52 protein-coding genes, 1 tRNA gene and 2 pseudogenes (2 of these 55 running past the window's edge) are annotated in these 56458 nt (G+C 68.6%); 22 read left to right on the forward strand and 33 right to left on the reverse strand.

Translation table 11 applies throughout. The annotated features are described in order from the left end of the window. Nucleotides 1-262: pseudogene (locus ACZ5QD_RS02880) on the reverse strand (IS1249 family transposase); it reaches 906 nt to the left of the window's first position. Nucleotides 263-348: 86 nt separating this feature from the next. Beyond that, entirely contained in the window at nt 349-1218 is an 870-nt protein-coding gene (locus ACZ5QD_RS02885; RefSeq protein WP_045540911.1) for a LysR family transcriptional regulator, read from the reverse strand. Nucleotides 1219-1351: 133 nt separating this feature from the next. Between ACZ5QD_RS02885 and ACZ5QD_RS02890 the strand changes: the two genes are divergently transcribed. The 3 genes from ACZ5QD_RS02890 to ACZ5QD_RS02900 all read left to right on the forward strand — a co-directional run bounded on the left by ACZ5QD_RS02890 (nt 1352) and on the right by ACZ5QD_RS02900 (nt 5383). Then, the gene (locus ACZ5QD_RS02890; protein WP_464367105.1) at nt 1352-2632 is read left to right on the forward strand and encodes an NAD(P)/FAD-dependent oxidoreductase; all 1281 of its coding nucleotides are present in this window, start codon (nt 1352-1354) and stop codon (nt 2630-2632) included. A gap of 171 nt (nt 2633-2803) precedes the next feature. Beyond that, on the forward strand, nt 2804-4012 hold the full coding sequence (locus ACZ5QD_RS02895) for a L,D-transpeptidase (protein ID WP_006896545.1): 1209 nt from the start codon (nt 2804-2806) through the stop codon (nt 4010-4012). A 228-nt stretch (nt 4013-4240) separates the two neighbouring features. Continuing rightward, nucleotides 4241-5383 (forward strand): acyl-CoA dehydrogenase family protein, encoded by a 1143-nt coding sequence (locus ACZ5QD_RS02900; protein ID WP_062367576.1) that lies wholly within the window; start codon nt 4241-4243, stop codon nt 5381-5383. On the opposite strand, the gene ACZ5QD_RS02905 is transcribed toward ACZ5QD_RS02900, so the two are convergent. Beyond that, entirely contained in the window at nt 5364-6878 is a 1515-nt protein-coding gene (locus ACZ5QD_RS02905; RefSeq protein ID WP_045540495.1) for a pyridoxal phosphate-dependent decarboxylase family protein, read from the reverse strand. The two genes, ACZ5QD_RS02900 and ACZ5QD_RS02905, sit on opposite strands and share 20 nt — an antisense overlap. Further along, nucleotides 6875-8215 (reverse strand): MFS transporter, encoded by a 1341-nt coding sequence (locus ACZ5QD_RS02910; RefSeq protein ID WP_222111814.1) that lies wholly within the window; start codon nt 8213-8215, stop codon nt 6875-6877. The genes ACZ5QD_RS02905 and ACZ5QD_RS02910 overlap by 4 nt, the downstream gene beginning before the upstream one ends. 170 nt (nt 8216-8385) lie before the next feature. Between ACZ5QD_RS02910 and ACZ5QD_RS02915 the strand changes: the two genes are divergently transcribed. The 3 genes from ACZ5QD_RS02915 to ACZ5QD_RS02925 are packed head-to-tail and all read left to right on the forward strand — an operon-like array spanning nt 8386 to nt 13605. Further along, nucleotides 8386-10659: a glycerol-3-phosphate 1-O-acyltransferase gene (locus ACZ5QD_RS02915; protein ID WP_006896549.1), complete on the forward strand. Its 2274-nt coding sequence runs from the start codon at nt 8386-8388 to the stop codon at nt 10657-10659. Further along, nucleotides 10656-12164 (forward strand): HAD-IB family hydrolase, encoded by a 1509-nt coding sequence (locus ACZ5QD_RS02920; RefSeq protein WP_006896550.1) that lies wholly within the window; start codon nt 10656-10658, stop codon nt 12162-12164. The genes ACZ5QD_RS02915 and ACZ5QD_RS02920 overlap by 4 nt, the downstream gene beginning before the upstream one ends. Next, nucleotides 12154-13605, forward strand: a complete 1452-nt coding sequence (locus ACZ5QD_RS02925; RefSeq protein ID WP_414735743.1) for a wax ester/triacylglycerol synthase domain-containing protein — start codon at nt 12154-12156, stop codon at nt 13603-13605. The genes ACZ5QD_RS02920 and ACZ5QD_RS02925 overlap by 11 nt, the downstream gene beginning before the upstream one ends. Nucleotides 13606-13609: 4 nt before the next feature. Here the strand turns inward: ACZ5QD_RS02925 and ACZ5QD_RS02930 are convergent, their stop codons facing one another. Continuing rightward, nucleotides 13610-14320, reverse strand: coding sequence for a DUF4352 domain-containing protein (locus ACZ5QD_RS02930; protein WP_045538977.1), 711 nt, complete (start codon nt 14318-14320; stop codon nt 13610-13612). Between the two features lie 213 nt (nt 14321-14533). Next, entirely contained in the window at nt 14534-15925 is a 1392-nt protein-coding gene (gene allB / locus ACZ5QD_RS02935; protein ID WP_045538989.1) for an allantoinase AllB, read from the reverse strand. Between the two features lie 245 nt (nt 15926-16170). On the opposite strand from allB, the gene ACZ5QD_RS02940 reads away from it, so the two are divergent. After that, nucleotides 16171-17724, forward strand: a complete 1554-nt coding sequence (locus ACZ5QD_RS02940; RefSeq protein ID WP_045538979.1) for an NCS1 family nucleobase:cation symporter-1 — start codon at nt 16171-16173, stop codon at nt 17722-17724. Between the two features lie 48 nt (nt 17725-17772). Next, nucleotides 17773-18495: an aspartate/glutamate racemase family protein gene (locus ACZ5QD_RS02945; RefSeq protein WP_045538981.1), complete on the forward strand. Its 723-nt coding sequence runs from the start codon at nt 17773-17775 to the stop codon at nt 18493-18495. 89 nt (nt 18496-18584) lie between these two features. Here the strand turns inward: ACZ5QD_RS02945 and ACZ5QD_RS02950 are convergent, their stop codons facing one another. After that, a complete protein-coding gene (locus ACZ5QD_RS02950; RefSeq protein ID WP_006896556.1) occupies nt 18585-19409 on the reverse strand; it encodes a bifunctional allantoicase/(S)-ureidoglycine aminohydrolase in 825 nt (274 codons plus the stop codon). A gap of 30 nt (nt 19410-19439) precedes the next feature. Then, nucleotides 19440-20720, reverse strand: a complete 1281-nt coding sequence (locus tag ACZ5QD_RS02955; RefSeq protein ID WP_464367106.1) for a DUF6986 family protein — start codon at nt 20718-20720, stop codon at nt 19440-19442. Nucleotides 20721-20879: 159 nt separating this feature from the next. Here ACZ5QD_RS02955 and ACZ5QD_RS02960 point away from each other — a divergent pair, with 159 nt between their 5' ends. Further along, nucleotides 20880-21656, forward strand: coding sequence for an IclR family transcriptional regulator (locus ACZ5QD_RS02960; protein ID WP_464367107.1), 777 nt, complete (start codon nt 20880-20882; stop codon nt 21654-21656). A 19-nt stretch (nt 21657-21675) separates the two neighbouring features. On the opposite strand, the gene ACZ5QD_RS02965 is transcribed toward ACZ5QD_RS02960, so the two are convergent. From ACZ5QD_RS02965 to ACZ5QD_RS02975, 3 genes are all read right to left on the reverse strand, one after another. Then, on the reverse strand, nt 21676-22443 hold the full coding sequence (locus tag ACZ5QD_RS02965) for a YggS family pyridoxal phosphate-dependent enzyme (RefSeq protein ID WP_464367108.1): 768 nt from the start codon (nt 22441-22443) through the stop codon (nt 21676-21678). Nucleotides 22444-22497: 54 nt separating this feature from the next. Continuing rightward, the gene (locus ACZ5QD_RS02970; RefSeq protein ID WP_464367109.1) at nt 22498-23466 is read right to left on the reverse strand and encodes an acyl-CoA thioesterase; all 969 of its coding nucleotides are present in this window, start codon (nt 23464-23466) and stop codon (nt 22498-22500) included. Between the two features lie 122 nt (nt 23467-23588). After that, nucleotides 23589-24797 carry an acetyl-CoA C-acetyltransferase gene (locus ACZ5QD_RS02975; RefSeq protein ID WP_464367110.1) on the reverse strand — a complete coding sequence of 403 codons (1209 nt, stop codon included), beginning with the start codon at nt 24795-24797 and terminating at the stop codon, nt 23589-23591. Nucleotides 24798-24878: 81 nt separating this feature from the next. On the opposite strand from ACZ5QD_RS02975, the gene ACZ5QD_RS02980 reads away from it, so the two are divergent. From ACZ5QD_RS02980 to ACZ5QD_RS03000, 5 genes are all read left to right on the forward strand, one after another. Then, nucleotides 24879-25646, forward strand: a complete 768-nt coding sequence (locus ACZ5QD_RS02980) for a crotonase/enoyl-CoA hydratase family protein (protein ID WP_006896562.1) — start codon at nt 24879-24881, stop codon at nt 25644-25646. A 66-nt stretch (nt 25647-25712) separates the two neighbouring features. Next, on the forward strand, nt 25713-26261 hold the full coding sequence (locus tag ACZ5QD_RS02985) for a GNAT family N-acetyltransferase (protein WP_006896563.1): 549 nt from the start codon (nt 25713-25715) through the stop codon (nt 26259-26261). A 4-nt stretch (nt 26262-26265) separates the two neighbouring features. After that, nucleotides 26266-27210, forward strand: coding sequence for an esterase/lipase family protein (locus tag ACZ5QD_RS02990; protein ID WP_045540682.1), 945 nt, complete (start codon nt 26266-26268; stop codon nt 27208-27210). Nucleotides 27211-27213: 3 nt separating this feature from the next. Beyond that, on the forward strand, nt 27214-27522 hold the full coding sequence (locus tag ACZ5QD_RS02995; RefSeq protein WP_464367111.1) for a 4a-hydroxytetrahydrobiopterin dehydratase: 309 nt from the start codon (nt 27214-27216) through the stop codon (nt 27520-27522). Nucleotides 27523-27532: 10 nt separating this feature from the next. Next, nucleotides 27533-28063 carry an NUDIX hydrolase gene (locus tag ACZ5QD_RS03000; protein ID WP_062367588.1) on the forward strand — a complete coding sequence of 177 codons (531 nt, stop codon included), beginning with the start codon at nt 27533-27535 and terminating at the stop codon, nt 28061-28063. Here the strand turns inward: ACZ5QD_RS03000 and nuoN are convergent. The 15 genes and pseudogenes from nuoN to ACZ5QD_RS03075 form a co-directional block, all read right to left on the reverse strand. Then, complete coding sequence (gene nuoN, locus ACZ5QD_RS03005; protein WP_062367589.1) at nt 28019-29683, reverse strand: NADH-quinone oxidoreductase subunit NuoN; 1665 nt, start codon at nt 29681-29683, stop codon at nt 28019-28021. The two genes, ACZ5QD_RS03000 and nuoN, sit on opposite strands and share 45 nt — an antisense overlap. Further along, a complete protein-coding gene (locus tag ACZ5QD_RS03010) occupies nt 29680-31269 on the reverse strand; it encodes an NADH-quinone oxidoreductase subunit M (RefSeq protein ID WP_082781308.1) in 1590 nt (529 codons plus the stop codon). Before ACZ5QD_RS03010 ends, nuoN begins: the two co-directional genes overlap by 4 nt. After that, nucleotides 31266-33167 (reverse strand): NADH-quinone oxidoreductase subunit L, encoded by a 1902-nt coding sequence (nuoL, locus tag ACZ5QD_RS03015; RefSeq protein WP_045540229.1) that lies wholly within the window; start codon nt 33165-33167, stop codon nt 31266-31268. The genes ACZ5QD_RS03010 and nuoL overlap by 4 nt, the downstream gene beginning before the upstream one ends. A 4-nt stretch (nt 33168-33171) precedes the next feature. Continuing rightward, on the reverse strand, nt 33172-33471 hold the full coding sequence (nuoK, locus tag ACZ5QD_RS03020) for an NADH-quinone oxidoreductase subunit NuoK (protein WP_006896570.1): 300 nt from the start codon (nt 33469-33471) through the stop codon (nt 33172-33174). A gap of 16 nt (nt 33472-33487) precedes the next feature. Next, complete coding sequence (locus tag ACZ5QD_RS03025) at nt 33488-34279, reverse strand: NADH-quinone oxidoreductase subunit J (protein ID WP_346077040.1); 792 nt, start codon at nt 34277-34279, stop codon at nt 33488-33490. Next, nucleotides 34276-34794: an NADH-quinone oxidoreductase subunit NuoI gene (gene nuoI, locus ACZ5QD_RS03030; RefSeq protein ID WP_346077042.1), complete on the reverse strand. Its 519-nt coding sequence runs from the start codon at nt 34792-34794 to the stop codon at nt 34276-34278. Before nuoI ends, ACZ5QD_RS03025 begins: the two co-directional genes overlap by 4 nt. Then, nucleotides 34787-36064, reverse strand: coding sequence for an NADH-quinone oxidoreductase subunit NuoH (nuoH, locus tag ACZ5QD_RS03035; RefSeq protein WP_464367112.1), 1278 nt, complete (start codon nt 36062-36064; stop codon nt 34787-34789). Before nuoH ends, nuoI begins: the two co-directional genes overlap by 8 nt. Next, the gene (locus tag ACZ5QD_RS03040; protein ID WP_006896574.1) at nt 36057-38456 is read right to left on the reverse strand and encodes an NADH-quinone oxidoreductase subunit G; all 2400 of its coding nucleotides are present in this window, start codon (nt 38454-38456) and stop codon (nt 36057-36059) included. Before ACZ5QD_RS03040 ends, nuoH begins: the two co-directional genes overlap by 8 nt. Next, nucleotides 38453-40497: pseudogene (gene nuoF / locus ACZ5QD_RS03045) on the reverse strand (NADH-quinone oxidoreductase subunit NuoF). The gene ACZ5QD_RS03040 and the pseudogene nuoF overlap by 4 nt, the downstream one beginning before the upstream one ends. Continuing rightward, nucleotides 40494-41801, reverse strand: coding sequence for an NADH dehydrogenase (quinone) subunit D (nuoD, locus tag ACZ5QD_RS03050; protein WP_006896577.1), 1308 nt, complete (start codon nt 41799-41801; stop codon nt 40494-40496). Before nuoD ends, nuoF begins: the two are co-directional and overlap by 4 nt. Next, a complete protein-coding gene (locus ACZ5QD_RS03055) occupies nt 41801-42493 on the reverse strand; it encodes an NADH-quinone oxidoreductase subunit C (protein WP_006896578.1) in 693 nt (230 codons plus the stop codon). Before ACZ5QD_RS03055 ends, nuoD begins: the two co-directional genes overlap by 1 nt. Further along, nucleotides 42490-43044 (reverse strand): NuoB/complex I 20 kDa subunit family protein, encoded by a 555-nt coding sequence (locus ACZ5QD_RS03060; protein ID WP_006896579.1) that lies wholly within the window; start codon nt 43042-43044, stop codon nt 42490-42492. The genes ACZ5QD_RS03055 and ACZ5QD_RS03060 overlap by 4 nt, the downstream gene beginning before the upstream one ends. A 37-nt stretch (nt 43045-43081) precedes the next feature. Beyond that, nucleotides 43082-43444, reverse strand: a complete 363-nt coding sequence (locus ACZ5QD_RS03065; protein ID WP_006896580.1) for an NADH-quinone oxidoreductase subunit A — start codon at nt 43442-43444, stop codon at nt 43082-43084. A 137-nt stretch (nt 43445-43581) separates the two neighbouring features. Further along, on the reverse strand, nt 43582-43992 hold the full coding sequence (locus tag ACZ5QD_RS03070; RefSeq protein ID WP_006896581.1) for a DNA-binding transcriptional response regulator: 411 nt from the start codon (nt 43990-43992) through the stop codon (nt 43582-43584). Between the two features lie 60 nt (nt 43993-44052). Then, nucleotides 44053-44889, reverse strand: coding sequence for a bifunctional hydroxymethylpyrimidine kinase/phosphomethylpyrimidine kinase (locus ACZ5QD_RS03075; RefSeq protein ID WP_006896582.1), 837 nt, complete (start codon nt 44887-44889; stop codon nt 44053-44055). Nucleotides 44890-44996: 107 nt separating this feature from the next. Between ACZ5QD_RS03075 and ACZ5QD_RS03080 the strand changes: the two genes are divergently transcribed. The 6 genes from ACZ5QD_RS03080 (at nt 44997) to ACZ5QD_RS03105 (ending at nt 50372) form a co-directional block, all read left to right on the forward strand. Beyond that, nucleotides 44997-45506, forward strand: coding sequence for a methylated-DNA--[protein]-cysteine S-methyltransferase (locus tag ACZ5QD_RS03080; RefSeq protein WP_039867493.1), 510 nt, complete (start codon nt 44997-44999; stop codon nt 45504-45506). Nucleotides 45507-45515: 9 nt separating this feature from the next. Further along, nucleotides 45516-46019 carry an RNA polymerase sigma factor gene (locus ACZ5QD_RS03085; RefSeq protein WP_006896584.1) on the forward strand — a complete coding sequence of 168 codons (504 nt, stop codon included), beginning with the start codon at nt 45516-45518 and terminating at the stop codon, nt 46017-46019. Further along, complete coding sequence (locus tag ACZ5QD_RS03090; protein WP_006896585.1) at nt 46016-46600, forward strand: methylated-DNA--[protein]-cysteine S-methyltransferase; 585 nt, start codon at nt 46016-46018, stop codon at nt 46598-46600. Before ACZ5QD_RS03085 ends, ACZ5QD_RS03090 begins: the two co-directional genes overlap by 4 nt. Further along, nucleotides 46597-47274 (forward strand): alpha-ketoglutarate-dependent dioxygenase AlkB family protein, encoded by a 678-nt coding sequence (locus ACZ5QD_RS03095; protein ID WP_372452528.1) that lies wholly within the window; start codon nt 46597-46599, stop codon nt 47272-47274. The genes ACZ5QD_RS03090 and ACZ5QD_RS03095 overlap by 4 nt, the downstream gene beginning before the upstream one ends. Before the next feature lie 50 nt (nt 47275-47324). Then, nucleotides 47325-47945 (forward strand): DNA-3-methyladenine glycosylase I, encoded by a 621-nt coding sequence (locus tag ACZ5QD_RS03100; RefSeq protein WP_006896587.1) that lies wholly within the window; start codon nt 47325-47327, stop codon nt 47943-47945. A gap of 192 nt (nt 47946-48137) precedes the next feature. Then, nucleotides 48138-50372: an NADP-dependent isocitrate dehydrogenase gene (locus ACZ5QD_RS03105; RefSeq protein ID WP_006896588.1), complete on the forward strand. Its 2235-nt coding sequence runs from the start codon at nt 48138-48140 to the stop codon at nt 50370-50372. 207 nt (nt 50373-50579) lie between these two features. On the opposite strand, the gene ACZ5QD_RS03110 is transcribed toward ACZ5QD_RS03105, so the two are convergent. Further along, on the reverse strand, nt 50580-50960 hold the full coding sequence (locus ACZ5QD_RS03110) for an FAD-dependent monooxygenase (RefSeq protein WP_006896589.1): 381 nt from the start codon (nt 50958-50960) through the stop codon (nt 50580-50582). Nucleotides 50961-51058: 98 nt separating this feature from the next. On the opposite strand from ACZ5QD_RS03110, the gene ACZ5QD_RS03115 reads away from it, so the two are divergent. Together ACZ5QD_RS03115 and ACZ5QD_RS03120 are read left to right on the forward strand one after the other, a co-directional pair. Then, the gene (locus ACZ5QD_RS03115) at nt 51059-51202 is read left to right on the forward strand and encodes a hypothetical protein (RefSeq protein ID WP_156150521.1); all 144 of its coding nucleotides are present in this window, start codon (nt 51059-51061) and stop codon (nt 51200-51202) included. Between the two features lie 131 nt (nt 51203-51333). Then, nucleotides 51334-51537, forward strand: coding sequence for a cold-shock protein (locus ACZ5QD_RS03120; RefSeq protein ID WP_006896590.1), 204 nt, complete (start codon nt 51334-51336; stop codon nt 51535-51537). 152 nt (nt 51538-51689) lie between these two features. Here the strand turns inward: ACZ5QD_RS03120 and ACZ5QD_RS03125 are convergent. From ACZ5QD_RS03125 to ACZ5QD_RS03150, 6 genes are all read right to left on the reverse strand, one after another. Next, a tRNA-His gene (locus ACZ5QD_RS03125) sits at nt 51690-51762 on the reverse strand. A gap of 102 nt (nt 51763-51864) precedes the next feature. Beyond that, nucleotides 51865-52464 (reverse strand): oligoribonuclease, encoded by a 600-nt coding sequence (gene orn / locus ACZ5QD_RS03130; RefSeq protein ID WP_006896591.1) that lies wholly within the window; start codon nt 52462-52464, stop codon nt 51865-51867. Between the two features lie 56 nt (nt 52465-52520). After that, the gene (cmrA, locus tag ACZ5QD_RS03135; protein ID WP_006896592.1) at nt 52521-53327 is read right to left on the reverse strand and encodes a mycolate reductase; all 807 of its coding nucleotides are present in this window, start codon (nt 53325-53327) and stop codon (nt 52521-52523) included. 47 nt (nt 53328-53374) lie between these two features. Continuing rightward, nucleotides 53375-53728, reverse strand: coding sequence for a putative quinol monooxygenase (locus tag ACZ5QD_RS03140; protein ID WP_006896593.1), 354 nt, complete (start codon nt 53726-53728; stop codon nt 53375-53377). Between the two features lie 73 nt (nt 53729-53801). Beyond that, nucleotides 53802-55862 carry an NADPH-dependent 2,4-dienoyl-CoA reductase gene (locus tag ACZ5QD_RS03145; RefSeq protein WP_006896594.1) on the reverse strand — a complete coding sequence of 687 codons (2061 nt, stop codon included), beginning with the start codon at nt 55860-55862 and terminating at the stop codon, nt 53802-53804. 54 nt (nt 55863-55916) lie between these two features. Then, on the reverse strand, nt 55917-56458 hold the 3' portion of the coding sequence (locus ACZ5QD_RS03150; RefSeq protein WP_006896595.1) for a PadR family transcriptional regulator. It continues 31 nt past the right edge of the window; the window shows 542 of its 573 coding nt (coding positions 32-573); its start codon lies beyond the right edge, outside the window; its stop codon occupies nt 55917-55919.

Here is a 56458-nt window from a genome sequence, read left to right on the forward strand (position 1 = left end):
GTGGTGGGACTTCGATGTTCCAGCACCAGGAGCGTGATCGGCGGAACGTGCGGGCGCTGATGTGGTCGGGTTGTCGGCCGTGCAGGAGCCAGGTGAGGAACGCGGTGAGTTCGGCTTTGCGGGTGATGTCGGGGCGTTTCTGGGTGCTGGAGGCGCCGCAGTCTTTGCAGCGCCAGCGGGTGCGGCCGGCGCTGGTGGTTCCGTTCTTGACGAGCTTGCGGCCGCATACACCACATGAGGGGGAATTCCGAGAACCTGACACCGAACATGCTTTCAAAGCATGTCCGGCGCACTGTCAGTCGAGGTCAGACACCGGAAACCAGCGTATCTGTACACACATTTTGGCCATTAACCCCCGCGCCGATACCCTCCCGAGAGTTCGGTGAGCAGATCGGCGACCAGTGGATTCGGGGCGGCGTCGGTGCGCAGTGCCGCCGAGACCGTCAGCGTGAACGCCGGATTGTGCCTGCAGATGATGCCGGGCTGTTTGAGATCCTCGTACAGCAGAGTCCACGACTCCGGCCGGTTGATGAGATCGAAGGTCACCGGGTGTCCGTCGCGGATCTCGGGACCGAGCAGGGCGGCGACTCCGGCCTTGGCGAAGACTCGCTCGACGAGACGGTGCAGGAGAACCTGCTTCTCGATCGGCGGTAGCAGCAGGGGGTACTCGGCGAGTTCTTCGGGCCGGGGCGGCCTCCCGAGCTTGGCGAGACGGTGACGCGGACTGAATGCGACGACGGGTTGCTCGATCCACAGCGGATCGAGGTAGAGACCCTCGTGGTCGAGGCTGCCGCGGATCAGTGCGATGTCGGCGTCGCCGGCGGCGACGGCCTCGATCCGTTGGGCGAAGGGTTTGATGAGGAAGTCGATCTCTGCGTCCGGATGGCGGTCGCGGATCGCCGACACGGCCGCCAGCGCCGAACCGGCGAACGACATGTTCGCCGCGATCCGGATCCGGTTGGGCTGTGGGCTCACGGCGGCGATCGCGGCATCGCGCAAGCCCAGCAGTTCCCGCGCGCGTGGCAGCAGGGTCTCGCCGGCCTCGGTCAGTCGGACCCGGCGGGTGGAGCGGTCGAAGAGCTCGGTTCCGAGCTCGCGCTCGAGCGCGGCGATCTGGTGACTGATCGCCGACTGCGAGACGAAACACCGTTCGGCGGCCTTGGAGAAGCCGCCGGTGTCGGCGACCGCGGTCAGGTACTCGAGCTGCCGGAACTCCATTCCCTCACTGTATGAGTAGAACAGATAAATGTCATCGGTAAACGAGTGGTCAATCGGGTTGAGGGGCAACGCAGCTATCCGGCACTGTGATCAGTGAAAGCAATTGGCGGACAACGCACAGGAGATGAGGCACATGCGCAGCACCGAGGTCGTGATCATCGGCTCGGGATTCGGCGGATTGGCGGCAGCCAAGCAGCTGGCGAAGTCGAAGGTCGAGACGGTGCTGATCTCCGCGACGCCGGAGCATCTGTTCCAGCCGCTGCTGTACCAGGTCGCCACCGGCGTCCTCCCGGCGCAGGAGATCGCGCCGTCGATCGCCGACGTTCTCGCGGATAAGAAGTCGATCGACGTCGTGGAAGGCTACGTCACCGCGCTCGACGCCGAGCGCAAGGTGATCACCTACAGCACCGACGACGGCAGCGAGCAGATCGCCTACGAGTTCCTGATCGTCGCCGCCGGCGCGAGCCAGGGATACTTCGGCCACGACGAGTGGGCTGAGAGCACCTTCTCGCTCAAGACGCGCGACGACGCGATCGATCTGCGGGCGCACCTGCTGGACTGCTTCGAGGCTCCGCCCGCCGACGAGACCGCGCACACCTTCGTCGTCGTCGGCGCCGGCGCCACGGGTGTCGAGATCGCGGGCCAGATCCAAGAGCTGGGCCTGCGCTATTTCACCGACGCGCCGGCCACCGTCCACCTCGTGGAGGGGGCGGGCGACGTCCTTCCCGTGTACGGGGGCAAGTTGTCGGACTTCGCGCGAAAGACGCTGGAGAAGTCGGGAATCGACGTGATGACCGAGACCGTCGTGACCGATATCGACGGCGACGCGGTGACCGTCCGGGCCGCCGACGGAACCGAGCGGGTTCTGCGGGCGCGGACGGTGGTGTGGTCGGCTGGAGTGAAGGCCACGCCACTCGCGCAGGTGGTGGCCGAGGCGACCGGATGCGAGACCGACCGCGCCGGACGACTGCTCATCAACCCCGACCTCACGGTCGGCGGCCGCGCCGACGTCTTCGCGATCGGCGACATGACGAGCCTCGACAGGCTGCCCGGCCAGAGTCCGGTCGCGATGCAGCAGGGCCGTCACGCCGCCGACATGATCCGCGGTGCCACGGTCCGCGGCACCCGGTTCCGTTACCTCGACAAGGGCAGCATGGCGGTGATCAACCGCCATAACGCCGTCGTCGACGCGCCGTTCGGCATCAAGCTCACCGGCTTCCTCGGCTGGCTCACGTGGCTCGGGGTGCACCTGTTCTACCTGGTGGGATTCCGGAACAGGGTCGGCGCCGTGCTGTCCTGGTTCCGCTCCTTCGCGGGCTCGGCTCGGCCGGGATTCGCGCAGGTGGACCGCTCGGCCGGGCGCGGCGCCGACGGGACCGGCGACCGCCGCCCGCTCGCGGAGTCGGCGGCCTGAGCCGTCCGGGACGACCGCTCGACGCCGGGAACGTGCGCAGGTCGTTCGCGTGAATGATGTGTGGCGATCCACACGCGTCCGAGGTGCAGGCGGTCTGGCGCCTCTCGTACAATGGGCAGCCGGAACAGGCTCCGTCTCTGCGGAGCCCGCTGAATTCTTCTTGGGAGCACAATGCGTTTTCGTCGGATGCGCGGCCGTCGGTTCGGGGCCAAGGTCACTGCCGTTTTTGCCATGCTTGCCGCCATCGCGCTGATCTCGTCCTGCAGCAGCTATGACGGTCAGGTCCACGCGAACGGTGAGTTCGGGGACATGATCAAGCCTGCACTCGCGTTCACCGACGAGTCGGGCAAGCCTCTGCAGAAGGGTGAGGTGGGCGTCCAGCCGGGTGCGCCGATCGTCGTGACCGCGACCGAGGGCACCATCCGCAATGTCAACATCCCGAAGTCGGACGGCACGCCGATCAAGGGCGTGCTGAGCGAGGACGGCACCAAGTGGACCAGTGCCGAGCCGTTCGGATACGACAGGTCGTACACGGTCACCGCGGACGCGATCGGCGTCGGCGGCACCACGACCAGCAAGAGCACTTTCACCACCCGCGCTCCGAACAACGTGACGCAGGCGTACATCAGCCCGCCCGACGGTGAGACCGTCGGTATCGCGCAGACCATCGGTGTGCGTTTCGACGAGGCGATCCCGGACCGCAAGGCGGCCCAGGCCGCCATCAAGATCACCTCGACCCCGAAGGTGGAGGGCGCCTTCTACTGGATCAGCGACCAGGAGGTCCGCTGGCGTCCCGAGCACTTCTGGAAGCCGGGCACCAAGGTGAGCGTGAAGGTCAACACCTTCGGAATCGATCTGGGCGACGGGCTCTTCGGCCAGGAGAACGTCTCGTCGTCGTTCAAGGTCGGTCGCCAGATGGAGTTGTTCGCGGACGACAACACCAAGATGGTCACCGTCAAGCGCGACGGCAAGGTCATCCGGACCATGCCGACCTCGATGGGCAAGGAGAGCGCGCCCACCGACAACGGCATCTACATCATCGGTGACCGTCTCGATCACATCATCATGGACTCCTCGACCTACGGCGTCCCGACGAACTCCGCCGACGGCTACCGCACCCCCGTGGACTACGCGACCCAGATGTCGTACAGCGGTATCTACCTGCACTCGGCTCCGTGGTCGGTGTGGGCGCAGGGCAACACGAACACCAGCCACGGGTGCCTGAACCTCAGCCCGGACGACGCCCTCTGGGTGGTCCGGAACACGCTGCGTGGCGACCCGGTGACGGTGAAGAACACGATCGGGCCCGAACTGCCCGGCACCGACGGTCTCGGCGACTGGAACATCCCCTGGTCGACGTGGTCTAAGGGCAACGCCTGACCTGCATCTCTCGTCCCCGTAAACGCCCGCAACCGCCTGGTTCCGGGCGTTTCCGGTTGTGCGCGGGGTGGCCGGAGCGGCGGTCGGCGTCGCCCCGGACGCGACGTTGACATCGAGCGATGTTAAGCTCGCGAGGCACTCAAAATACGGTACGACTGTATAGTCGCCGGTAGGGCTGGGCGGCACGCTCAGCGTCGAACACCGCACTCGAGATAGGTAGCTCAACTCATGGCACGACGTCCTTCGTGGGAGACCGAGGAACTCACCGCGCTGCGCGACATGGCGCGCGCGTTCTGCGAGAAGGAGCTCGCTCCGAACACCGAACGCTTCATCGAGCAGCACCACGTCGACCGCGATCTGTGGCTCAAAGCGGGCGAGGTGGGCCTGCTCTGCATGTCGATCCCGGAGGAGTACGGGGGCGGCGGCGGCACGTTCGCCCACGAGGCGGTCCTGATCGAGGAGCAGGCGCGGGCCGTCGACTCGTCATGGGGCCAGAGCCTGCACAACGGGATCGTCGCGCACTACCTGCTCGCGTACGGCTCCGAGGAGCAGAAGCAGCACTGGTTGCCGAAGATGGCCTCGGGAGAGGTGGTCAGTGCGATCGCCATGACCGAGCCGGGAACGGGATCGGACCTGCAGAACGTCAAGACCAAGGCGATCAAGGACGGTGACGATTACGTCATCGACGGTTCCAAGACCTTCATCACCAACGGCGGCCAGGCCGATCTGGTGATCGTCGTCGCCAAGACCGACACCAACGAGGGCGCCAAGGGCATCTCGCTAATCCTGGTCGAGACCGACCGCGAGGGCTTCAGCCGCGGCCGGATCCTCGACAAGGTCGGCATGCGCGGCCAGGACACGGCCGAGCTGAACTTCTCGGGTGTGCGTGTGCCGCAGTCGAATCTGCTCGGCGACCAGGAGGGGCTGGGCTTCATCCAGCTGATGACGCAGCTTCCGCAGGAGCGCCTGATCATCGGTGTCGCGTCCGTCGCAGGCATGGAGGTCGCCCTGGAGAAGACGCTCGAGTACACCAAGGAGCGCACCGCCTTCGGCCGTCCGATCTACGGCTTCCAGAACACCAAGTTCAAGCTCGCCGAGGTCGCGACCGAAGCACACGTCGCCCGGGTGTTCATCGACGACTGCATCGAGCAGCACCTGCGCGGTGAACTCGACATCCCGACCGTGGCGATGTCGAAGTGGTGGACCACCGAGAAGGCCATGCAGGTCGCCGACACCTGCCTGCAGCTCTTCGGCGGCTACGGCTACATGAACGAGTACCCGATCGCCCGCATGTGGGCCGACAACCGCGTCCAGATGATCTACGGCGGCACCAACGAGATCATGAAGGAGATCATCTCGCGCGCACTGTAGTGCCCGTCCCGGCCGGCGGCGGATTGGTGAAGGCGGCGAGGAACTCGATGAGCATCTTCGCCGTCACCGGTCGGGGGAGGAGGTCGATGGCGGCGATCACGGCGCCGATGTCGAGCGCCTCCTCCGACCGCGCCGGGTCGGAGTGCGGGTCGATCCCCGCTCCGATCAGCACGGCCTCGGTGGCCGCCGAGTCCAGCCCGACGGCGTCCTCGACCGTGACGGCTCCGGACTCGAACGCCGCGGCCAGCTCGCGGAGCGGGCCCGGTGCGTCGATCGGCGGAAGTGCACGAGCCGCGGTCGCGGCGTCGACCATCGCGGCCGACAGCTCGACGGCCACCGTCCGGGTCACCGGAGTGATCGTCAGATGGGTGCTCGCGGCGAGTTCGGAGCCGTCGGACTGCCGGTAGCGGGGCTGCGCCTGCAGGGTGAATCCACGCGCGTGGACCTCGTCGGCCCACCGGTGGGGGTCGATCGGCCGCGCCGACGCGTGGTCGGCGGCCACCGCGAAGACCGGACCGAAGGGGTCGCCGACCACCCGGAGCCCGTCGATGGCGCAGACCTGCTCGAGGAGCACCGTGCGCGCGGCGGCGATGTCGCCGACGAGTCCGGCGAACCCCTCGGGGCCGAGGAACTGGGTGATCGCCCACGCTGCGGCGGTGCCGGTGGCCGATCGCGACCCGAGCAGCGTCGGGTTGACCACCGGATAGCCCGGCCAGTCCGCGGTGGCGAAGTAGCCGGCGCGGTGCCGATCCCGATCGGTGTGCAACAGGATGGACGCGCCCTTCGGGGCGTAGCCGTATTTGTGGAAGTCGGCGGACAGGCTGGTGACACCGGGCACGGACAGGTCCCACGGATCGGACGGTTCTGGCCACCAGGCGAGTGCGAAGCCGCCGAGACAGGCATCCACGTGCAGCGGCAGCCCGCGTTCGAGCGCCAGCGCGCCGAACTCGGCGATCGGGTCCACCGTTCCGGTCGGATAGTTCGGAGCGGACGCGACCAGCAGGAAGGTCTCGTCGTCGACGTGCGCGGCGACGTCGGCGGCGGACGGTCGAGTGGAGTCGGGATCCACCGGAACTCGTCGTAGATCGACGCCGAGCATTTCGGCGGCCTTGTCGAAGGCGGCGTGCGCTGTCGACGGCGCGACCACATTTCCGTGCCCGCGCGGGAGCCCGGAGGTCCGGCGGGCCGCGGCGACGGCGAGGAGGCAGCTCTCGGTGCCGCCGGAGGTGACCGTCCCGACGGCGTCGGGGGAGCCGAACGCGCTCCGGGAGAACTCGATCAGATCGCGTTCCATCGCGGCGACCGATCCGAAGACCGTGGGATCGAGTCCGTTCACCGGACGGACGAGCTCGGCTGCGTCCGCGGCCAGCCGGTCGAGGACGCCCAGCCCGCTGTCGTACACGTAGGAGAGGATCCGGCCGCCGTGGGTCGGCGCGTCGGATTCGCGCAGTCGGCGCAGTCTGGCCAGTACCTCGTCCGGGTCGCGGCTCGTCACGGGTGTCTCCTCTCGTAGCGGGTCAGCAGCACCAGACTCAGCGCCACCAGGACTGCGGGCAGCACCGAGAATCCCGCGGTGATGCCGATGATCGCGCTGCGCGGCTGATCGGCGACCGTGTCGGCCGTCGACGAGACGAACCCGGTGGCCGCGAGCACCAGCAGGTACAGACCCGGTCCCACGGCCATGCCCAGCGTTTCGCCCGCGGTCCAGAGGCCGGACAGGGCGCCGCCCTGCTCGCGGCCGGTGCGCGCGGAGTATTCGTCGATCACGTCGGGAAGCATCGCGAGCGGAAAGGTCTGCATGCCGGCGTAGCCGACGCCGGTGATCGCCAGGACTCCGAAGACCCACGCCCCCGGCGCCGCGATCGCGAAAGCGAGGATCACGTCCGCGAGCAGGAACAACGCCGACGCCGCGTACAGACCGCGCAGCTTCCCGAAACGTCGTCCCACACGGACCCACAGCGGCATCACCAGCAGCGCCGGTGCCACGAGCGCGACGAACAGCGGGGTCAGCGCGGCGGAGCTGTCGAGGACGTAGGTCGCCAGATACTGCGCTCCGGCGAGCATCACCGCGCTCGCGAGCGCCTGAATCACGAAGACCGACAACAGGACCCGATAGTGGTGATGATCGCGGACGGCCCGGAACGCCGCGGCTCCGCCCACCGCGTGCGTCGCGGTCCGCGCCCGGATCGGCGCCCGACGGCCCGCGGCGCCGGCGACCGCTGTCGAGACGGCCATGCCTCCCGCGATCACGGCCACGGACACCGCAGCCATCACCGCGTAACCGGCGGCGCCGCCCCCGAGCGCATCGCGGACCGCGGGAGCGCCCGCGCCGATCAACAGGATCGCCAGCGCGAGAACCGCGATCCGCGCCGAGATCAGACGTGTGCGCGCGTGATAGTCGGGCGTCAGATCGGTGGGCAGCGCGATGTACGGGACCTGAAAGCAGGCGTAGGCCACGGCAGCGGTGGTGAAGAAGACGAGCACCCACAGTGCGGCCACCGCGGGCGGCGCGGCCGTCGGTGCGGCGAAGGTGAGGATGAATGTCGGCACGATCGCGAGGGTGCCGATCCACATCAACCGCGTGCGGGATCCGGTGGCGGCGAACGCGGTGTCGTTGCGAGCGCCGATCAGCGGGTTCACCAGGACGTCGACGATCTTGGGGATCACCACGATCGCCGAGGCGAGCAGGGCGCCGACCGCGAGAGTGTCCGTGAGGTAGTACGCCAGCACCAGTCCGGGCAGCACGCCGAAGCCACCGGTTCCCAGACTGCCGGCCGCGAAGCCCGCGGTGACCCGGCGTGACACCGGCGGCGCGGAGGTCGAAACACTCACACGATCGAGTAGATCAGACGATCAAGACCGGCGGGAGTGTTTGGTGCCGGCTCGACCGGAATACCGAACGGCATCGAATACCGCCCCGGACCGATCCGCGATCGGCGACAATTCAGTTCCCGCCGGAACTCAGCCGTGTCCGGGGGCAGATCGTCGGACGAGGAGATTCGGTGAGCGCGATCGTACTGGCGCAGGTGCGGACCGGAGTGGAGCAGGAGATCCTCGACGAGTGGGCGGCGAAGCATCATCCGGGTGTCGGCGTGGTCAGGCTCGAGGACGTCGACGTGGCCGCTCTCGATCCGGACACCACCCTGATTCCGGCGCGCGTGGTGTGGTTGCCGCCGGTGCGTCGCGGTGAACGCAAGGTCGCGTTGGCCGACGCGATCGTGCTCTCGAATCCGCGGCGCCCACCGGCCTTCCGGCAGGCGGCCATCCGCAGGCACGGACCGGATCGGGTCCGCGTGGTGCAGGGCGTCCCCGCCACAGTGGCCGAACTCGGCGCTCGCTACGACGAGCGGCAGGCCGAGGGGACGTCGTTCGCAGGCTTCGTCGGCATGCAGGCCGCGATCTCGGCCGAGCGCGCGGAACTCGAACTCGTCGGAACCCGGTACAAGGTGCCGCGACTGGTGGCCGAGCAGATCAGCTCGTCGGCCAGATTCCAGGCCGCGGCCGCCGAACTCGCGGCCGAACTCGGGCGGTCCGCCGCATCGGTGGCGCAGGAGGCCACCGACAAGATGAGCGCCTTCGTCGCAACCCAGAGCAGACTGGTCCGCGACGTCTTCACCTCCACTTTCAGCGGACTTTACGAGCGCGCATGGTCGGTGTCGGCGGATCTGGACACCCTCGGACGTCTGCGCTCGGTCAACAAGTCGAGTTCGCTGGTGTTCCTGCCCTCGCACCGGTCGTACGTCGACTCGCTGATCCTGGCCAGTGTGCTGCATCAGCACGACTTTCCGCCGAACCTCGTGCTCGGGGGTGAGAACCTGGCGTTCTGGCCGATGGGACCGATCGCCCGCCGCGCGGGCACCGTGTTCATCCGGCGCAAGTTCGGCGCCGACCCGGTCTACAAGCTGGCGATGCGCTCGTACCTCTCCTTCATCGTCGAGAAGCGCTTCAATCTGGAGTGGTACATCGAGGGCGGCCGAAGCCGGACCGGCAAGCTGCGGCCGCCGATGCTCGGTCTGCTCGCCTACGTCGCGGACGCTGTGGAGGCGCTCGACGCCGCGGACGTGGTGGTGGTGCCGACCTCGATCGTCTACGACCAGCTTCCGGAGATCGCCGCCATGGCGAAGGAGTCGGCCGGGGGCACCAAGAGTCCCGAGGACCTCAAGTGGCTGCTCAAGTACGCTCGCGCCCAGCGGACGTATCGCGGCGAGGCCCGCGTCCGGTTCGGTGAACCGTTCTCGCTCCGCGAAGCGCTGGCCGAGGCGGGGACCGGGCGGGCACGCCTGGAGAAGGTCGCGTTCAAGGTCATGGACGAGATCAACGCCGCGACTCCGATCTCGGCGACGTCTCTGGCCGGGTTCGCATTGCTCGGCGCCGCGGACCGGGCGTACACGGCGCGGGAGATCGAGGTGATTCTGGCGCCGTTGCTGACCTACATCGACACCCGCGGCCTGCCCGGCCCCGACCCGTCGCTGTGCCGCGGGCTCGGGCTGCTCACCACGCTCCGCGAACTCACCGACGCCGGTGTCCTCGAGACCTTCGACGGCGGCCCGGAGCAGGTGTGGTCCATCGCCCCCGACAATCATGCGGTCGCCGCCTACTACCGCAACGGCGCGCTGCACCACTTCGTCGGCCGGGCGATCGTCGAACTGGGGATGCTCGCCGTGTCGGCGGGCGACGTGGTGGAGGGAGGCCCGGCGCCCGACGCGCAGGCCGGCGCCGACGAGGGGCTGCTCGCTCCCGCGCAGCAGGAGGTGCTCCGCATCCGCGATCTGCTCAAGTTCGAGTTCTTCTTCCCCGCCAAGCAGGAGTTCCTCCATCGGCTCGGAGCCGAGATGGATCTGCTCGCTCCCGGTTGGCGGACCGACCGGCGGACCAAGGAATGGGTGCATGCGGCGCTGCTGGCGAGCGCGGGGCAACTGTTCGCCCGCCGCACGCTGCAGACCTTCTTCGACGCGCAGCTGGTGGTGGCGACCCGGCTGGTCGCCCTCGGATCCGAGGAACTCGACAAGGAGGAGGTGTTGACCGAGTGTCTGGGCCTGGGCCGCCAGTTGTCGTTGCAGGGCGTGGTGCACAGCAAGGACTCGGTGTCCCGGGAACTGTACGACGGCGCGTACCGGCTGGCCGACAACCGTGGCGCGGTGCACGGTGATTCGGCGAGCGAGGTGGCCTCCCGCCGCAGAGCCTGGCTCGACGAGGTGGAGGAGATGCGGTGCAGGCTCGCCCGGATCGCCGAGATCGAAGCGGCGCAGGCCGCAGCGCGGGAGGCGGACGCATGAGTGCGCTGGCGGAGCGGCTGCGGGCGATCCGGTCCGCGCCCGAGGGCGGGCGGGTCTGTGCCTTCTTCGACTACGACGGAACGCTGATCGAGGGGTTCTCGGCCACGGCGATCCTGCGGGCGCGTCTGCGCAGCCTCGAGTTCACGCCCGGCGAACTCCTCGACGGACTGATGATCGCCCTGCGCGGCTGCTCGTCGGAGCAGGACTTCGCCGAGGTGCTCGAAGCCACGCGGCCGGCGTTCGCGGGCAAGACCTACGCCGAGTTGCTGGCGATGGGCGAGCGGCTGTTCAAAGAGGACACGGCCTCCAAGCTGCGGCCGCAGATGTGGCAGATCATTCGCGCGCACCGGTCCAAGGGACACCGCATCGTGATCGCGTCCTCGGCCACGCGCTTTCAGATCGAGCCCATCGCCCGGCAGATCGATGCCGACGACGCGCTCGCGACCGACGTCGAGGTGATCGATGGGATCGCGACCGGCAAGATCCTCGGCAGACCTCTGTGGGGCCCCGGCAAGGCCGCCGCGGTGCGGCGCCTGGCCGCCGAGCACGATCTGGACCTGGCGTCGTCGTTCGCCTACAGCGACGGAAACGAGGATGTGCCCTATCTGGAGGCGGTAGGACATCCGGCGGCGGTGTCGCCCCAGCGGGGGCTGCGGGCGGTCGCCGAATCGCGTGGCTGGCCGATCCTGGAACTGCGGAATCCGTCGCACAACAGGCTCGGCATGCTCGCCCGCACCAGTGCCTTCTACGGCTCGTTTCTCGGCGGCGCCGCCGTCGGATTCGCCAGGGGAGTGCTCAGCGACGACGGCACGCAGGTGATGCAGAAGGCTGTCTCGTCGGGGATCGACACCGGTTTCGCACTCGCCGGGGTCCGGGTGGACGTCCTCGACGGAGGCGGCTATCTGCAGTCGGCTCGACCGTGCGTCTTCGTGTTCAACCACCAGTCCAAGCTCGATCTCCCGGTGATGATCCATCTCATCCGCGGCCAGGCCACGGGGGTGGCGAAGAAGGAGATCCGCGACCTGCCGCTGTTCGGCAGAATCCTGGAGGTCGGGGGTGTGGCGTTCATCGACCGCGCCGACGCCGGCCGGGCGATCGAACAGTTGGAACCGGTGGTCCGGAAGGTGGTCGACGAGGGGTTCTCGCTCGTCGTGGCCCCGGAGGGGACGAGGTCGGCGACGCCGCGGATCGGTGAGTTCAAGAAGGGACCGTTCCACATCGCCATGCAGGCCGGCGTGCCGGTGGTGCCGGTGGTCTTGCGCAACGCGGGCGAGCTGATGTGGCGCGGAGCGCAGTTGATCAAACCCGGCACGGTCGAGGTCCGAGTGCTGCCGCCGGTCGACACCTCCTCGTGGGTGCCCGAGAAGGTCGGCGAGTACGCGAGCCAGGTGCGACAGCAGTTCCTGGACGCGCTGGCCGACTGGCCGGTCACCGCGTTCGACGACGGCCGGATGACCAGGACGATGGGAGTCTTCGAGTGGCAGGAGTCCGAAGGTGACGAGTGATTCCGGCGCACCGCGCGAGCCGGTGGTGGACCGGCCTCTTGCATGGGGCACCGAACCGGAGATGAGTGCGGTCGACACGGTCATGTGGCGCGGCGACGCCGACCGCCGGTTGCGGTCGACGATCTCGATGCTCGAGGTCTACGACTGTGAACCGGATTGGGATCGGCTCGTGGCGGCGCACGACTGGGGAAGCCGGATGGCGCCGCGGTTCCGTCAGCGAGTGATCGAATCGCCGCTGCGCACCGGCACCCCGAGTTGGGAGGTGGACCCCGACTTCGACTTGCACTACCACCTGCGGCGCGTCCGGGTGGCCGGCGACGGATCGATGCGCGAGGTCCTCACCCTCTGCGAACAGCTCGCGATGACACCGCTCGACTCGGCTCGACCGCCGTGGGAGGGCTACCTCATCGACGGGCTGGCCGACGGCAAGACCGCGTACTTCTTCAAGGCGCATCATGCTCTCACCGACGGACTCGGTGCGATTCTCGTTCTCGCGCAGCTGCATTCCACCAGCCGCGAGCCGATACCGGGCAAGCCGCAGCCGCCCGCCCCCGCACCCGGGGATCTGTCGTCTCTCGACGTGCTGAGCCGCCAGATCGGGGAGGAGATCCGCCGGCTGCCGAAACTGGCCGGACTCGCCGTCGCCGGAGTCCGGGCGATCGGTGATCCCAAGCGGACCCTGCGCCGCGTGCTTCGGTACGGCCGATCGGTTCCGAGAGTCGCCGGAATGATCAGTCCGCCCGGATCACCGCTGCTGGCCGCTCGCAGCCTCTCGTGGCGGTTCAGTGCGTTCGAGGTGGACTTCGCCGCGCTGCGCGCCGTGAGTTCGGCGACCGGCGCGTCGATCAACGACGTCTACCTCGGCGGCCTGATCGGCGGCTTCCGGCGGTACCACGAGAGGATGGGGACGGTGGTCGACACGATTCCCGTCGCGATCCCCATCTCGGTCCGTGAACCCGGCGATCCCGATGGCGGAAACCGGATCGCCGTCGGGCGGCTCGCGGGACCGATCGGGATCGACGACCCGTTCGAGCGTGTGCTGACCATCCGGGAGCAGGTCCGCGCGGCGCGCGCCGAGCCCGCGGTCGACATCCTCAACACCATCGGGCCGGTGGCGGCTTGGCTGCCCGGCCCGCTGCTGGCGCAGTTCAGCGGCACCACGTCGCAGAACGATCTGCAGGCCAGCAATGTGCCGGGGATTCCGTGGGAGACGTTCGTCGCCGGCGCCCGCGTGGAGCGGATGTTCCCCTTCGGCCCGCTGCCCGGCTGCGCGGTGATGGCCACGATGATCACGCACAACGGCACGGCGTGCCTCGGCCTGAACTTCGACGCCGCCGCCGTCACCGAGCCGGAATTATTCGCCGAGTGCGTCGTCGACGGCTTCAACGAGGTGCTGGACCTGGGCGATGACCCGGGTGACCGCCTGAAGCGTGTGGTGTAGGCGGTTAGGCCAGATCCACCGAGGCTCCATTCGAGAACATCGAATCGTGCAGTTCCACGGCTGCGGGAACAGCGCCCTTCGGCATATCGAATACGAGCTTGACGTCGACTGCGTTGCCCGGGTTGATGTTGTCCCAGACGGTGATGTCCGACCCGCCGAGCGCGATCTGCGCTGTCGTGTCGGGCTCGAATGTCCGGTCTTCGGAGTCGATCAGCTTCTGGGCGGTCGGAGAGAAGGACTGGGGCTTCTTCCCGATGTTCTTCACTGTGACCGACAGGATGACGAACTGCCCTTGAGCCTGCTCGGTGAGGTAGGGATTGTCACCCACAGAGGGCACGCCCTTCTCGACACCGGTGACAGTGAACTCGAACTTGCCATCCCGGACGGGAGTGTTGAGCCCCGCGTCCTTCGACTTCTTGTCAGACTTCTCGTTCGTTTCATCGTCTGGGACAGCGGTCGCTGTGTCGGCTCGCTGGGAAACGGTCGCCGCGCTCTTCGCAGTCTTGTCAGTGGACTTGTCGTCGTCGCCGCCGCTCATCGCCGCCGCGATGATCACCACTACGACGACGATGCCGACGATCCATGGCCACTTCTTGCGCTGCTTGGCCGGCGGCACGGGCGGTTGCATCCCTGGGCCGACGGGTGGATGGCCATACTGTGGATGGCCATACTGCGGGTAGGGGCCATTCGGTGGAAGGGGTGGCTGGTTGGTCATCGTGCTCCTGAATGTGCGTGTGCGCAATGCGCGGAAACCGTACGAATCTTAGGAGTCGGCAATGTCTTGTTCGGGGATATCAGCGAGCCCGGTGGACGATTAGACCGATCAGCCGACAAGCGTTTGGAAGTTCGCTGTGCCACAACGCACTTCGCCGGCGAGGTGGTGCCTCGCCGGCGAAGTCGTTTTCCGTTGTCTGACCAGGTGATGGGATCAGACGTCTCCGCGGCGAAGCATCCGGCCGCGGGGGTTCTCGAAGTCGACCTTCTGACCGCGAAGCCAGGTGCCCGTGACGACGCCGGCCAGGGCGCGGCCGTCGTACGGACTGATCGGGTTCTTGTGATGCAGGTTGCGGACGTCGACCACCTGCGCCGAATCGGGCTCGAAGATCGCGAAGTCGGCGTCGCAGCCGAGGGCGATGCGGCCCTTGTTGGTCAGCCCGGCCAGAGCCGCGGGCTTGGCCGACATCCATTCCATCACCTGCGGCAGATCGATGCCGCGGCGCTTGGCCTCGGTCCAGATCAGCGACAGTCCCAGCTGCAGTGATGCGACGCCGCCCCAGGCGACGCCGAAGTCGCCGCCCTCGACGTCTTTGAGGTCGACCGTCGACGGCGAGTGGTCGGACACGATGCAGTCGATGGTGCCGTCGAGCAGCCCCTGCCAGAGCAGCTCTCGGTTCGACGCCTCGCGGATCGGCGGACAGCATTTGTACGCGGTGGCGCCGTTGGGGATCTCCTCGGCGAGCAGCGTCAGGTAGTGCGGACACGTCTCGACGGTGAGCTTGACGCCGTCGCGGCGCGCCGAGGCGATCATCGGCAGTGCGTCCGAGGACGACAGGTGCAGGATGTGCGCGCGGGCGCCGGTCCAGCGGGCGCGCTCGATCACCTCGGCGACCGCCACGTTCTCTGCGCCGCGCGGGCGGGAGGCCAGGAAGTTCGCGTACTGGTTGCCCTCCGCGGTGGGCGCGTGGTCGATCGCCCGCGAGTCCTCGGCGTGAACGATCATCAGGGAGTCGTACTTCGCCAGCTCCGCCATATCCGCTTCCATCTCGTCGGCGGTGAGATGCGGGAACTCGTCGACGCCCGAGTGCAGCAGGAAGCACTTGAAACCGAAGACGCCCTCGTCGTGCAGCCCGCGGAGGTCGCCCTCGTTGCCGGGAATGGCGCCGCCCCAGAAGCCGACGTCGATGTAGGTCTTGCCCGCGGCTGCCCGCCGCTTGATGTTGAGCGCCTCGACCGTGACGGTGGACGGAATCGAGTTCAGCGGCATGTCGATCAGCGTGGTGACGCCGCCCGCGGCCGCCGCCTTGGTGGCGGACTCGAAGCCCTCCCATTCGGTGCGACCCGGCTCGTTCACGTGCACGTGGGTGTCGACCAGCCCCGGAATCATCACTTGATTCGACGCGAGTTCGATGACCTCGGCACCCTGCAGGCCGCTGCCGAGCGGCTCGATCGCGGTGACGCGGCCGTCGCGGATGCCGATCTCGCGGGCCACGATCCCCGCCGTCGTCAACATCTGCTCGCCGCGCAGGACCAGATCGAACGCGGTCGCGGGCTCGGCGGACACGGACTGCGCCGTCTCGTTGCTCTCCGGGCTGGTACTCATGTGCGGCTGCTCCTCCACGTGGTCGCCGGACAGATCTGTCGAGGAGAGAATACCGCAGAGTAATTCCTCATGGTGGAATCACATCGTCGTTTTTTGGAACGGCGCCCAGCGGGCGTGCGACGTGCTCGGGGGTTGACATCTGACCGAGCGGTAGGCGTAAATATTCAAAACCACGGAATCTTAATTCCACACAGTGGAATCAGCGGTTGGCGGCAAGGTCCTCCGCGACGAGTGAAAGTCCTGCCATGAGCACCGAATCATCCGGAGTGATCGAGGACGCCGGCCCCGCCGGCCGCACTGAGTCCGCGGTGTCGTTCGACGACGTCGCCGTGCGGACCGAGCAGGGACTGCCGGAATGCGTGAGTCCCGCCCTCTACAACGCCGATCTGGCTCCGACCAAGCGGGCCGGACGACGATGGAGCGCGTACAACATCTTCACGCTGTGGGCCAACGACGTGCACAGCCTCGGCAACTACGCGTTCGCGATCGGCCTGTTCGCGCTCGGCCTGGGCGGATGGCAGATCCTGCTGGCCCTCGGCCTCGGCGGACTGTTCCTGTTCCTGCTCCTGAATCTCTCGGGATTCATGGGCGAGAAGACCGGCGTCCCGTTCCCGGTGATGAGCCGGATCTCGTTCGGCATCCGTGGTGCGCAGATCCCCGCCCTCATCCGCGGCGCCGTCGCCATCGCCTGGTTCGGCATCCAGACCTTCCTCGCGTCGGTGGTGCTGCGCATCCTGATCGTCGCGCTGATCCCGTCGGCCCAGAACCTCGATGCGAACAGTTTCCTCGGACTCTCCACCCTCGGCTGGATCTCGTTCGTCTCGCTGTGGGTGATCCAGCTGGTGATCGTCAGCTACGGCATGGAGATGATTCGCCGGTACGAGGCCTTCGCCGGACCCGTCATTCTCATCACCATGATCGCGCTGGCCGTCTGGATGCTCGGCCAGGCCGACTGGACCATCGCGTGGACGACGCCGGACTCGCTCACCGGCGGTGAGATGTGGGCCAAGATCGTCGGCGGCGCCAGCCTCTGGGTGGCGATCTACGGCACGTTCGTCCTCAACTTCTGCGACTTCACCCGCAACGCGAAGTCGAAGGGCTCCATCGTGCGGGGCAACTTCTTCGGCATTCCGCTGAACATGCTGCTCTTCGGCGGCATCGTCATCACCCTCGCCGGCGCGCAGTTCCGGATCGACGGCCGGGTCATCGAATCGCCGGCCGACATCGTCCAGGCCGTGCCGAACACGTTCCTGCTGGTGCTCGCCTGCCTCGCGCTGCTGATCCTGACGGTCGCGGTCAACATGATGGCGAACTTCGTCGCACCGATCTACGCGCTGAGCAATCTGTTCCCCAAGACGCTGAACTTCCAGCGCGCGGCGCTGGTCTCCGCGGTCATCGGTCTGGTGATCCTGCCGTGGAACCTCTACAACTCGCCCGCGGTCATCAATTACTTCCTCGGCGGACTCGGTGCCGTGCTCGGCCCGCTGTTCGGCATCGTGATGGCCGACTACTGGCTGGTCCGGCGATCGCGGGTCAATGTTCCCGAGCTGTTCACCGAGGACCCCGACGGCGCCTACCACTACCGGGGCGGCGTCAACCCCCGCGCGGTGATCGCACTGATCCCGACGGCGGCGTTCGCTCTCGTCCTGGCTTTCGTGCCCGCCTTCGAAGTGGTCTCGGAGTACTCGTGGTTCATCGGGGCCGCCGTCGGTGCGATCCTCTATCTGCTCGTCGCCGATCGCAAGGGACCGTTCGCCGACGTCTCCGGCGAGGCCATCGCCGTCGCCAGCACGCACTGACGTCCGGCACGCCCCATTCCCGTCCATTCCCCCCGAAGGAGCGAATCCGTGCGGATCCTCGTCGCCAACGTCAACACCACGCAGTCCATGACCGACGCGATCGCGGAGTCGGCCCGGGCCGTCGCCGCGCGCGGGACCGAGATCGTCGGCATCACTCCGCGCTTCGGCGCGGACTCCTGCGAGGGCAACTTCGAGTCGTACCTCGCCGCTATCGCCGTCATGGATGCGATCACGTCCTATCCCGAGCCCTTCGACGCCGTCATCCAGGCCGGCTACGGCGAACACGGCCGAGAGGGACTCCAGGAATTGCTCGACGTGCCCGTCGTCGACATCACCGAGGCGGCCGCCTCGACGGCCATGTACCTCGGTCACAAGTACTCGGTCGTCACGACGCTCGACCGCACCGTTCCGCTGATCGAGGACCGACTGCGCCTCGCCGGTCTCGCGACGCGCTGCGCGTCGGTGCGGGCGTCCGGCCTCGGCGTCCTCGAATTGGAGTCCGACCCGGAGCGTGCCGTGGAGGCGATCGTCGCGCAGGCGCGCGAAGCGGTCGAGCGCGATCACGCCGAGGTGATCTGCCTCGGCTGCGGCGGAATGGCCGAGCTCGAGGAGAAGGTCAGGGTCGCGACCGGCGTTCCCATCGTCGACGGCGTGCGTTCGGCGGTCACCGTCGCCGAGGGGCTCGTCCGCATGGGACTGTCGACCTCCAAGGTGCGCACGTACGCACCGCCGCGTGAGAAGAAGGTCGTGGGCTGGCCGTTCGAGATCTGATCCGCCGACCACCGAAGCATGGAACCGCCCGGCACGCGGTGGGGGAGCTCGCGTACCGGGCGGAGTGCGGGGAGACGATCTGCCTGAAGTCAGAGCAGGATCTGGCGGTTGACGTCCTTGTAGAGCAGATACCGGAAGTTCGACGGCCCACCGGCGTAGCAGGCCTGCGGGCAGAACGCGCGCAGGGAGAGGTAGTCGCCCTCCTGCACCTCCACCCAGTCGCCGTTGAGGTGGTAGACGGCCTTGCCTTCCAGCATCAGGAGTCCGTGCTCCATGACGTGCGTCTCGGCGAAGGGGATGGTGGCGCCGGGCTCGAAGGTCACGACGTTGACATGCATGTCGTAGGCGAGGTCCTGCGGATCGAGCATGCGGGTGGTGCGCCATTTGCCGTCGGTGCCGGGCATCGCGGACGGTTCGATGTCCCGCTCGTTCCCGAAGCGGACCGACGGCGCATGGCCGTCGACGGGCTGATAACGCTTGCGGATCCAGACGAAGGTCGCGTCGGCGTCTGCGTCGTTGCGTGCCGACCACGCCGTGCCCGCGGGGAGGTAGGCGAACCCGCCCTCGGTGAGCGTCTGCGCATGTCCGTCGGCGACCACCGACAGCGCGCCGGAGGTGACGAACAGGAAACCCTCCACCTCGGGCTGCGGCTCGGGCCGGTCGGCGCCTCCACCGGGCTGGACCTCCATGATGGCCTGGAAGAACGTGGTGGAACCGCCGGCGACCGGCCGATTCAGGATCCAGCCGCGCGTGCGGGTCCACTCGGGGAAGACCGACGTGACGATGTCGGAGAGGACACCGCGGGGGATCACCGTGTACGCCTCGGTGACCACGGCCCGATCCGTGAGCAGCGCGGTCTGCGGCGGCAGGCCGCCGCGGGGAGTGTAGTACGACGCTTTCTGCGGTGGGGTCACGACGTCTCCTCTGTGGGGTGTGAGTTCGGTTCAGGCGAGCGGAGTGGTGATGCGACCGAGGGCGACGGCCCGGACCGTCTCCATCGGGAGGTCGGTGGCGGCTTCCACATCGTCGGCGGGGAGTGCGCCGCAGACGGCGCCGCGGTCGATGAAACCGGCGAGTGCGCGGGCCGTGGCCGGCTCGTCGAGAATCCCGGAGTCGATGCGGTGCATGTAGTTCCGCAGACGCGCGGCGGCGGGAGCGAAGCCGTCGCGGTAGAAGGCGTAGGTGGCCAGGAAACGGGTCACGAGCTGGTTCGGGTGCAGATCCCACCCCTGGTAGATGCCGCGCTCCAGGTGGCGGCGGACGAGTCGGGCGTGCAGCCGCCAGGCCGCCGCCCGCTCCCGGTCGTCGCCGACGGGCAGGACGTTGGTGGAACCGTCGGACAGGTGAACGCCGGTGCCGGCGACGGCCAGCTGCATGACGTTCTTGGCGTGGTCGGCCGCCGGGTGCTCCATCGATTGGTACGCCGCCGCGATGCCGAGCGACGCCGAGTAGTCGTAGGTGCCGTAGTGCAGTGAGCTGACCCGTCCGTCGCCCGCGTGGATCAGTCTCGCCACCGGAGCCGTGCCGTCGGGGCCCAGGACGGCCTGCGGCGTTTCCACCTGGACCTCGAACCGGATGCGTCGGGACGGGAGGCCGTGCGCCTGTTCCAGTGCTGCCGCGACCTGGACCATCGCCTCCACCTGGTCCACCGAGGTGACCTTCGGGAGCGTGAGGGTGAGGCCGTCGGGCAGCGGCCCTCCGGCCGCCAAGGCGCCGATGAAGGCGTCGAGCGTGCGCAGCCCGCGGCGCCGGACGGGAGCCTCGAAGCATTTGAAGCGGATGCCGATGAACGGCGGGAGCGCGTCGGAGTCGTTCGCGGAGCGCACCGCTGCGGCGGCGGATGCGACGTCGGCGTTCTCGGCGGCGTCACCGCGGTCGCCGTATCCGTCCTCGAAGTCGAGACGGAGGTCCTCGATGGGTTCGGACCTCAGTTTGGCCGCGACGAGATCGGCGAGCCGTTCCGGTGTGGACTCGGGCGCGGCGCCGAGGCCGATCATCGCCGCGACCGCGTCGAGGCCGCCGGCCGCGCGCGCGGCGTCCAGTGCGGCGGCGCCCCACTGTCGCGGGAGTTCGGGTGCGTAGCGGTCGGCGGGAACGTACACGGTGTGGACCGGCTGGCGTCGACCGTCGTCGCCGGGGTAGCGGCGCGCCAGGTCCTCGTCCGCCTCCGACAATCGGCTGTCGACGTCGGCCAGAAACGAGTCGCTGAGATAGCCGCTGGTCATTCACCCTCCCGGTCGGTCGAATGTGGAATTGCAATTCCGCATCGTGGAGTCTAGTGCGAACTGTGCACTTCACACAAGCGGACACGGATTGTGGAGACGCTTTGTGTTCCGCATGGTGGAAGATAGAGTTCTGGTGTCCCAGACCTGAGGAGCGAGACGGTGGCCGCAGCGGCAAGCGAGGGCAAGACGGGCGGCGTGCAGTCCGTCGAGCGCGCATTCGAATTGATGGAGTTGATCGGCCGAGCCGGCGGCGAGTGCTCGCTCAGCCACCTCTCCGGCGAGTCGCCGCTGCCTCCGCCGACCATCCACCGGCTGCTTCGCACGCTCGTCGGCATCGGATACGTCCGGCAGCTGCCGAACAAACGGTACGCGCTCGGACCTCGACTGATCCGCTTGGGCGAGGTCGCCAACCGGCAGCTCGGCGCGGTCGCGGATCCGGTGCTGGAGGCGCTGGTGGCCGAGCTGTCGGAGACCGCGAGCCTCGCGGTCCTCGACGGAGACATGGTCATCTACACCGCGCAGGTGCCGTCGCCGCACACCATGCGCACCAACAACGAGGTCGGACGACGGGTCAACCTGCACAATTCCGGGGTCGGCAAGGCGATCCTGGCAGAGCTCGACGACGCCCGGATCCTCAAGCTCGTGTCGCAGGCGGGCATGCCCGCGACCACGAAATACAGCGTCACCTCCCTCTCCGGCGTCTTCGCGGAGGTGGAACGGGTGCGCTCGAACGGCTACTCGGTGGACGAACAGGAGCAGGAACTCGGCGTCCGCTGCGTCGCGATGGCGGTTCCCGGGGCGCCGACCCCGATGGCCGTCGGGATCTCCGGTCCGACGTCGCGGATGGACGATGAACTGCAGGAGCGGGCGGTCCTCGCGCTCCGGCGGGCCACCGGCGTGATCTCGGAGGCGTTGATCGGCGCCAGGGAGGCCTGAGCGACGCGACCGGCCGCGGTCAGCCCGGCCAGTACATACTGTCCGGAGTCGCACGTGCGCCGAAGATCGCCTGGCCCACCCGGACACAGGTGGAGCCCTCTTCGACGGCGAGCTCGTAATCGCCCGACATGCCCATCGAGAGTCCGCCGTCGCCGAGGAGATCCGGGTCGACGTCGCGGGTCCAGTCGCGGAGGTCGCGCAGCAGCCGGAAGCACGAGCGCACCCGATCGGTGTCGTCGGAGAAGACCGCGAGCGTCATCAGCCCTCGAACGCGCAGGGCGGAGTAGTTCGGCAGCTGCCTGAGCAGCGCAGGCAGCTCGTCGGGCGCGAGCCCGTACTTGCTGTCCTCGCCCGAGGTGTTCACCTGCACGTACACGTCGAGGCCGCGGCCCGCGGCCTGCAGTCTGCGGTCGAGCGCCTCGGCCACGCGAAGGCTGTCGAGCGCCTGGAACTCGTCGGCGAAAGCGGCCACGTTCTTGGCCTTGTTGGTCTGCAGGTGCCCGATCACCGACCAGGAGACGTCGAGGTCGGCGAGGGCGCCGTGCTTGCGCTTGGCCTCCTGCACCTTGTTCTCGCCGAGGCGACGACAGCCGGCGGCGACGGCGTTGACGATCCGCTCCTCGGGCACCGTCTTCGACACCGGAAGGAGCTGCACCTGAGCCGGATCACGTCCGGCCCGACGCGCGGCGGCGTCGATCCGTGCCTGCACGGCGGCGATGTTGCGCCGGAAGTCCTCGACGGCGACGGCGGTGGTGTACTGACGGCTCTGCGCGGCGGATTCGGTCATGGCACCGATTATCCCGGGCCGGCACGGCACGGCGCGCCGGGCCTGCGCCAGGTGTCAGATCTCCACCATCCGGTGCTCGCGAGCCGGGCGCCGCTGGCCGCGGATCGCGATCAGTTCGCGGGCGTGTCGGTCGAGGGCGACGTCGCCGGGAAGCCTCGGCGTCCACGTCGGTGCCGGCGCGGCGTCACCGTCCGCGTCGAGCGCTGCCAGCACCGTCAGACCGTGGGCCGCGAGGCGACGCGTCTGCCGCCCGTCGCGCGGCCAGTGGGCGTGGACGTGCACCGAGACATGCATGGTCTGGCGGCCGGTGTGGATCAGACGCGCGCTGACCTCGACCACCTGTCCGATGCGGATCGGCTCGTAGAAGCGGACGCCGCCCATGTAGACGGTCACCGCTTCGCCGCCGCACCACCGCACCCCGCAGAGATACGCGGCGTCGTCGATCCAGCCCATCACCCGGCCGCCGTGGGTGTTGCCGCCCCAGTTGACGTCGGTGGGGGCGGCGAGGAAACGGGTGGAGGCCTCGGGTGCGGTCGACGGCGCGCCGTAGTCGGCCCCGGCCATCGCCGCGGTGATCCGATTGCGGACCTCGGTGCGTTCGGCGGCGTACGCTGCGCGGTCGAGGTCGTCGGGCAGGACGGGCCGCCATTGACGGACCGGTGTCGGCGTGCCGCCGTCGTCGACGGCGACGAACACCAGGATGCAGCGACTCGCCTCGGTGAACTCGCCGAGCCGCGGATCGGCCGAGGCCACCCGGCATTCGATGTGCATGCTCGATCGGCCGGTGAGGACGAGAGTGGCCGTCACCTCGACGATGTCGCCGGAATCGATGTCCCGCCCGAAGCTGATGTTCCCGACGTAGGCGGTCACGCTGTAGCCGCCGGACCAGGCCGCCGCGCACGCGTAGGCCGCCTTGTCGACCCATTCGAGGATCCGACCGCCGCGGACACCGCCGCCGAGGGTCGCGACATCGGTCGGGGCCGCCATGAAACGCAGGGTGATCTGCCGGTCGCTGAGGTGCATCGCCTTCTCCTGTTCGTGGATTCGGCAATGCTGGACCACGTGCCGAACGCACCGGCGAGCGGGGTGCCGATGCGAGAACTCCGTGATCCGCGGGTAACGCGGGCGACATCGGCCGGTAGCCCTCAGACGCGCTGGATGATCGCTGCGAGCCCCTGACCTCCGCCGATGCACATGGTGGCCAGACCGTACAGGGCGTCGCGGCGGCGCAGCTCGCGGGCGAGCGTGCCGAGCATCCGGGTCCCGGTGGCGCCGACGGGATGCCCCAGCGAGATGCCCGAACCGTGGACGTTGATCCGCGCGGTGTCGTCGGCTCCCAGACCCAGCTCGCGAGTGCAGGCGAGAGCCTGGGCGGCGAAGGCCTCGTTCAGTTCGATCAGATCCATATCGGCGAGGGACAGACCGGCGCGGGCGAGGGCGGCGCCGGTCGCGGGAACCGGTCCGATGCCCATGTACGCCGGGTCCACTCCGGCGACGGACCACGAGACCAGGCGTGCGATCGGCTCGAGACCCAGCTCCTGCGCCCGCTCGGGGTGCGTCACCAGACAGACCGCCGCCGCGTCGTTCTGCCCGCTGGCATTGCCCGCGGTGACCGTCGCGTCGGGGTCGGAGGCGGCCAGGATCGGCCGGAGCCGCCCGAGGGTCTCCATCGTCGTATCGGCACGGGGATGTTCGTCGGAGTCGACGACGATGTCGCCCTCCTTCGAGGGAACCGTGACGGGCACGATCTCCTCGGCGAACACGCCGGACCGCTGTGCCTCCACCGCTCGCCGATGCGATTCGACGGCGAGGGCGTCCTGGTCGGTGCGGGAGATCCCGTACCGCTCGCGGAGATTCTCAGCGGTCTCGAGCATGCCGCCGGGGACCGGGTGATGGCGCCCGCCCGCGGTCACACGCCCGCGCGCCAAGCCGTCGTGCAGCATCACACCAGGCCCGCGCACGCCCCAGCGCATGTCGGTGCTGTAGAAGGGGACGTTGCTCATCGACTCGGTTCCGCCGGCGACGGCCAGGCCGCACGCGCCGGTGGCCACCTGCATGGCGGCCATGATCACCGAGTACAGACCGGAACCGCAGCGGCGGTCCACCTGCGCGCCGGGCACCGTCACGGGCAGTCCGGCGTCGAGTGCGACCACGCGTCCGATGGCGGGGGCCTCGCTGGTGGGGTACACGTTGCCGAGCACCACGTCGTCGACGGCTTCCGGGTCCAGACCCGTGCGCTCGATCAATGCGCGGAGCGCGATCTCGCCCAGCCGGGCCGCCGACAGCGATCTGAGCGCACCGCCGTACCTGCCGATCGGAGTGCGGACGGGTTCACAGATGACGACATCACGCATATCGGCCAGCCTGTCACGCGGTCGCCTTGACAGAACGCCGAACTCCCCAAAAGATCGGGGTTCCGGCGAAGGAGTGCAGTGATGAACGACGTCAGGGTGGAGCGCGACGGCGACGTGACGGTGGTGATCATGGCCCGGCCGGAACGGCACAACGCGGTCGACGCCGGCATGGCGCGCGAACTCGCCGCCGCCTTCCGCGAATTCGAGGCCTCCGAGGCCCGGGTGGCGGTGCTGGCGGGCGACGGTCCGTCGTTCTGCGCCGGTGCCGATCTCAAGGCCGTCGGCACCGAGCGCACCAATGTGCTGACGCCGGACGGAGACGGCCCGATGGGACCGACCAGGATGGACCTCGACAAGCCGGTCGTCGCCGCGATCAACGGGCACGCGGTGGCCGGCGGGCTGGAACTGGCACTGTGGTGCGATCTGCGGGTCGCCGACGAGGACGCCACGTTCGGCGTGTTCTGCCGCCGGTGGGGCGTACCGCTGATCGACGGCGGAACGGTCCGCCTGCCGCGCCTGATCGGACACAGCCGTGCGATGGACCTCATCCTGACCGGCCGTCCCGTCGACGCCGCGGAGGCGCTGACGTTCGGTCTGGTGAACCGCGTGGTCCCGGCGGGCACCGCACGGGAGGCGGCGGTCGCGCTCGCCCACGACATCGCGCGCATGCCCGCCACCTGCATGCGCGGCGACCGTCGCTCGGCCCGCGCACAGTGGGCGGACTCCGAGGAGGCCGCGCTGCGCCGGGAGTTCGCGATCGGCATGACCTCGCTGCGTGCCGACGGTGTCGGCGGCGCGCAGCGTTTCGCGGCGGGCAGGGGACGCGGCGGGTCGTTCGACGACATCTGACCCGGACACCCTGAGTCGGGCATCCGGCACTCCCGCGCCGGGCCGCGTCGCAGTAGGGTCTCAGACATGGGTGACGCTACGACTCCGGAGACCTTCGCAGCGCCGAGGCTCCGGGCACTGGAACGGGCCGATCTGCAGTTCGTCCACGGCCTTTTCAACGATCCCGAGGTGATGCGCTACTGGTTCGAGCCGGCGCACGTGACCATCACCGACCTCGAGGAGACATTCGCCCGGCAGCAGCGGTGCGGAGACCGTGAGCGCCGCTTCATCGTCGACGCCGCCGGACGCCGGGTGGGGCTGGTCGAGTTGGTGTACATCGACCAGGTGCACCGCAACTGCGAATTCCAGATCATCATCGCGCCCGGCGAGCAGGGACGCGGATACGCCGGCGCGGCGACGCGCGCGGCGCTCGACTTCGCATTCCGCTCGCTCAACCTGCACAAGGTGTACCTGCTGGTGGACACCGAAAACGCCGCGGCCATCCACGTGTACGAGAAGGCGGGGTTCGTCGTCGAGGGGGTGCTGCGCCGAGAGTTCTTCGCCGACGGCGCCTACCGGGACGCCACGCGGATGGGCATCTTCCAAGACGACTACCTGGCCGCCGCGAGGAGTTGAGACGGTGGCGGCGCGGCTTTCACTGCTGATTCTCCTCGTCGCGCTGGCCTGTGTCCCCGGAACCGCGACCGCGGCTCCGGCCCGGCTGCCGGTCCCGTACGACTTCCTCGCCGGAATCCGCGCCGAGCTGGCGAACCCCGGCGGCTCGCTGCCGGGCACCAACAACTTCTCGTGCCGACCGACGCCGCGTCACCCGCACCCGGTGGTGCTGCTGCACGGCAGCGGCGGCGGCCGCCAGACCAATTGGGCCACACTGGCTCCGGTACTCAAGAACGACGGCTACTGCGTCTTCGCCCCGACCTACGGTGCGCTCGCGCGAGTCTGGCCGGTCTCCGCGCTCGGGGGCCTCGGTCCCAAGCTCGACAGTGCTTGGGACGTCAAGCGATTCATCGACCGCGTGCGGGCCGCCACCGGCGCGGACCAGGTGGATCTGGTCGGGCACTCGCTTGGCACCGAGATCCCCACGTACTGGATGAAGTACCTCGGCGGCCGGGGAGAGGTGGCGCACTACGTCTCCCTCGCGCCGTACTGGCGGCAGGGCCCCGACGACGACGATGCGCGCGGTGAGGCGATCGCGTCGTTCCGCCGGAGCCTCGGCATCGCCGAACCCGTGCGGCCGGCCTGCCCGGAGTGTTCGTCGCCGCCGAAGGATCTCGATTTCAACAGAGCCGTCCGCGAGCCGACGCCGTATCTGCCCGGCGTCGCCTACACCAACATCGTGACCCGCGACGATGAGATCGTGACGCCGTACACCGCCGGGCTGCTCGACGGTCCGCCCGGCACTCGGGTGCGCAACATCGTCGTACAGGACGGTTGCTCCCGCGACCGTTCCGACCACATGTCGATCACGTCGAACAGACGCAGCGCGGCGCTGGTACTCAACGCCCTGGATCCGGCGCATCCGCGTCCGGTGCCCTGCGTCGACGTGTCACCGGTGACAGGAGGATGAATCATGACGCAGAAACCGGAGCCCGTGACCCAGGCGGAGGCGCTCGCCCAGACCCCCGATGCCTGGACCGTCGACGACGGGATGCTCGTGGCCGAGTACCGGCCGGGCAACATGGTCCGCGGTCTGGAGATGGTGACCGCCGTGGTGGCGGCGGCCGAGGAGGCCGGTCATCACCCCGACGTCGACCTGCGGTATCCGACGGTGGCCTTCCGGCTGGTGACGCACAGCCTCGGTCAGCTGACCTCCTTCGACGTCGCGCTGGCGCAGCGGATCGACGCGATCGCCGCGGAGAAGGGAATCGAGCGCGCGTAGCCTGACGCTCATGCCGACCCCCGAGTACGTCCTGAAGCTGCGCGAGCACATCGGTCATGACCCGCTGGTGCTGATCGGTGTGACCGCCGTGATCCTGCGGGAGGACGCGAACGAAGTACGGGTTCTCCTGGGACGTCGGTCGGACAACGGCGCGCTGGCGCCCATCACCGGGATCGTCGATCCCGGTGAGGAACCCGCGACGGCCGCGCGGCGGGAGGCGTTGGAGGAGGCGGGAGTCGACATCGAGGTGGAGCGGCTGGCGTGGGTGCACCAGTTGCCCCGGCGCACGCACGTGAACGGCGACCAGGTGGACTACCTCGATCTGACGTTCCGCTGCCGCTGGCGGTCGGGCGACCCAGTGCCGTCCGACGGCGAAATGACCGAGGTGATGTGGCGACGTCTCGACGACCTCGACGATCTCGGCTCGGACGACCTGAGGAAGCGGATCGAGCTCGCAGTCAGTGGCACCGGTGCGACGGCCTTCGGCGGCGCTGAGTCAGCCTCGGTAGAACGCGGCGGCGGAGGTCGCGAGGTCGAGTAGCCACTGGGGAAACAGACCCAGTACGAGGGTCAGCGCCGCCGACAGCGCGATCGGCACCGAGGTCAGCAGACTCGGAGTGACCACCTCGGGAGCATCCTGCGGGGGATCGGAGAAGAACATCGCGACGATGACCCGGATGTAGAAGTACGCGGCGACGGCGCTGCAGAGGACGCCGACGATGACCAGCGGCCAGGCGCCGTCGTCGCCGGCCGCGCCGAAGACCGCGAACTTGGCGATGAATCCGCTGGTGAGCGGGATGCCGGCGAACGAGAGCAGAAACAGCGACATCATCGCCCCGACCAGGGGTCGCCTGCGGCCGAGCCCGGCCCACGAGGCGATCTCGGTGCTCTCGCGCCCGGCGCCGTCGCGGACCACCGACAGCAGCGCGAAAGCACCGAAAGCAGACAACGCGTAGGCGCAGACGTAGAACAGCGTGGCGGCCACGCCGGCCTGCGACATCGTGATCGCCCCGACCAGCGCGAAACCGACGTGGCTCACCGAGGAGTAGGCGAGCATCCGCTTCAGGTCGCCCTGGGTGACGGCCATGAGCGTCGCGACCACCATCGTGAGAATCGCGACCGCCCACAGGGCGGGCCGCCACTGCGGCTCCAGCGCGCCGAACGATACGTGGAGCACCCGCAGCAGTGCGCCGAACGCCGCCACTTTGGTCGCGGAGGCCATCAGCGCGGTGACCGGAGTCGGAGCGCCCTGGTAGACGTCGGGTACCCACGAGCCGAACGGCACCGCGCCCACCTTGAAGAGCAGTCCGACGGCGAGCAGGGTCACCGCGAGCACCGCGAGCGTGCGGTCGGCGGCCGGTTCGAGCTCACCGCCCGCGACGGCGTCGCCGATGGCCGACAGCGACAGCGATCCCGTCGCGCCGTAGGCGAACGAGGCGCCGAACAGGAAGATCGCCGACGAGAACGCACCCAGCAGGAAGTACTTGAGCGATGCCTCCTGCGACAGCAGCCGGCGTCGCCGTGCGAGTCCGCACAGCAGGTACAGCGGGAGCGACAGCACCTCGAGCGCGATGAACATGGTGAGCAGATCGCCGCACGCGCCGAACAGCATCATTCCGCCGACGGCGAGCAGTGCGAGCGGGTAGACCTCTGTGGTGATCGCCCCCGCGCGCCCGGCGACGAGTTCGTCGGGGGAGCCGGGAACGGTGGCGCCGGAGGGAGTGAAGGCGTCGGCGGGGAGATCGGCGTCGGCGGCGTCGCCGCTCGACCCGCCGACCGCGATGCGCTCGCCCGCCGCGGTGCGCACCTCCAGCGGCGCCCACACCCGGTCGAGCCGGCGCTCGCCCATAACCGCGATCGAGCCCAGCGAAACCACCAGCACCGCACCTTGCAGCAGCAGCGCCGGACCGTCGATCACCACGGCACCGGACATCGCCACCGAGGCGCCGTCCGCCATGAAGGACGCGGTGACGAACATCAGCGCCACGAAGGCCGCCACCAGGGCGCCTCCGGCCAGCCACAGCTGGGCACGGTAGCGCCGCTGCTTCGGAGCGAAGGCCTCCACCAGGACCGCGATCACTCCGGCGCCGAAGACGATCAGCATGGGGGAGAGCCGGAAGTAGTCGATGCTGTGAGCGTCGAGAGCACTCGCGAGGGTCATCGATGACCTCCTTCACCGGCACTGACGGCCGGGGTGCTGATCTGGGCCGGGGACACCGCCGGATCGATGTAGTCCAGCACCAGCCGCGGGAAGAAACCGAGCACCAGCAGTCCGACGATCAACGGCGCGACGACCGCCTTCTGCCGCAGATCGAGATCCCGTATCGGCACCTGCGCTCCGGCGTCGACCGTGGCGCTGAGCCGTTCGGGTCCGCCCATCATGCGCTGATACGTCCACAGGATGTAGACCGCCGACAGCACCAGGGCCGACGCGGCGACGATCGCGGCGACAGGATACCGCGTGAAGGTGCCGACGATGACCAGGAACTCACTCACGAACGGCGCCAGTCCGGGAAGGGAGAGGGTCGCCAGACCGGCCACCAGGAACGTGCCTGCCAGCACCGGGGCGAGCTTCTGCACCCCGCCGTAATCGGCGATCAGCGAGCTGCCCCGCTGGCTCACCAGGAATCCCGCCACCAGGAACAGCGCGGCCGTCGAGAGACCGTGGTTGACCATGTACAGCGCCGAGCCGGACTGTCCCTGCCCGGTGAGGGCGAAGACGCCGAGGACGATGAACCCGAAGTGTGAGATGGAGGTGTACGAGATCAGGCGCATCACGTCGCGCTGCCCGATGGCGCACAGCGCTCCGTAGACGATGCTGACGACGGCGAGCGCGGAGATCCACGGTGCGAACCGGGCCGACGCGTCGGGGAAGAGACCGATGCAGAACCGCAGCATCGCGAAGGTGCCGACCTTGTCCATGACGGCCATCATCATCACCGCGACCGCGGGCGTGGTCGACACCGCCGCGTCCGGCAACCAGGTGTGCACGGGCCACAGCGGTGCCTTGACCGCGAAGGCGAAGAAGAATCCGAGGAAGAGCAGGTCGAGCGTCGCCTGGGAGGCGTCGAGGCCACCGGCGGACGCGGCCACGGCGAGGTCGGAGAAGCTGAATGTCCCGGCCCCGTCCGGACCCAGACCCGACCGGGAGCTCACCACGTACAGCCCGATCAACGCCGCCAGCATGATCAACCCGCCGAAGAGGTTGTAGAGCAGGAACTTGACGGCCGCCCGCGACCGGCGTCCCTCGTCAGCGGCGCCGAAACCGCCGATGAGGAAGTACATCGGCACCAGCATCGCCTCGAAGAAGATGTAGAACAGCAGTACATCGGTCGCGACGAAGCTCATCAGCACCATCGACTCGACCGCGAGCATCAGCGCCACGTAGATGTGCACCCGGCGATTGCCGGCATCGCTCACGTCGCGCCATCCGGCGAGCAGCAGGATCGGTGTCAGCACCGTCGTCAACAGGATCAGCGCCAGCCCGACCCCGTCCAGCGCGAGGCTGTAGTGGGCGCCGAACGCCGGGATCCAGCTGACGTCCTCGGTGAGTTGGTAGCCGCCGGTGCCGGACGAGAATCGGGTGGCGACGACGACCGCCCAGCCGAGGGTGAGCAGCGACGCCCCGAGCGAGACCCGGCGGGCGTCGGCGGCCCGGCCGGCGGGCAGGAGCATCACCACGAGCGAGGCCACCGCGGGCAGCAGCCACAGCACGGTGAGCCACGGAACGGTTCCGGAGTTCGTCACAGCGCGCTCACCACCAGGGTCAGGGCGGCCACCGCGACGGTGCCCGCGAGTATCGAGAGGGCGTACGACCGGACGAAGCCGTTCTGTCCGCGCCTGGCCAGGACCGACAGTCCCGTGACGCCGGCTCCGACCCCCGCGGGCACCGCGCCGAGACCACGGTCCTCCGCCCGTACCAGCCCGGCGGTGAGCCGGGCACCGGGGATCGCGAAGACCCGTTCGTTGAAGGCGTCGCCGTACAGGTCGGCGCGCGCCGCGACGGTGAGACCCGAGACGTCGGCCGGTGCCGTCTCCGGGACATCACCCCGCCCGTACTGACGCCAGGCGATCGCCGCGCCGACCACCACTACGGCCAGCACGATCACGGTCACGGACCAGGCGGGCAGCGGACCGCTCTCCTCGGGGACGGCGCCGACCACCGGCGCGAGGAAGTCGGCGAGCGAGCCGCCGATCGCGAGCAGACCGCCCGAGAGCAGGGAGCCGGCCGCCAGCACGATCATCGGCCCGGTCATCGACCGCGGCGCCTCATGCGGCTTGGCGTCGGGTGCCCACCGCTTCTCACCGAGGAAGGTCAGAACCATCACGCGCGTCATGTAGAAGGCGGTGACTCCCGCGCCGACGACGGCCACCCCGCCCAGCAGCCATCCGCGAACACCGCCGTCACCGAAAGCGGCCTCGATGATGTGGTCTTTGGAGTAGAAACCCGCGAACGGCGGGACGCCGATGATCGCGAGGTAGCCGAACCCGAACGTGACGAACGTGATCGGCATGGCGGCCCGGAGCCCTCCGAAGCGCCGCATGTCTGTCTCGTCGTTCATCGCGTGCATCACCGAGCCGGACCCGAGGAACAGTCCGGCCTTGAAGAATCCGTGGGTGAGCAGATGCAGGATCGCGAAGGCGTACCCGGCGGGCCCGAGTCCGGCCGCGAGGACCATGTAGCCGATCTGACTCATAGTGGAGGCGGCGAGCGCCTTCTTGATGTCGTCCTTGGCGCAGCCGATGATCGCACCGAAGAGAAGGGTCACCGCGCCGACGACCACGACGGCGGTCTGCGCGTGCGGAGCCAGATCGAACAGCGGCGCCGACCGGGTGATCAGGTAGACGCCCGCGGTCACCATGGTCGCCGCGTGGATCAGCGCCGAGACCGGGGTGGGGCCCTCCATCGCGTCGCCGAGCCAGGCCTGCAGCGGCACCTGCGCCGACTTCGCGCACGCGCCGAGCAGCAGCATGAAGCAGATCGCTGTCAGCGTCGCCTCACTCGCGGTGGCCGCCGAGCCGAAGACACCGTCGAAGCTCACCGAGCCGAAGGTCGCGAACATGACGGCCAGCGCGATCACCATGCCGATGTCGCCCACCCGATTCATCACGAAGGCCTTCTTGGCCGCCGTCGCGGCACTCGGCTTGTGCTGCCAGAAGCCGATCAGCAGGTACGACGCCAGACCGACGCCCTCCCAGCCCAGATACAGCCCGAGGTAGCTGTCGGCGAGCACGAGGATCAGCATCGCCGCGACGAACAGGTTGAGGTATGCGAAGAACCGGCGGCGGTCGGGCTCGTGACTCATGTAGCCGATCGAGTAGACGTGGATCAGCGCGCCGACGACGGTGATCAGCAGCACGAAGCACATCGACAGCTGGTCCAGGCGCAGCGCGGCGTCGACGCTGAAATCACCGGCGGTGATCCACCGGTAGCTTCCGCTGGTCACTGTGCGGGCCCCGCCGTCGCGCCCGATCATGCCGATCCACATCGCGATTCCGAGCACCGCCGACACCGTCACCAGCGCGGTGGCGGCGAGGTGGCCCCAGCGGTCGGTGCGGCGGCCGGCGATCAGCAGGACGGCCGCGCCGAGGGCGGGCAGTCCGGGGATCAGCCAGAGCAGGGCGCTGGTGAGATCGTGGCTCATCGGTTCACCGCCTCAACAGGTCGGCGTCGTCGACCGAGGCCGACCTGCGGGTGCGGAAGATCATCATGATGATCGCCAGTCCCACCACCACCTCGGCGGCGGCGACGACCATCGTGAAGAAGGCGATCACCTGACCGTCGAGGCTGCCGTGCATGCGGGCGAAGGTGACGAACGAGAGGTTGCCCGCATTGAGCATCAACTCGATGCACATGAACACCACGATCGCGTTGCGTCGAAGCAGGACGCCCGAGGCGCCGATCGCGAACAGCAGCGCCGAGAGATACAGGTAGTTGGCCGGGTTCATCGGCGTTCCTCCAACGTCATCGGTCCTCCAGCGCCGGATCGGACTCCGCCTCCCGCGCGGCGTCGATCTCCCGCGCGGTGATCGTCGCGTTCACCGACAGCTTCGACGGCGATCCGTCCGGCTCGCGCGCCGGAACGTCGACGGCGTTGTGCCGCGCGTACACGCCGGGCGGGGGAAGCGGTGTGACGTGACCGCCGTTCTTGAAGCGCTCCACCGACCGCTCGCGCTGCCCGCGGCGCGGACCGAAGCGCTCGCGGTGCGCCAGGACCATCGCTCCGAGGGTGGCGGTGATCAGGAGTGCGCCGGTGAGCTCGAAGGCCCACAGATAGCGGCCGAAGATCAGTTCGGCGAGCGCGCGGATGTTCTCGTTGCCGCCGCCGGGCGCGGCGGAGTGGCTGTGATCGGGGGCGCCGGCGAAGGTCGCCAGCGAGGCGGTGCCGATCGCGGCGATCAGCAGAACGGCGAAACCCAGGCCGAGCCCCGCGGCCGCGAGTCGCTGGCCCCGGATGGTCTCCACCAGCGACTCCGAGGAGTCGATTCCGATCAGCATCAGCACGAACAGGAACAGCATCATCACCGCGCCGGTGTAGACCACCACCTGCACCACACCGAGGAAGAGAGCGCCCTGCATCACGTAGAAGACCGCCAGCACGATCATGGTCATCGCGAGGAAGACGGCCGAATAGACGGCTTTGGGACTCAGCACCACCCCGAGCGCCCCGATCACCACCACCGCGCCGAGCACCCAGAAGGTGACGGCCTCGGTGCCGGAGGTACGGACGAGTTCCTCGGCCAGCATCGACGTCATGCGTCGGGCCCCACGTCGCCGCGATAGTAGTTCTCCGCGCGGGTTCCCTCGGCCATCGGGTGCGGCGTGGGCCTCATCCCCGGTTCCATCGGAGCCAGCAGCTGGTCCTTCTCGTAGATCATTCCGACGCGCGTCGGCGCGGCCATCTCGTACTCGTTGGTCATGGTCAGCGCGCGGGTGGGGCAGGCCTCGATGCACAGTCCGCATCCGATGCAGCGCAGGTAGTTGATCTGGTACACGCGCCCGTAGCGCTCACCGGGAGAGTAACGCTCGTCGTCGGTGTTGTCGGCGCCCTCGACGTAGATCGCGTCGGCGGGACACGCCCACGCGCAGAGTTCACAGCCGATGCACTTCTCCAGTCCGTCGGCGTACCGGTTGAGCTGGTGTCTGCCGTGGTAGCGCCGGGCGGTCGGTTCCTTCTGCTCCGGATACTGCTCGGTGATCGTCTTGCGGAACATGCCGGAGAAGGTGACGCCGAAGCCGGCGAGAGCGTCGGGGAGTCTGGAATCAGACATGAGGGGCCTCCTTGGACGTCGAGCGCGGAAGCATGGGATCGGGCAGCACCTGGCCCGGCAGCGGCGGGACGGGGAACCCGCCCGCCATCGGATCGAACGGGGCGGCGGGATCCGGACGGTCGGGCGCGGGCCCGGGACGCCGGCCGACCACCCGCGCGATCGTGAACAGCAGCGCCGCCGCGACGACCAGACCGGCGGCCGCCAGGATCACCCCCGCCGTCCACTCGGACGAGTCACGGGTGGCCTCCCGGATCACGGCGACCACCATCACCCAGGCCAGGGCGAACGGGATCAGGACCTTCCATCCCAGACCCATGAACTGGTCGTACCGCAGTCGGGGAAGCGTGGTGCGGAGCCAGAAGAAGACGAACAGGAAGGCCCACATCTTGCCCACGAACCAGAGCAGCGGCCACCATCCCGAGTTGGCGCCGTCCCAGATCGACAGGGGCCACGGCGCCTGCCAGCCGCCCAGGAATAGCGTTGTCGCGAGCGCCGACACGGTGGCCATGTTGATGTACTCGGCGAGCATGAACATCGCGAACTTCAGCGACGAGTACTCGGTGTGGAATCCGCCGACGAGCTCGCCCTCCGCTTCGGGGAGGTCGAACGGTGCGCGATTGGTCTCACCGACCATCGAGATCGCGTAGATGACGAACGACGGCAGCACCAGCAGCACGTACCAGTGGTGGACCTGGCCCGCGACGATCTCCGAGGTCGACATCGTGCGCGAGAGCAGGAAGACCGCCGCGAACGACAGGCCCATCGCGATCTCGTAGGAGATCACCTGCGCGGTGGAACGGAGTCCCCCCAGCAGCGGATAGGTCGATCCCGACGACCAGCCGGCGAGGACGATCCCGTACACGCCGATCGACGCCATCGCCAGCACGTACAGGACCCCGACCGGCAGGTCGGTGAGCTGCAGCGGTGTGTGATGACCGAACACCGACACCTCGGGTCCCATCGGGATCACGGCGAACGCCATGATGGCCGGGACCACCGAGATGATCGGCGCCAGGAGGTAGAGCACCTTGTCCACGCCGAACGGGGTGAGGCCTTCCTTGAGTCCCAGCTTCACACCGTCGGCCAGGGATTGCAGCGCCCCGTGCCAGCCGACCCGGTTGGGGCCGATCCGATACTGCATCCGCGCCATGATCTTGCGTTCGGCGAGGATGGCGACGAGCACGGTCAGAACCAGGAAGACGAAGATGAGGACCGACTTGCCCAGCATCAGCCACCAGGCGTCGTGTCCGAAGCTCGACAGGTCAGGCATGATCGTCCCTCCCGATCGTGACGATCGCGCCCGGCTCCGCCTCGAGTATCGGGCAGACCCGCGAACCGGGGGAGTTCATCGGCAGCCACACCACGCGGTCGGGCAGATCCGTGACCGTCAGGGGAAGGGCGATCGCCCCGTGATCGGTCGAGACGACGACGCGCTCGCCGTCGGCGGCGCCGATCTCCGCGGCGGTGGCGGCCGAGAGCCGCACGGTGGCCGGCCGTGCCGTGCCCGCCAGATGCGGCTCTCCGTCCTGCATGCGGCCGAAGTCCAGGAGCATCCGCCACGACGCGAGCACGGCCTGGCCCGCCTCCGGCGCCGGCGGCTCGCCGCGCTCGGCGGCCGGTCCGGGCGCCGGCCGATGCCGTTCGCCGGTCCAGCCGCCGATCTCCGCGAACTCGCGGTGAATGGTGCCCGGGTCGTCGCACCGCAGGTCGAAACCCATCTCCCGCCCGAGCGCGTGGAGCACGCGGTGATCCGAGAGCGGCAGCGCGGCTCCGTTCGACTGCGCCGGCGGCAGGGCCACGTCGAAGGGACGCGGGCGCCCCTCCCAGTCGACGAACGTGCCCGGCTTCTCGGCCACGGCGGCCACCGGGAGCACCACGTCGGCGTGTGCGGTGACCGAACTGCGGCGAAGTTCCAGACTGACCACGAAACCGGCGGCCGCGAGTGCCGCATCGCCCGCCGACGGACTCGGCAGATCCCCGAGTTCCACGCCGCCGACGAGCGCGGCCGACAGGTCTCCGGTGGTGAGCGCACTCAAGATGTGCGCGGTGTCGCGGCCGGGTGCTGCCTGCGGTTGAACACCCCAGATCGCTGCGACGTCGCGCCGGGCCCGTTCGGAGGAGAGCGGCCGGCCGGCCGGAAGCAGGTTGGGCGCCGCACCGACGTCGAGGGCGCCGCGTTCGCCCGCCCTTCTCGGCACCCAGGCCAGTCTGGCGCCGGTGGCGGCGGCCACCTCGGCTGCGGCGGTCAGCGCACCGGGACACCCGGCGAGGCGCTCCCCGATCAGGAGCGCCGCGCCGGGTGCGGAGAGCAGTTCGTGCACGCGGGGGCCGCGCAGCACCGCGGCCTCTCGCCCCGGCACGCACTGCAGGACGGAGCCGCCGAGCTTGGCGGCACCGGGGCTGGTCCACGGTGCGACGGTGTGCACCGCCTGACCGTGACGCCGGACCGCTTTGCGCAGGCGGAGGAAGAGGATCGGGCATTCCTCTTCCGGTTCGAGTCCGGCGAGGACCACCGTCGACGCCTGCTCGAGCTCGGCGTAGGTCAGTCCGATCCCGCTGCCCGCCACATGTGCCGAGAGGAAGTCATCCTCCTCCGCCGAGTGGGTGCGGATCCGGAAGTCGACGTCGTTGGTGCCGAGCGCCACGCGGGCGAACTTGCCGTAGGCGTAGGCGTCCTCCACGGTGGCGCGGCCGCCGACGAGCACTCCGGTCCGACTGCCCGCGGCACTCAGGCCGCGCGCCGCGGCGGCGAGCGCGTACGACCACGGAGCCGGGTGCAGCTCACCGTCGTCGCCGCGCACCAGCGGTGTGGTGATGCGATCGGGCCGGGAGGTGTAGGTGAACGCCCAGCGGCCTTTGTCGCAGTTCCACTCCTCGTTCACCTCGGGGTCGTCGCCGGCCAGCCGTCGCAGCACTTCGCCGCGCCGGTGGTCGGTGCGCTGGGCGCAGCCGGCCGCGCAGTGCTCGCACACGCTGGGCGAGGAGATCAGGTCGAAGGGCCGCGAGCGGAACCGATACGCGGTGCCCGTCAACGCTCCCACCGGACAGATCTGCACGGTGTTGCCGGAGAAGTACGATTCGAAGGGTTCGTCGGCGTACGCGCTGACCTGCTGCAACGCGCCGCGTTCGGCGAGCTCGATCAGCGGATCGCCCGCGATCTCGTTGGAGAAGCGGGTGCACCGGGCGCACAGTACGCACCGTTCGCGGTCGAGCAACACCTCGCTCGACAACGGAACCGGTTTGGTGAACGTCCGTTTGACGCCGCCGTAGCGCGACTGCGGCCGTCCGGCCGACATCGCCTGGTTCTGCAGGGGACACTCGCCGCCCTTGTCGCACGTGGGGCAGTCGAGCGGGTGGTTGATGAGCAGCAGCTCCATCACGCCCTCCTGGGCGCGGCGGGCGTCGGCCGAGGTGAGCTGGGTGCGGACCACCATCCCCTCGGTGGCGACGATGGTGCACGAGGCCATCGGCTTGCGCTGGCCCTCCACGTCGACGAGGCATTGCCGGCAGGCACCGGCGGGCGCCAGCAACGGGTGGTCGCAGAAGCGCGGAATCGCCACGCCGATCAGTTCCGCGGCGCGGATCACGAGGGTGCCCTTCGGGACCGAGACCTCGACGTCGTCGATCGTCAGGGTGATCAGGTCGGTCGCCGCGGCGGTCATCGCGCGCCTCCCTCGGACTCGGGCGACACGGACGCGAAGACCGTCGACTTCTCGGGGTCGAACGGGCAGCCGCCCGGATGCCCGTCGTGCGGGAAGTGCGCCAGGTACTCGTCGCGGAAGTGGGTCAGCGAGCTCATGATCGGGGCACCGGCGGCGTCGCCCAGAGCGCAGAACGACTTGCCGACCACACTGTCGGTGACGTCGGTGAGCGTGGTGAGGTCGGCTTCGGTGGCGTCGCCGGCCTCCAGGCGACGCATCAGCTGCACCAGCCAGTAGGTGCCCTCGCGGCAGGGGGTGCACTTCCCGCAGGATTCGTGCGCGTAGAACTCCGTCCACCGCAGGACGGCGCGGACCACGCACACCGTCTCGTCGAAGATCTGCAGCGCCTTGGTTCCGAGCATGGAGCCCGCGGCCCCCACTCCTTCGTAATCGAGCGGGATGTCGAGGTGCTCGGCGGTGAACATCGGAGTCGACGACCCGCCGGGCGTCCAGAACTTCAGCTCGTGACCGGCGCGCACGCCGCCGGCCCGCGCCAGCAGCTCGCGCAGGGTGATCCCGAGCGGTGCCTCGTACTGGCCCGGCCGGGCGACGTGGCCGGAGAGGGAGTACATGGTGAAGCCCGGCGACTTCTCGGTTCCGAACTCGCGGAACCAGTCCGGTCCGTTGCGCATGATCGACGGCACGCTGGCGATCGATTCCACGTTGTTCACGACGGTCGGACTGGCGTACAGCCCGGCGACGGCGGGGAACGGCGGCCGCAGTCGCGGCTGTCCGCGACGGCCCTCCAGTGAGTCGAGGAGCGCGGTCTCCTCACCGCAGATGTAGGCGCCCGCGCCGGCGTGCACCACCAGGTCGAGCGCGAAGCCCGACCCGAGGACGTCGCGGCCCAGCAGCCCGGCGTCGTAGGCCTCCTCGACGGCGGTGCGCAGGCGGCGGACCACGCCGGCCACCTCGCCGCGCACGTAGATGAAGGCATGGTGGGCACGGATCGCGTAGGCCGCGATGATCACCCCCTCCACCAGCGTGTGCGGCGAGGCCAGGAGCAGCGGCATGTCCTTGCAGGTGCCCGGCTCCGACTCGTCGGCGTTGACCACGAGGTAGTGCGGTGTCCCGTCGCCGCCGGGTGCCGGGCCCTGCGGGATGAACGACCATTTGGTGCCGACCGGGAAGCCCGCGCCGCCGCGGCCCCGGAGCCCGGACGCCTTGACCTGCTCGATCACCTCGTCGGGCGACAGTCGCAGCGCGGCCTTGAGCCCCTGATACCCGTTCTGGCCCATGTAGCTGCGCAGCGTCCACGACTCCGGCTCGTCCCAGTGTCTGCTGAGTATCGGAACGCGGGCCGGTTCCGGGGTGGACGAGGGCAGGCTCACGGCGATCATTTCGGCGCCTCCTCCACGCCGGCCAGCAGGCGTGCCGTCTGGCGGAACGTGCACAGTGTGTCCGATCCGCGCGTCGGCGATCGCGGCACGCCGGCGCGCAGATCGTCGAGGAGCTGTTGCACCGATTCGGGAGTCTGGTCGTCGAAGAACTCCCAGTTGACCATCACCACCGGCGCGTGGTCGCAGGCCGCATTGCACTCGACGTGCTCGACGGTGACCCGCCCGTCGGCGGTGGTCTCGCCGGGGCGGACGCCGAGCTCATCGGTGATCCGGGAGGCGATCGCATCGCCGCCCATCACCGCGCACAGCGTGTTGGTGCAGATCCCGACCAGGTAGTCGCCGGTGGGTGCGCGGCGGTACATCGAGTAGAAGGTCGCCACCGACGCCACCTGCGCCGCGGTCAGGTCGAGCTGCTCCGCGCAGAAGGCGATCCCGGCTCGGGTGAGGTAGCCGTCGTGACTCTGGACCAGATGCAGCAGCGGAAGCAGCGCCGAGCGCGACTGCGGGTAGCGGCCGATGATCGTGGCCGCGTCGTCGGCCAGTGCCGCGGTGTCCTCGGCCGAATAGTGCTCGGGACCGGCGAACTCCACCGGCGGATGCGGGACTCCGGTCGAGTAGACCGGCGGACCGGCCGACAACTCCAGGCGGACGGGTTCATTCATCGGTCGACGCCTCCCATCACCGGATCGATGCTGGCGACCGCGGTGATCACGTCGGCCACCAGGCCGCCCTCGCACATCGCGGCCACGGCCTGCAGATTGGTGAACGACGGATCGCGGAAGTGGACGCGGTAGGGCCGGGTGCCGCCGTCGGAGACCATGTGGACACCGAGCTCGCCGCGTGGCGACTCGATCGCGACGTAGCACTGACCGGACGGCACGCGCATCCCCTCGGTCACGAGCTTGAAGTGATGGATCAGCGCTTCCATCGACATCCCCATGATCTCGGCGATGTGCTCGGGGGAGTTGCCCAGACCGTCGGGGCCGACGGCGAGGTCGGCGGGCCAGGCCAGCTTGCGGTCGGCCACCATCACCGGTCCCGGCTCTAGGGCGTCCAGGCACTGCCGGGCGATCCGGACGGACTGCTTCATCTCCTCCACGCGAATGAGGTAGCGGCCGTAGGCGTCGCAGCCGGTATCGGTGACGACGTCGAACTCGTAGTTCTCGTAGCCGCAGTACGGATCCGATCTACGCAGGTCGTACGGTAGTCCGGCGGCGCGGAGGACCGGGCCGGTGACGCCAAGCGCCATGGCGCCGGTGAGGTCGAGGTAGCCGACGCCCTGGGTCCGGGCCTTCCAGATGTAGTTGTCGGTGAGCAGTGACTCCACCTCGCCGATCTGGGCGCCGAGCGCGTCGAGGACGGCGGCGATCTTCGCCTCGGCGCCGTCGGGCAGGTCCTGCGACACTCCGCCGGGACGGATGAACGCGTGGTTCATCCGCAGTCCGGTGATGTCCTCGAAGAGGTCGAGGATCGTCTCGCGGGCGCCGAAGCCGAGGAACATCGGCGTCACGGCGCCCAATTCCATGCCGCCGGTCGCGAGAGCCACCAGATGCGAGGCGATGCGATTGAGCTCCATGAGCAGCACCCGGATCACGCTCGCGCGCGCGGGGATGTCGTCGGTGATGCCGAGCAGCTTCTCCACCGCCAGGCAGTAGGCGGTCTCGTTGAAGAACGGCGAGAGATAGTCCATCCGGGTCACGAACGTGACCCCCTGCGTCCAGGTCCGGTACTCGAGGTTCTTCTCGATTCCCGTGTGCAGGTAACCCACTCCGCACCGCGCCTCGGTGACGGTCTCGCCGTCGATCTCCAGGATCAGGCGAAGCACCCCGTGCGTCGACGGGTGCTGCGGGCCCATGTTGACGACGATCCGCTCGTCGTCGGGGGCGGCGGCCGCGCGTTCGCGGACCGCGCTGACGACCTCCTGCCAGTCGCGGCCGGCGACGGTGAACGTGGATTCTCCGGTCATCAGTTGTACCGCCTCCGCTGATCGGGCGGCGCGATCGTCGCACCCTTGTACTCGACCGGGATGCCGCCGAGCGGATAGTCCTTGCGTTGCGGGTGGCCCTCCCAGTCGTCCGGCATCTCGATGCGGGTCAGCGACGGGTGTCCGTCGAAGACGATGCCGAAGAAGTCGTACGTCTCCCGCTCGTGCCAGTCGTTGGTCGGATACACCGGCAGCAGGGAGACCACGTGCGGGTCGGCGTCGGGTATCGCGACCTCCAGCCGGACACGGCGGTTGTGGGTGATCGACCGCAGCGGGTACACGGCGTGGAGTTCGCGTCCGGCCTCGTCGGGGTAGTGCACCCCGCTGACACCGAGGCACAGTTCGAAGCGGAGGGCGGGTTCGTCGCGCAGCGCGGCCGCGACCGGCAGCAGGTGCTCCCGGGTCACGAAGATCGTCATCTGGCCGCGGTCGACGACGGTCTTCTCCACGGCGTCGTCGAACGGGACGCCGCGGCGGTCCAGCGCGGTCTCCAACTCGTCGAGGATCTCGTCGAAGTAGCCGCCGAAGGGGCGGGTCGTGTTGCCCGGCAGTGTGATCGGTGCGACGAGGCGACCGTATCCCGATGTGTCGCCGGTCCCGGTGACGCCGAACAGGCCGTGTCGTGCTCCGATCACCTCGTGCTCGGGCCGCGGCCGCGACACCTCGCCGTTCATCGCAGCAGGCCCTTCATCTCGATGGTCGCCGGGGCGGAGAGGGCGGCGGCCTCGGCGGCGCGGATCGCCTCCTCCCGGTGGACGCCGAGCGGCATCTGCTGAATCTGCTCGTGGAGCATCAGGATCGCGTTGAGCAGCATCTCCGGCCGCGGCGGGCAGCCGGGGAGGTAGATGTCGACCGGGACCACGTGGTCGACGCCCTGGACGATCGCGTAGTTGTTGAACATCCCGCCGGAGGACGCGCAGACGCCCATCGCGAGGACCCACTTCGGCTCGGCCATCTGGTCGTAGATCTGGCGGAGAACCGGTGCCATCTTCTGGCTGACGCGTCCGGCCACGATCATCAGATCGGCCTGCCGGGGAGACGCCCGGAAGGCCTCCATGCCGAAGCGCGCGAGGTCGTAACGGCCGGCTGTGGTGGCCATCATCTCGATCGCGCAGCAGGCCAGCCCGAAGGTCGCGGGCCACAGGGACCCCTTGCGCATGTAGCCCGCCAGCTTCTCGACTGTGCTCAGCAGGAACCCGCCGGGGAGTTGCTCTTCGAGTCCCATTGCCCGCCTCCTTCGGTCGTGCTCGTTCGCAGTGCTCTCAGTCCCAGCGGAGTCCTCCGCGACGCCATTCGTAGGCGTAGGCCACTGAGACGTTGACGAGGAAGAGGGCGACGGCGATGAGCCCGAACCACCCGAGACTCTCGGAGGCCACCGCCCAGGGGTAGAGGAAGACGATCTCGATGTCGAAGATGATGAACAGCATCGCGGTGAGGTAGTACTTCACCGGGAATCGCTGGACGACGCCGGCGGTCGGGGGCAACGGTTCGATGCCGCATTCGTAGGCCTCGAGTTTGGCGCGGTTGCGGCGGCGAGGGCCGATCACGGAGGCGATGACCACGGAGACGAGTGCGAACGCCAGCGCGATGGCACCCAGTACGAGGATCGGTCCGTAAGCGTTCATGCCGGCGTAGCCTCCACTTCCGCAGTGCTGGTCGAGACGGCCATCACGTGCCAGATGATCTGTGACTCAACCCACACCCTACTCACGTAATTGCGTGTGCTGTGGGACTTCTCGGTGAAGTCGCGAGTCCGCGAGGGCTACCGCAACAGCGCGACGACGGTCCGCGGCAGCTCCAGCGGATCCACCGGGAGATCGGCGGTGGCGTCGGCCCGCGACCAGTCGGCGAGCCAGCGGTCGGCCCGGCGAGCGATGAGCACGAGCAGCGGGGGGCACGGGTCGTATTCGTCGCGGATCTGCTTGGCCAGACCGAGCCCGCCGGTGGGCGCGGACTCGCCGTCGAGCACCGCGAGATCGACCGTCCCCTCGTCGAGGTGAGCGAGCACCATCGGCGCGGTGGCCACCTCGATGTACTCCAGATCGGGAAGGTCGGGGTGGAGGCGTTCGCCGAGTGCGCTGAGGACCTGGCGGCGGGTGCCGGAGTCGTCGGAGTAGACGAGGACCCGCGCAGTGACGCGATCGTCGGCCGGAGAACTGTTCGAGCGGCTCACGGTGTCGACCCTAGTGCGATGCGGTCGCCGTCTGGGTGCTTTCGCCGAGCGGGTGCTCGGTCACCGGTGTTCGATCGCGTACCGGACGCGAGCCGCCGCGGCGGCGACCGCGGTGTGAACGTCGTCGCCGGTGATGAGGCGGGTCACCAGTGCGGCGGTGAAGGTGTCGCCGAGTCCCTTCGCCCAGGTCGCGATCTCCGGGCCCGACACGGTCCGGTGCTCGTCGGCGGTCACGATGAGGTTGTCGATCACGCCCTCGTCGGTGTGCACGCCCGTCACGATCACGGTGCAGTGATCGGAGGGCGCGCGGCCGGCGGGGAGGAGGAGTCTGCGTGCCAGGCCGGTGATGCCGGAGTCGGCCTCATCCGAGGCTTCGCCGGCGGGGTGTCCGGGGCCGACGAGGTGCTCGAGTTCGAATCGGTTCGGCGTGAGTACCGCCGCCAGCGGCACCAGCGCGTCGCGGAGTGCCGGGGCGACGGCGGGGTCGGTGTAGAAGCCGACGTCCGAGTCGCCGAAGGTCGGATCGAGGATCAGCGGCGGACGCTCGCGCTCGTCGAGTGAGCGGTACCACGCGGCGATGGCGTGCGCCTGTCCCGGCGACGCCAGATAGCCGACGGCTATCGCCTCCACCGCGCGCAGGGCGCCCGTGGCGCCGAGGTCGCGCAGGGCGGCGTCGATCCATTCCGGCGTGACCTCGACGGTCTGCACCGACGGGTAATGGGGGAGATTGCTCAGGACGAGTGTGGGAACGGCCGCACAACGGACACCGGCCTCTTCGTAGACGGGCATGGCCGCGTTGAGACCGACGGAGCCGAAGACCAGTTGCGACCCGAAGGCGACCACTCGTGCCGGGCGCGGATCGAGTTCGAAGTCGCGGGCGTCGTCGGTGGTGTACATGGCGCTCGACACCTTACCGGTACGACACACATGATCGACGCCACTGGGACCTCACACTCGGCGTCGCCAGAACGTCTGCTCTATGAATGGAAAGCGAGGTGAGTGCGATGACGAGACGACACGCGGTGGTGGACACCGAACTGGGCCGGTTGACCATGGTCGCCGACGGCTCGGCACTGACAGCCGTCTACTTCCCCCACCACTGGCATCTGCCGCCCGAAACGGAGTACGGGGAGCCGACCGCCGCCGACGACCCGGTGTTCGTCCAGGCGGCCCGGGAACTCGACGAGTACGTCGCCGGCGACCGGCGTGAGTTCGACGTCGAGATCGCGACCTCCGGAGACGATTTCTCCGAACGGGTGTGGGCGATGCTGAGAGAGATCCCGTACGGGGAGACGACGACGTACGGTGAGCTCGCGCGCAGGCTCGGCAACCCGCGCCTGGCACAGCGCGTCGGTCAGTGCGTGGGCCGCAACCCGATCAGCGTGATCATTCCGTGCCACCGCGTGATCGGCGCGGACGGCTCGCTCACCGGGTACGCCGGCGGGCTGGATCGCAAACGTCGGCTGCTGGAGATCGAAGAACCGCCGGAGGTGTCCGATGCCCGCCTGTTCTGACGATCCACGATGAGGGAGCCCTTCGACCGGATCGTCGCGCAGCACGGAGCCGTTGTGCTGCGCGTGTGCCGCGGTGTGCTCGGTGCCGGCCCGGATGCGGACGACGCGTGGTCGGAGACCTTTCTGGCGGCGCTGCGAGCGTGGCCGGATCTGGAGGAGGGCACCGACGTCGAAGCCTGGCTGGTCCGGGTGGCGCAACGGAAGGCGATCGACGTCATCCGGGCGCGTGCGCGGAACGCGGTGCCGATCGACGAGGTGCCCGAACGGGAGTCGCAATACGGGCTGCCGGGAACCGGGGACGCGGACGTGTGGGACGCGGTCGCCGACCTCCCGCCCCGGCAGCGTCTGGCGGTCGGCTACCACTACCTCGCTCGGCTCAGTCACGTCGAGACGGCCGAGATCATCGGCGGAACGCCCGCGGCGGTCCGGCGCGCCGCCGCCGACGGCATCAGATCCCTGCGCAAGACCTACGGCACCACCGGCACCTGCTCGGAGAAGGGAGGCCCGCGATGACGGACCTGTTCCCGGTCGCACCGGACGACCTCGGCCGGCTGCACGCCCGGCTCACGACAGCCGCTGACGAGAACGCGCTGCTGGACGTGGCGTATCGGACGGTCGAGACCCCGATCGGGCCGCTGCTCCTGGCCGCCACCGAGGCCGGATTGGTCCGCATCGCGTTCGAGAGCGAGGACTTCGACGCGGTGCTGGACGTTCTGGCCGCGAAGGTGAGTTCCCGGATACTTCGCGCGCCGCGTCGGCTCGACGTCGTCGCAGCACAGTTGGACGAGTACTTCCGCGGCCGGCGCCGGCAATTCGACGTGGCGCTGGACTTCCGGCTGTCGTCCGGCTTCCGGCAGACGGTGCAGCGGTATCTGCCGCACATCGGGTACGGGCACACGCAGTCGTACCGGGAGGTCGCCGAGTCGGTGGGTAACCCGGGGGCCGTGCGCGCGGTCGGCACCGCATGCGCCACCAACCCGTTGCCCGTCGTCGTCCCATGCCATCGGGTGCTGCGCGCCGACGGGAGCCTCGGCGGCTATCTGGGGGGCGTCGAAGCGAAGACGGCACTGCTGACGCTGGAGCGTGTCGCGTGAACGGGAGCCCGAACTCGCTCTTCGGCGACGACGATCCGGGGCGGCCGCCGCCCGAGCTCCCGGACGGCGCGGCGCTGGTCCGCGGGTGGCTCACGCCGCACCAGCAGCGGTGGTTGGTCGCGCAGTACCGCCGGTGGGCGGCCGGACCGGTGCCGCCGCATTCGGCGCGCATCGGGGAGCATCGGATGAGCGTGCGGACCGTCTGCCTCGGCTGGCATTGGCGTCCGTACCGGTACTCGCGCGACGCCGTCGACGTCAACGGGCGCCGGGTGCTCGGCTTCCCGGACTGGATGGTGCGGCTGGGGCGCCAGGCGCTGACGGCGGCCGGCGATCCGAGCGCCGAGCGGTACACGCCCGACACGGCGCTTGTGAACTACTACGACGCCGGCGCGAGGATGGGGATGCATCAGGACCGGGACGAGGTGTCGCGCGAGCCGGTGGTCTCGCTGTCGATCGGCGATACGGCGCGTTTCCGGTTCGGCAACACCGAGAACCGGAGTCGACCGTACCGGGACTTCGACCTGGAGTCGGGGGACCTGTTCGTCTTCGGCGGACCGTTGCGGCTGGCGTATCACGGCGTGCAGCGCATCCATCCGGGCACCGCGCCGGACGACTGCGGTCTCGCGGCGGGCCGGATCAACATCACCATGCGGGTCACCGGGCTGTCGGAGTGATGGCGAGCCGAAGCCGGTGACGGGCGAGTGAGGATTTCAGGAAGGACACCATGACTGCAGAACCCGAGGACGTCACCGGCTCCGGCCTGGTGGTCGGCGACGACGGCCTCGCGCGCCCGGTGTGGGCGAGCACCGATCCGCTCCTTCGCGAGTACTACGACACCGAGTGGGGTGTGCCCGTGCGTGATGAGCAGGGCCTCTACGAACGACTCAGTCTCGAGGCCTTCCAGTCGGGGCTGTCGTGGGCGACGATTCTGCGCAAACGCCCCGCGTTCCGCCGGGCCTTCGACGGCTTCGATCCGGAACGCGTGGCCCGCTACGGCGAGGCCGACGTCGCCCGACTGATGAACGACGCCGGGATCGTGCGCAACCGAGCGAAGATCCTCGCCGCGATCACCAACGCCGGGGCCACCCTGTCGCTGCGCGAGAAGGGCGGTCTGGCCGAGTTCATCTGGAGCTTCCGGCCCGACGAGACGCCGCGTCCGCGCACGCACGCGGACGTGCCCACCCAGTCGCCCGAGTCGAAGGCGCTGGCGAAAGCGCTGAGACGCGAAGGCTTCTCCTTCGTCGGACCGACCACGATGTACGCGCTGATGGAGGCGGTCGGAATCGTCGACACCCATCTGCTGGGCTCTCATCGCCGGGGGACGTCGGGGGTATGGCCGGACTGACGCCGGCGCCGTGTGGGCGAGGGTTTGTGCCGCTTACTACAGCTAGCGACGCAGGTCAGCGGAATCAGAAGTGTGTGCAACGTCTCGCATTCGCGAGTCGAGTCGTTTTGAATCACCGGCAGCGGGACAATGGATGCGACTAAATATCAGAGAGTTCCACAAGAACGACGATCAGATAAGAGGTTTCCACCTATGGCCTCCACGGACCAGACGATCATCTACACCCTCACCGACGAGGCACCGCGACTCGCGACCTCCGCGTTCCTGCCGATCATCCGCACGTTCGCAGAACCCGCCGGCATCGACGTCCAGACCAGTGACATCTCGGTCGCAGCGCGCATCCTCGCCGCGTTCCCGGACTATCTGACCGACGAGCAGAAGGTGCCCGATAATCTCGCCGAGCTCGGTCGGCTGACGCAGAAGCCCGACACCAACATCATCAAGCTCCCCAACATCAGCGCATCGGTTCCGCAGCTGAACGCGGCCATCCACGAGCTGCAGGCCAAGGGTTACGCGGTCCCGGACTACCCCCAGGATCCGAAGACCCCGGAGGAGGAGGAGATCCGCAACCGCTACTCGGCATGTCTGGGCAGTGCGGTCAATCCCGTTCTCCGCGAAGGTAACTCCGACCGGCGCGCGCCGAAGGCCGTCAAGGAGTACGCGCGCAAGAACCCGCACAGCATGGGCAAGTGGTCGATGGCCTCGCAGTCGCACGTGGCGCACATGACGCACGGCGACTTCTACGCGGGCGAGAAGTCGATGATCATGGACCACGCGTGCGAGGCGCGCATGGAGGTGGTGACCGCCGACGGCGAGACGCACGTGATGAAGACGGTGCCGCTGGACGAGGGCGACGTCATCGACAGCATGTTCATGAGCAAGAAGGCGCTGCTCGAGTTCTACGAGGAGCAGCTCAACGACGCCAAGGAGACCGGCGTCATGTTCTCGCTCCACGTCAAGGCCACCATGATGAAGGTCTCGCACCCGATCGTCTTCGGCCACTGCGTCAAGGTGTTCTACAAGGACGCCTTCGCCAAGCACGGCGCTCTCTTCGACGAACTCGGCGTCAACGTCAACAACGGCCTCGTGGACCTCTACGAGAAGATCGACACACTGCCCGCGTCCAAGCGCGAGGAGATCATCGAGGATCTGCACCGCTGCCACGAGCATCGCCCGGAGTTGGCGATGGTCGACTCGGCGCGCGGCATCTCGAACTTCCACTCGCCCAGCGATGTGATCGTCGACGCGTCGATGCCTGCCATGATCCGCATCGGCGGCAAGATGTACGGCGCCGACGGCCGCAAGAAGGACACCAAGGCGGTGATGCCGGAGTCGACCTTCGCGCGGATCTACCAGGAGATCATCAACTTCTGCAAGACCAACGGCGCGTTCGACCCCACCACCATGGGCACGGTGCCGAACGTCGGACTGATGGCGCAGAAGGCCGAGGAGTACGGCTCGCACGACAAGACCTTCGAGATCCCGCAGGACGGCGTCGCCAACATCGTCGACGCGGGCACCGGCGAGGTGCTTCTGTCGCAGAACGTCGAGGCCGGCGACATCTGGCGCATGTGCATCGTCAAGGACGCGCCGATCCAGGACTGGGTCAAGCTGGCCGTCACGCGTTCGCGCGCCTCGGGGATGCCCGCGGTGTTCTGGCTCGACCCGTACCGTCCGCACGAGAACAACCTGATCACGCTGGTCAAGAAGTACCTGAAGGACCACGACACCGAGGGCCTGGACATCCAGATCATGTCCCAGGTGCGCGCCATGCGCTACACCCTCGAGCGCGCCTGGCGCGGTCTCGACACCATCTCGGTGACCGGCAACATCCTGCGCGACTACCTGACCGACCTGTTCCCGATCCTGGAGCTGGGCACCAGCGCCAAGATGCTCTCGATCGTGCCGCTGATGGCCGGCGGCGGACTCTACGAGACCGGTGCGGGCGGCTCCGCGCCCAAGCACGTCAAGCAGTTGGTCGAGGAGAATCACCTCCGCTGGGATTCGCTGGGCGAGTTCCTGGCGCTGGCCGCGAGCCTGGAGGACATGGGCCGCAAGTACGACAACGAGAAGGCCGCGGTCCTCGCCACCACGCTCGACGCGGCGACCAGCAAGCTGCTCGACAACCGGAAGTCGCCGTCGCGCAAGACCGGCGAGCTCGACAACCGCGGCAGCCAGTTCTACCTGGCGATGTACTGGGCACAGGAGCTGGCGGCGCAGACGCAGGACGCGGAACTGGCCGCGCACTTCGCTCCGCTGGCCGAGAAGCTGGCCGCCGACGAGCAGCGGATCGTCGACGAGATCGCCGCGGTCCAGGGTCACTCGGTGGATCTCGGCGGCTACTACCTCGCCGACTCCGCGAAGCTGGAGAAGGTGATGTGCCCGAGCGAGACGCTCAACACGGCACTGGAGCAGGCGCGCGGCTGAGGTACGCGCCCACCCCGGTGACGACCGACGGACGGCCGATGGTCATCGACCATCGGCCGTCCGTCGTCTGCCGGTCATGACGGCGCGCCGGAACCCTCGCGCGGGATGAGGGCGTCCGCGGTCGACAGCGGAACCGGAGTGAACATCGCGGGCTCGTCCTCGGGATCCAGGGCCGTGGCGCGTGACTCGCCGTCCAGGTGCCAGAGCTCACCCCAGGCCCGGGACGTGGTCAGTGCCCGGCGGCAGTGCTCCAGACGGACCGCGTTGTACCCGGCGAGCGCGGCGTCCCAGTCGACGCCGCCGTCGGCGCGCCGGTGCCGGGCGCAGTGCGATACGGCCGTGCACCCAGTCGTCGAGCGGTTCCCGGTCGAACATGCGCCACCACTTGTCGCGCCACATGTGGGCCACTTCGTCGCGGACGAAGTCGACGGTGTGCTCGAAGGCCGCGTCCAGCTCATCGGGGGTGCCCCAGTCCTCTTCGCCGGCGAGGGCCTTCGGCGACTCGAAGACGTACACCTGGTTGAGCATCGCTCCGCCACGCAGGCCGTAGTGCACGAAGTGGCCCCGAGGCCCTACGTAGACGTCCACTTCCGACAGATCGACGCCCGCGGCGCGCGGGGTCTCGGCGGGGACGGTCCCGCGATCACCACCTCGGCGCGCTCCACGGTGCCGTCGGCGAGGTCGACGTGCGCGCACGTCTCCGCGGTGCGGTAACCCACCGCGTCTCGCAGACGCCGATCGACCGAGAGCGCTGGAAGAACTGGGCCTCGAATGGCTACGGCGGCGAGGTGGTGATCGGCCAGGACCTGCAGCGGGTATCGATCACCTGACCGCTGGGCATCTGTGCTCGATACGGGCGCGGTGAGCCACGGCACTGCGAAGTTCGCAGATCTGTGAGATGCTCTATGAAGCGGGTGGGCAGATTTTGCCCCCTGCAATCTGAAGAAAGCAGTAACACAGCATGGCACAAGGAACCGTCAAGTGGTTCAATGGCGAAAAGGGCTTCGGCTTCATCGCTCCCGACAGCGGTAGTGAAGACGTCTTCGTCCACTACTCGGCTATCTCCGGCGGAGGATTCCGCAACCTGGAGGAAGCACAGCGGGTCGAGTTCGACCTGGAGCAGGGCGCCAAGGGCCCCCAGGCGACGAACGTGACAGCAGTCTAAAGACTTAGACACACGGAACGCCCCGGATCTCTCGCGAGATCCGGGGCGTTCTGCATGCCGGGATGTTCTTGCCCGTGGGGTGAGGAGTCCGTGCGATATGCGACGAGGGCCCGGTCGGCGTTCTCGCCGTCCGGGCCCTCGTCGTTCTTCGGGGTGAGTGACGGGACTCGAACCCGCGACAGCCAGGATCACAACCTGGTGCTCTACCAACTGAACTACACTCACCATCGGCGCAGCTGCACAGCGTTCACACGTTGTTTGCCGAGCCAGGCTCATACTCTAGCCGGTTTTCACCCAGAAACTCCAATCGGTTCCTGACCAGCGTGTTTACGCGGGGCCAAGCCGTTCGACGACCTCTTCGAGGGTCTTCGCGTCGGGGCCGGGGGCGGGAACGAAGGCGGTCTCGCGGTAGTAGCGCAGTTCCCGGATCGATTCGCGGATGTCGGCGAGTGCGCGATGGGCGAGCCCCTTCTGCGGCTGACCGAAGTAGATCGGCGGGTACCAGCGACGGCACAGCTCCTTGATCGAGCTGACGTCCACCATCCGATAGTGCAGGTAGGCGTTCAGCTCGGGCATGTCCCGGGCGATGAAGCCGCGATCGGTGCCGATGGAGTTGCCCGCGAGCGGGGCCGCGCCGGCCGTGGTGATGTGCTCGCGCAGGTAGTCCAGAACCGCCTTCTCCGCTTCGGCGAGCGTGACGGTGGAGGCGCGCACCTCTTCGGTGAGCCCGGAGTCGGCATGCATCTTGGCGACCACCTCGGGCATGCCCGCGAGGGCCTCGTCGTCGGCGTGGATGACGAGGTCGACCCCCTCGCCGATGATGTTCAAGTCGCTGTCGGTGACGAGAGCGGCGATTTCGATGAGCTTGTCCGAGCCGATATCCAGTCCGGTCATCTCACAGTCGATCCACACGAGTTTGTCTTGCACTCGATCAACTGTAATCGGGACGGCGTGCCGCCGTCTGTCCGCGTGCGCGGTACGAGCTACTCGCCTTCGCCGAGCTTGCTGTAGAACTTGCCGACGATCGGCGCGACCACGGCACGCGGCGAATAGCCGCCGGCCACGGACATCGCCTTGCTCAGTGTCCCCGGAACCACGCGCATCTTGTTGCGGCTCAACGCATCCAGGCTCATCTCCGCTACCTTCTGGGAATCGTGCCAGAGGAAGCCCGGGACCAGCTTGTCGACGATCGACGCCTCCTCGGCGGTGGGGGTGTGCGTGCGGACCGGTCCCGGAGCCAGCAGTGTGACGTGCACCCCGGTGTCTTTGAGTTCCCCGCGCAGCGACTCGCTGAAGGTGTTGACGAAGGCCTTCGTCGCCGCATACGTCGCATTGTTGGGAATCGGCATATTGCCTGCGGCGGAGCCGACCATCAGGATGCCGCCGGAGCCGCGTTCGACCATCTGCGGAAGAACCGCGAGAGTGAGATCGTGCACGGCGTTCGCGTTGAGCCGGACCTGGGCGCGCTCGTATGCGGAGTCGAGGCCGGCGAGCGGCCCGAAGGTCGCGATCCCCGCGTTATTGCAGAGGATGGAGATCTCGCGACTCGACAGTTCGTCGCACAGTGCGTCGACCGCGTCGAGATCGGAGAGGTCCGCCGCCCGCACGTCCGCGTCCACCTGGAATCGCGACCGCAGTTCGATGGCGAGCTCATGAAGTACGTTCTCCCGCCGCGCCACCAGGATCACCGAGTGGCCGCGAGCGGCGAGCGTCCGCGCCAACGCCATTCCGATGCCGGAGGACGCTCCGGTGACCACGGCGCGGGCAGACGAACGAGGCGGCATCAACATGGGCCACATCGTATCGACGGCCTCGGACATCGGCCGAAAGGTGTCGGCTACTTGCCCGCGACGAGACCGTGGATTGCTCGCACGCGGGATTCGAGTGCGGCGTGCAGGTCCGCGGGGAGCGTGCCGAGTACGTCGATCTCCACCCCGCCCCCGAGCTGAGCCAGCCGCGGAAGGACCTCGGCCACATTGCCGACGTGTTCGACCACCGCCGCCGCGTCTCGGTAGCGCTCCAGCACCACGCATCGGCTGCGGTCGTCGTCCATGAACCAGTCGTACTGCAGGTTGCCCTTCTCCGTCCGCACCGCGTCGAGGGACTCGGCGACGGCCGCCGTGAACGCGGCGACGTTCTCCTCCGGGATGTTCGGGAAGGTGGCGATCATGACGATCTCGTTCTCGTTCATTCGGGCTCTTCTCTTCTGGTTGCGGGCGCCGTCGTTCCGATGCGGGTACCGAGTCATCGTAGAGAGCAGCACCTCACGGCAAGCCCGCGGCGACCTCCGTGCCCTGCCGGATGGCGCGCTTGGCGTCGAGTTCGGACGCGAGGTCGGCACCGCCGATGACGTGGGTGATCACACCGGCCGCGGTCAGCGGGTCGACCAAGTCGCGCACCGATTCCTGACCGGCGCAGACGACGACGTTGTCCACCTCGAGCAGGCGCTTGCCGACCTCGTTGCCCTCCTTGTCGTGCAGCGTGATGTGCAGGCCGGCGTCGTCGATCCTGTCGTAGGTGGCGCCGGAGATCTGTTCGACGCCCTTCATCTTGACCGCGGCACGATGCACCCAGCCGGTGGTCTTGCCGAGCGACTTGCCCTGCTTGCCCGGCTTGCGCTGCACCATGTACACCTCGCGCACGGCGGGCATCGGCCTCGGCTCGGTCAGGAAGCCGGGAGTGTCGAGGTCGTCGGTGACGCCCCACTCCTGCTCCCATTCCTTGAGGTTCAGTGTCGGCGACTCATCGGTGGTGAGGAATTCGGTGACGTCGAATCCGATGCCGCCCGCACCGATGACGGCCACGCGCTTGCCGACCTCGCGGTGGCCGAGGACCGCGTCGGCGTACGACATGACCATCGGGTGGTCGATGCCGTCGATCGCAGGCACGCGCGGGACCACGCCGGTCGCGACGATCACCTGGTCGTACCCGCCGTCGATGAGCTCCTGTGCGCCCACCCGGGTGTCGAGGTGAACGGCGACGTGGTTGATCTCGAGCTGGCGGGTGAAGTACCGGATGGTCTCGTTGAACTCCTCCTTGCCGGGGATGCGGGCGGCGATGGAGAACTGCCCGCCGATGGCCGGCCCGGCCTCGTAGAGGTCGACGCGGTGGCCGCGCTGCGCGGCGGAGACGGCCGCCGACAGCCCGGCGGGACCGGCTCCGACGACGGCCACCCGCTTGGCCGTGCGGGTGGCCCCCAGGGTGAGGACCGTCTCGCGGCCGGCGCGCGGGTTCAGCAGGCACGAGACCTTCTGACCGACGAAGGCGTGATCCAGGCACGCCTGATTGCAGCCGATGCACGTGTTGATCTCGTCGGCGCGGCCGGTGCGCGCCTTGTCGACGAACTCCGGGTCGGCCAGCAGCGGGCGGGCCATCGACACCGCGTCCACCTTGCCGCGCTCGAGGATCTCCTCGGCGAAGTCCGGGGTGTTGATGCGGTTGGACGCGATCAGCGGGATGTCCACCACATCGCGCAGCCGCTCGGTGAACTTGACGAACGCGCCCCGCGGTACCGACGTCACGATCGTCGGTACCTGGGCCTCGTGCCAGCCGATGTCGGTGTTGATGGCGTCGACGCCGTGTTCCTCGGCCCGCTTGGCGAGCAGTGCGATCTCGTCGAAGGTCTGTCCGTTCTTCACGAAGTCGGCGACGCTCTGGCGCAGGATGACCGGGAACTCGCGCGGCACCTTCCTGCGCACGTCCTTGATGATCTCGACGAGGAAGCGCTGACGGTTCTCGGTGCTGCCGCCCCACTTGTCGGTGCGGTCGTTGGTGTGCGGGCAGAGGAACTGGTTGATCAGGTATCCCTCGCCGCCCATCAGCTCGATCGCGTCGTAGCCGGCTCGGTGCGCGAGCTGCGCCGCGGTGCCGAATGAGCGGATCACATGCCAGATGATCTGCTCGGTCATCTTGAGGTGTTTGAACGGGTGAATCGGGCTCGGCTCGCTGCCGGCGGCGACCTTGAAGGGCGTATACCCGTAGCGCCCCGCGTGAATGATCTGCAAGGCGATCTTTCCGCCCTCGGCATGGACGGCCTTGGTGAACTCGCGGTGCCGGAGCACATCGGCACGGTTCGTCATCTTGCCCGCGAAGGGCAGCAGCTGTCCGGTGCGCGACGGTGCGAAACCGCCCGTGATGATGAGCCCGACGCCGCCGCGGGCGCGTTCGGCGTAGTAGGCGGCGAGTTTGGGCGTGTCCCACAACCGGTCCTCCAGGCCGGTGTGCATCGATCCCATGACGACGCGGTTGTCGAGCGTGATCCCGCCGATCCGAAGCGGTTCGAACAGTCTGGGGAAGTGGGCGTTGGGCGCCGTCTGGGCTGTCATTGGGCGACCTTTCTCGTTGTGGGTATCGGTGGGATGCAGTGGTTTCTGTGGAATTCAGTGCTGCGGGGCGGCGACGGCGGCAGAGCGCTCGAGTTCGCGCTGGAAGCGGTCGAGCACCTCGTCGCACCAGTCGACGGTCTGCTCGCTCATCCGGACCCCGCCGCGGAGCACCAGGTACTGGTTCAGCTTGCGTCCGGACAAGGCATCGGGATCGGGGTAGTACTGCTCCACCCATCCCCGATACACCTCGAGCATCGCGGCGGCCTCGTCGCGGTGGGCGCGGAGTTCGGCCATCACCGTCGGCAGGTCGCCGAGATCGGCGGCGCGCAGCTTGACTCCGAGATCGCTGCGCAGCGGCGGGAGCGGCGTCGGGCTGTTCACCCACTCGGCGAGCATGTCGCGTCCCGCCTGCGAGAGCGTGTACACCTTCTTGTCCGGGCGGCCGTCCTGTGCCACGGATTCGAAGCTCACCAGCCCGTCGGAGTGCAGCTTCTTGAGCGTCCGATAGATCTGCTGGTGCGTAGCCGACCAGAAGTATCCGATCGACCGCGAGAACTGCTGCCCGATCTCGTACCCGGTCCCGGGCCGCTCGGAGA

Source organism: Gordonia sp. J1A, from assembly GCF_055393515.1.

Excerpts from the sequence above, each read along its gene's own strand:
- nuoN (WP_062367589.1), bottom strand. The coding sequence starts at position 29,683 with ATGACCCTCGCGAGTGCTCTCGACGCTCACAGCATCGACTACTTCCGG.
- ACZ5QD_RS02970 (WP_464367109.1), bottom strand. The coding sequence starts at position 23,466 with ATGCACCTCAGCGACCGGCAGATCACCCTGCGTTTCATGGCGGCCCCG.
- ACZ5QD_RS03080 (WP_039867493.1), top strand. The coding sequence starts at position 44,997 with ATGACGAGACGACACGCGGTGGTGGACACCGAACTGGGCCGGTTGACC.
- ACZ5QD_RS02940 (WP_045538979.1), top strand. The coding sequence starts at position 16,171 with ATGAGCACCGAATCATCCGGAGTGATCGAGGACGCCGGCCCCGCCGGC.
- ACZ5QD_RS02890 (WP_464367105.1), top strand. The coding sequence starts at position 1,352 with ATGCGCAGCACCGAGGTCGTGATCATCGGCTCGGGATTCGGCGGATTG.
- ACZ5QD_RS03120 (WP_006896590.1), top strand. The coding sequence starts at position 51,334 with ATGGCACAAGGAACCGTCAAGTGGTTCAATGGCGAAAAGGGCTTCGGC.
- ACZ5QD_RS03060 (WP_006896579.1), bottom strand. The coding sequence starts at position 43,044 with ATGGGACTCGAAGAGCAACTCCCCGGCGGGTTCCTGCTGAGCACAGTC.
- ACZ5QD_RS02920 (WP_006896550.1), top strand. The coding sequence starts at position 10,656 with ATGAGTGCGCTGGCGGAGCGGCTGCGGGCGATCCGGTCCGCGCCCGAG.
- ACZ5QD_RS02900 (WP_062367576.1), top strand. The coding sequence starts at position 4,241 with ATGGCACGACGTCCTTCGTGGGAGACCGAGGAACTCACCGCGCTGCGC.
- ACZ5QD_RS02955 (WP_464367106.1), bottom strand. The coding sequence starts at position 20,720 with ATGACCAGCGGCTATCTCAGCGACTCGTTTCTGGCCGACGTCGACAGC.
- ACZ5QD_RS03065 (WP_006896580.1), bottom strand. The coding sequence starts at position 43,444 with ATGAACGCTTACGGACCGATCCTCGTACTGGGTGCCATCGCGCTGGCG.
- nuoH (WP_464367112.1), bottom strand. The coding sequence starts at position 36,064 with ATGCCTGACCTGTCGAGCTTCGGACACGACGCCTGGTGGCTGATGCTG.
- ACZ5QD_RS02885 (WP_045540911.1), bottom strand. The coding sequence starts at position 1,218 with ATGGAGTTCCGGCAGCTCGAGTACCTGACCGCGGTCGCCGACACCGGC.
- ACZ5QD_RS02965 (WP_464367108.1), bottom strand. The coding sequence starts at position 22,443 with ATGACCGAATCCGCCGCGCAGAGCCGTCAGTACACCACCGCCGTCGCC.
- ACZ5QD_RS03000 (WP_062367588.1), top strand. The coding sequence starts at position 27,533 with ATGCCGACCCCCGAGTACGTCCTGAAGCTGCGCGAGCACATCGGTCAT.
- ACZ5QD_RS03025 (WP_346077040.1), bottom strand. The coding sequence starts at position 34,279 with ATGACGTCGATGCTGGCCGAGGAACTCGTCCGTACCTCCGGCACCGAG.
- ACZ5QD_RS03085 (WP_006896584.1), top strand. The coding sequence starts at position 45,516 with ATGAGGGAGCCCTTCGACCGGATCGTCGCGCAGCACGGAGCCGTTGTG.
- allB (WP_045538989.1), bottom strand. The coding sequence starts at position 15,925 with ATGAGTACCAGCCCGGAGAGCAACGAGACGGCGCAGTCCGTGTCCGCC.
- ACZ5QD_RS02930 (WP_045538977.1), bottom strand. The coding sequence starts at position 14,320 with ATGACCAACCAGCCACCCCTTCCACCGAATGGCCCCTACCCGCAGTAT.
- ACZ5QD_RS02995 (WP_464367111.1), top strand. The coding sequence starts at position 27,214 with ATGACGCAGAAACCGGAGCCCGTGACCCAGGCGGAGGCGCTCGCCCAG.
- ACZ5QD_RS03090 (WP_006896585.1), top strand. The coding sequence starts at position 46,016 with ATGACGGACCTGTTCCCGGTCGCACCGGACGACCTCGGCCGGCTGCAC.
- ACZ5QD_RS03140 (WP_006896593.1), bottom strand. The coding sequence starts at position 53,728 with ATGAACGAGAACGAGATCGTCATGATCGCCACCTTCCCGAACATCCCG.
- nuoK (WP_006896570.1), bottom strand. The coding sequence starts at position 33,471 with ATGAACCCGGCCAACTACCTGTATCTCTCGGCGCTGCTGTTCGCGATC.
- ACZ5QD_RS03100 (WP_006896587.1), top strand. The coding sequence starts at position 47,325 with ATGACTGCAGAACCCGAGGACGTCACCGGCTCCGGCCTGGTGGTCGGC.
- ACZ5QD_RS02975 (WP_464367110.1), bottom strand. The coding sequence starts at position 24,797 with ATGCGTGATGTCGTCATCTGTGAACCCGTCCGCACTCCGATCGGCAGG.
- ACZ5QD_RS03055 (WP_006896578.1), bottom strand. The coding sequence starts at position 42,493 with ATGAACGGCGAGGTGTCGCGGCCGCGGCCCGAGCACGAGGTGATCGGA.
- ACZ5QD_RS03105 (WP_006896588.1), top strand. The coding sequence starts at position 48,138 with ATGGCCTCCACGGACCAGACGATCATCTACACCCTCACCGACGAGGCA.
- cmrA (WP_006896592.1), bottom strand. The coding sequence starts at position 53,327 with ATGTTGATGCCGCCTCGTTCGTCTGCCCGCGCCGTGGTCACCGGAGCG.
- nuoI (WP_346077042.1), bottom strand. The coding sequence starts at position 34,794 with ATGTCTGATTCCAGACTCCCCGACGCTCTCGCCGGCTTCGGCGTCACC.
- nuoL (WP_045540229.1), bottom strand. The coding sequence starts at position 33,167 with ATGAGCCACGATCTCACCAGCGCCCTGCTCTGGCTGATCCCCGGACTG.
- ACZ5QD_RS02985 (WP_006896563.1), top strand. The coding sequence starts at position 25,713 with ATGGGTGACGCTACGACTCCGGAGACCTTCGCAGCGCCGAGGCTCCGG.
- ACZ5QD_RS02980 (WP_006896562.1), top strand. The coding sequence starts at position 24,879 with ATGAACGACGTCAGGGTGGAGCGCGACGGCGACGTGACGGTGGTGATC.
- ACZ5QD_RS02895 (WP_006896545.1), top strand. The coding sequence starts at position 2,804 with ATGCGTTTTCGTCGGATGCGCGGCCGTCGGTTCGGGGCCAAGGTCACT.
- ACZ5QD_RS03075 (WP_006896582.1), bottom strand. The coding sequence starts at position 44,889 with ATGTACACCACCGACGACGCCCGCGACTTCGAACTCGATCCGCGCCCG.
- nuoD (WP_006896577.1), bottom strand. The coding sequence starts at position 41,801 with ATGACCGGAGAATCCACGTTCACCGTCGCCGGCCGCGACTGGCAGGAG.
- ACZ5QD_RS03040 (WP_006896574.1), bottom strand. The coding sequence starts at position 38,456 with ATGACCGCCGCGGCGACCGACCTGATCACCCTGACGATCGACGACGTC.
- ACZ5QD_RS03145 (WP_006896594.1), bottom strand. The coding sequence starts at position 55,862 with ATGACAGCCCAGACGGCGCCCAACGCCCACTTCCCCAGACTGTTCGAA.